Origin of the sequence: Enterobacter cloacae complex sp. SHL021 (genome assembly GCF_049237765.1) — a bacterium.
GTDB classification, from domain to species: domain Bacteria; phylum Pseudomonadota; class Gammaproteobacteria; order Enterobacterales; family Enterobacteriaceae; genus Enterobacter; species Enterobacter cloacae.
The window spans coordinates 1-56690 of record NZ_JBMKJG010000024.1 but is presented as its reverse complement, the minus strand read 5'-3'; the positions used below and the strand labels follow the sequence as shown (position 1 = coordinate 56690).

The window sequence follows — 56690 nt, the reverse complement described above, 5'->3', positions numbered from 1 at the left end:
TGGCAAACCGTGCCGGTTTTCAGACGTGGTGGTTTTCTAATCAGGGGCAAATTGGCGAATACGATACCGCCATTGCCAGCATCGCGAAGCGTGCCGATGAAGTGCAGTTCCTGAAAAACGGTGATTTTGAAGCCGATAAAAATACCAAAGACGAAGCATTGCTCAAGATGACGGCGCAGGTTTTTGCCACGCAGCGCACGCAGCCACAGCTGATCGTCCTGCACCTGATGGGTTCGCACCCTCAGGCCTGTGACCGCACGCAGGGGAAATACGCCGAGTTTGTGCAATCTAAAGAGACCTCTTGCTATCTGTACACCATGACGCAAACCGACGAACTGCTCAGCAAGCTGTACGATCAGCTACGTAATACGGGTGAGAGTTTCTCGTTGGTTTATTTCTCGGATCACGGGCTGGCGTTTAAAGAGCGCGGTAAAGAGGTGCAGTATCTGGCGCACGACGATAAATTCCAGCAAAACTTCCAGGTACCGTTTATGGTGCTGTCGAGTGATGACAAGAAGCATCGTATTATCACCGCGCGCCGCTCGGCCAATGATTTCCTGACGTTCTTCTCGCAGTGGACGGGGATTTCAGCAGAGCAGATCAAAAATGCTTACCCGTTTATCTCAAACAAGAAAGCTCCCCCAGTGTACGTTACCAACTTCAAGTTACAGAAAGTTGACTATAACCATTTGGGTACGGATATTTTCGATATAAAGAGTAAGTAAGCTGTTCGGTCTGATGTCCTCACCCACGGGAGAGGGTTCCCCACACAAAAAGCGTCTACGGACGGCCCCCTCTCCTCTTAGGGGAGAGGGCTGGGGTGAGGGGGAACATACAGCTCTGGTGGTCATTCCGTTCACTTTATGTTCCTTGCTACTCTGTAACGACATGACCCGTGAACGTGCCAGGGTGGCTCAATCGCCACCACCCTGGCAACCCGGGCTCCCGGCGGTAAATCGCCGCTTCGCGGTACCTTCGGCTTATTCCTTCCGGCTTATCGGGGACGGGCGGATGTAACGTCCCTGTAAAGCCGTCCTCTCGGCGCATCCATGCGCCACGCCCCGGCCTGCAGGAAACGCCTCAGCGATTTACAGCCGGACCAGGGCATCGCTGAATGCCCTCAGTCATTCTGAAGGCAGCGTTATTGCTTCTGTTTGTGAATGACTGGGGAACCCTCAGCCCACAGGGAGAGGGGAAAAAAGGTTAAAAAAAATCCGCCACATGGGCGGATTTTTTACTGGCTCACCGAAGTGATTAGAAGCGGTAACCTACGCCCGCGATCCAGGTGCCAACGTCAACGTTGCGGATACGGCTCTGCTCATAGGAGAAGTCCAGAGCAACGTCTTCGATTGGGTTGAACTGCAGACCCGCGCCATAGGAGAAGCCGTAGTCGCTGTTGCTTGCAGTGCGGTTCAGACCCTGGTTTTCGGTCTGCTGGAATTTACCGTAGCCAACACCTACAACACCGTAGATGCTTGCCCAGTCGTTGATACGGTATGCTGGACCAGCGGTGATGCCGTAGTACTGGCCTTTGTTGTATGCGCCGTTTTCAGAACGATCTTTCTCGGTGTAGGTGAAAGAACCGATCACGCCCAGTGGGTTGTTATCCTGCTCGTAACGATACTTCAGGTTGAAACCGTTAGCTTTGTTCATTACGCCCTGCATATCGCTCTGAGCGTAACCACCGGTAACAGTGGAAGTAGCAGCTACAGCGGTACCTGCGGAAACAGCCAGTACAGCGGCCAGTGCTGAAAGACATGCAATTTTTTTCATAACCACCTCAAATGTGCTTCAAATAAATCCGTAAGTTTTAAATATATCAAAAAAATTTGCGAAACTCTTTGTGATTCGTGATGTCTAACGGGACCTTTCCTGTAACAGAACGTTTCCAGCATCAGTTATCTTGTTCAAATCACAAAGGATTTCTGTTGCTAAATACTCATACTGCGCGTCAACGCCGTTACATTCATCCAGATTATTCCTAATCTGACAGGCGATAAAACCAGCAACGCTTATCCATTTTACGGATTTTCCCTGGTTTTTTTTCAACAGTAGCTCAACCGTTGCGCCATATTTCAATTACACTGCGGCTTTTACCCTATTTGACAAAAATTGACAGGAGAAAGGATGCCAGGGATATCCCGCACGTCATCGGTCTGGATGCCGGTTGCTGTAATTCTGATTGCAATGCTGTCTATACAGAGTGGCGCGTCCCTCGCGAAATCGCTCTTTCCACTGGTAGGCGCACCGGGCGTCACTGCCCTGCGTATCGCTTTGGGTACCCTGATCCTCGTGGTCATTTTTAAACCCTGGCGGTTGCGCGTCAAAAAAGAGCAGCGCCTCCCGCTGCTCTTCTACGGGCTGGCGCTGGGGGCCATGAACTATATGTTCTATCTCTCTATCCAGACCATTCCGCTGGGGATTGCCGTCGCGCTGGAATTTACCGGCCCGCTGGCGGTGGCCCTTTTCTCCTCCCGACGGCCTGTCGATTTTATCTGGGTGGTGCTAGCGGTTCTGGGGTTGTGGTTCCTCTTGCCACTGGGCCAGAGCGTCTCTGAAATCGACCTGACGGGTGCCGCGCTGGCTCTGGGCGCCGGAGCCTGCTGGGCAGTGTATATCCTCACGGGTCAGCGCGCCGGCGAAGAGCACGGCCCGGCGACCGTGGCGCTGGGCTCGCTCATTGCCGCCATCATCTTTGTTCCGCTGGGTATGGCTCAGGCGACGGACTCTATCTGGCAGTGGTCAGTAATGCCGGTGGGTTTTGCTGTCGCCATCCTCTCAACGGCTCTGCCTTATTCACTGGAGATGATTGCCCTCACGCGGCTGCCGACGCGCATCTTCGGTACCCTGATGAGCATGGAGCCTGCACTGGCCGCCATCTCCGGTATGGTATTCCTTGGGGAAACCCTCACCTTTACCCAGACGCTGGCGCTGTGTTCCATTATTGCGGCGTCGATGGGGTCAACGCTCACCATGCGCCCTGAGCCAAAAGTTGAGAAAGTGGACATCCGCTAATACCGTATATTCTGCATGGCCTCGGTGCCATGCAGAATAAAGGCCAGTTCTGTATTATTTATAATTTCTTACATTCTTCGTCATCGAAAAGTCATATTTCTCTCGCCCTTAATGGGAAATAGAGAATTAAGATTGATCTGTGTCAATTTTAAAAAATACCATACAATTCAACCAGTTAATAATTCAACTCCCTTCTTACTATTAAACCAATAGGCACAGCCAAACCGCAGGGAAAAAATCCGGTGCTATACTTAGTTCCGTAATTACCTGGGACATAAACATCAAGAGGATATGAGATTATGAGTACCGCTAAACTGGTGAAAACGAAAGCGTCTAATCTGCTTTATACCCGTAACGATGTATCGGACAGCGACAAAAAAGCAACGATTGAGTTGCTGAATCGCCAGGTGATCCAGTTCATCGATCTTTCGCTGATCACCAAACAGGCCCACTGGAATATGCGCGGTGCAAACTTTATTGCCGTTCATGAAATGCTGGATGGCTTCCGCACAGCACTGGTCACCCACCTGGACACCATGGCCGAACGCGCCGTGCAGTTAGGCGGTGTGGCGTTGGGTACCACGCAGGTGATTAACAGCAAAACGCCACTGAAAAGCTATCCGCTGGATATTCACACCGTTCAGGATCACCTGAAAGAGCTGGCAGACCGTTATGCGATTGTGGCTAACGACGTGCGTAAAGCGATTAGCCAGGCTAAAGACGAAGATACTGCGGATATCTTCACCGCCGCGTCTCGCGACCTGGATCAATTCCTGTGGTTTATCGAATCTAACATTGAATAATCCATAAGAATTTTCTATCGAACCCTCGCCTCCGGTGAGGGTTTTGCACATTTATGGTGCACACTTTTCCACTGAGACGCTGCAAAAGTGAAAGAAATGTAATAATCACCTCACACAACCGTTAACGGAAGATTGTTTTTTCATCATTATTTGCGCTAAATATCTCCCCGTCAGTTGAGCCAAACGACGCGCACCAAAACGGTGCTCCACCTTGGTGCAATCAGACATCATTGCCACGTTTATTGTGCAATGCATGACATCCTCCCCTTTGCAAAACAACAGCTTGTAAAGTTGGCACGATTTTTTCATTGTGCCTGTCGTTCTCGCAGGGGATCGCCCCGTGGATATAAAAGGAAATGCTATGAAGTCTGTATTAAAAGTTTCACTGGCTGCACTTACCCTGGCTTTTGCGGTCTCTTCTCAGGCCGCCGATAAACTGGTTGTAGCCACCGACACGGCGTTTGTTCCGTTTGAATTCAAACAGGGTGATAAATACGTTGGTTTTGATGTGGATCTGTGGGCCGCAATCGCAAAAGAACTCAAACTGGATTACACCCTGAAGCCAATGGACTTCAGCGGTATCATCCCGGCACTGCAAACCAAAAACGTAGACCTGGCCCTGGCAGGCATCACCATTACTGATGAGCGTAAAAAAGCGATCGACTTCTCTGACGGCTACTACAAAAGCGGCCTGCTGGTGATGGTCAAAGCTGACAATAACGACGTTAAAAGCGTGAAAGATCTCGACGGTAAAGTGGTGGCGGTGAAGAGCGGCACCGGCTCCGTTGATTACGCGAAAGCGAACATCAAAACCAAAGATCTGCGCCAGTTCCCGAACATCGATAACGCCTATATGGAACTTGGCACCAACCGTGCTGACGCGGTTCTGCACGATACGCCTAACATCCTCTATTTCATCAAAACCGCAGGTAACGGTAAGTTCAAAGCGGTCGGTGAGTCTCTGGAAGCACAGCAGTACGGTATTGCCTTCCCGAAAGGCAGCGACGACCTGCGTACGAAAGTTAACGGTGCGCTGAAAACCCTGAAAGAGAACGGCACGTATAACGAAATCTACAAAAAATGGTTCGGTACCGAGCCTAAATAATTTTACCTGAATTCAGGTTTGTAACGCCCGGTGACGCTCATGCTTACCGGGCCTACGTTTTTCGTTTTTCACCACGGTATACAGGAATACATCATGCAGTTTGACTGGAGCGCCATCTGGCCTGCCATTCCTCTCTTGCTTGAAGGCGCTAAAATGACCCTGTGGATTTCGGTCCTCGGTCTGGTTGGCGGGTTGATTATCGGTCTTGTCGCCGGTTTCGCCCGCACCTACGGTGGCTGGATTGCAAACCACATCGCACTGGTTTTCATCGAAGTGATCCGCGGCACGCCTATTGTCGTACAGGTCATGTTCATCTACTTCGCCCTGCCAATGGCCTTCACCGACCTGCGCATCGACCCGTTCAGCGCCGCCGTCGTGACCATTATGATCAACTCAGGTGCCTACATCGCGGAAATTACGCGCGGTGCGGTGCTGTCGATTCATAAAGGCTTCAGTGAAGCGGGTCTGGCGTTAGGTCTTTCGCGTCGCGAAACCATCCGTCACGTAATTCTGCCTCTGGCGCTGCGCCGCATGCTGCCGCCGCTGGGCAACCAGTGGATCATCAGTATCAAAGACACGTCGCTGTTCATCGTTATTGGCGTTGCTGAACTGACCCGCCAGGGCCAGGAGATCATTGCTGGCAACTTCCGTGCGCTGGAAATCTGGAGTGCGGTAGCCGTTGTCTACCTGATTATCACTCTGGTTCTGAGCTTCGTTCTGCGTCGTCTTGAAAGAAGGATGAAAATCCTGTGATTGAATTTAAAAACGTATCCAAGCACTTTGGTCCAACCCAGGTGCTGCACAATATCGATCTGAGCATCAAACAGGGTGAAGTGGTTGTGATTATCGGGCCCTCTGGCTCCGGTAAATCCACGCTGCTGCGCTGCATCAATAAGCTGGAAGAGATCACCAGTGGCGATCTGATCGTCGATGGTCTGAAAGTGAATGATCCGAAAGTGGATGACCGTCTGATTCGTCAGGAAGCGGGCATGGTGTTCCAGCAGTTTTACCTGTTCCCGCACCTGACGGCGCTGGAAAACGTGATGTTTGGCCCGCTGCGCGTACGCGGTGCCAACAAAGCGGCGGCGGAAGCGCTGGCTAAAGATCTGCTGGCGAAAGTGGGCCTCGCAGAACGTGCTCACCACTACCCTTCTGAACTTTCCGGTGGACAACAGCAGCGTGTGGCTATCGCCCGCGCGCTGGCGGTTAAACCGAAAATGATGCTGTTTGATGAGCCAACCTCCGCACTCGACCCGGAGCTGCGCCACGAGGTGCTGAAAGTCATGCAGGATCTGGCCGAAGAAGGCATGACGATGGTGATCGTGACCCACGAAATCGGCTTCGCTGAGAAAGTGGCGTCCCGCCTTATCTTCATTGATAAAGGCCGTATCGCAGAAGACGGTAACCCGCAGGCGCTGATTGCAAACCCGCCAAGCCAGCGTTTGCAGGAGTTCCTGCAGCACGTCTCCTGATTACCAGACCTCTGAAATGCAAAGCCGGGCATGCCCGGCTTTTTTACGCCAGATTGTTCCCAAAACACGCCCTTCGCTCCCTGCCCTCTATACTTATCATTTTGTTCGACATTTTCACCGGAGGGCACCGTGCCGTGGATCCTGCTGTTGTTGCTTAGCTTGTTTAGTGCGCCATCGATAGCCGTTGCTATCCCCGGCGTCACCACCGGAACGTCCACTGCGCAGCAAAAAACGCCTCCACCGGAACCGGATGCAGAAGAGAAAAAAGCCGCCTACAGTGCGCTTGCCGATGTGCTGGAAAACGACACCTCCCGGCAAGAGTTAGTCGATCAGCTGAGAAAAATTGCCGCCACACCGCCCCAGGAGCCCGTTCCAACCATCACCCCGCCGCCGGTAGAAGAGCAAAAAACGGTGCTGGAAAATGTGACTGAGGTTAGCCGCCACTATGCCGATGCCCTCTCCTCGCGCTTTGCCCAGCTCTATCGCAACCTGATGGGCTCTTCGCACAAGCCCTTTAACCCCCGGACGTTTACCGCGGCTGCCACGCAATTTTTACTGCTGGCGGCCGCCGTCTTCATTTTTTACTGGCTGGTGCGCCTGTGCGCGTGGCCCCTGTACCGAAAAATGGGGCAATGGGGTCGCAAGAAGAATCAGCAGAAAAGCAGCTGGTTGCATCTGCCGCTGATGATCGCCGCCGCGTTTATCATTGATTTACTGCTGCTGGCGCTGACGTTGTTTACAGGGCAATTGCTGGCCGACAGGCTGAATACCGGCAACAAAACTATCGCCTTCCAGCAGGCGCTGTTTCTGAATGCCTTCGCCGTAATTGAGTTCTTTAAGGCGCTGCTGCGGCTGATATTTTGCCCACGCGTGCCGGATCTTCGCCCTTTCACTATTCGGGATAGCAGCGCCAGATACTGGGCGCTGCGTCTGAGCGTGCTCAGCGGGTTGATTGGTTATGGTCTGCTGGTGGCCGTGCCAATTATCTCCAACCAGGTGAACGTCCAGTCTGGTGCGCTGGCGAATGTGCTGATTATGATCTGCATTACCGTCTGGGCGCTCTACCTCATCTTCCGTAACAAAAAGACGATCACCGAGAGCTTGCTGCATCTGGCCGACCGTTCCCTTTCGTTCTTTAGCCTCTTTATTCGCGCTTTTGCCCTGGTGTGGCACTGGCTGGCCAGCACTTACTTCATTGTGCTGTGCTTCTTCTCGCTGTTCGATCCCGGCAACAGCCTGAAATTTATGATGGGTGCCACGTTTAAAAGCCTGGCCATTATTGGCGTCGCGGCCTTTGTTTCCGGCCTGCTCTCTCGCTGGCTATCGAAAACCATTACCTTGTCTGCTCAGGTCCAGCGCAATTACCCGGAGCTGCAAAAACGGGTGAACGGCTGGCTTTCGGTTTCACTGAAGGTGGCGCGCATTCTCACCGTCTGTGTGGCGATTATGCTGCTGCTCAATGCCTGGGGACTGTTCGATTTCTGGAACTGGCTGCACAACGGCGCGGGGGAAAAGACCGTTGATATTTTAATTCGTATCGCGCTGATCCTGTTCTTCTCTGCCGTAGGCTGGACGCTGCTGGCCAGCCTGATTGAGAACCGCCTGGTCTCTGACATTCACGGCAGGCCGCTGCCAAGCGCGCGTGCCCGCACCTTGCTCACCCTGTTTCGCAACGCGCTAGCGGTTATCATCAGTACCATCACGATTATGATTGTGCTTTCGGAAATCGGCGTGAATATCGCGCCATTGCTGGCCGGTGCGGGTGCGCTGGGTCTGGCTATCTCCTTCGGCTCGCAGACGCTGGTGAAGGACATTATCACCGGTATCTTTATTCAGTTTGAAAACGGCATGAACACCGGGGATCTGGTGACCATCGGGCCGCTGACCGGCACCGTTGAGCGAATGTCGATTCGATCCGTCGGCGTGCGCCAGGACACCGGGGCGTACCATATTATTCCGTGGTCATCGATTACCACCTTCGCCAACTTCGTCCGGGGTATTGGCTCGGTGGTGGCAAATTACGATGTCGATCGTCATGAAGATGCCGATAAAGCCAAACAGGCGCTGCGGGACGCGGTAGATGAGATGATGGCCATGGAGGATATTCGCGGCCTGGTGATTGGCGAGCCGTCGTTTGCCGGTATTGTCGGGCTGACCAACACCGCCTTTACCCTGCGCGTGTCGTTCACCACCCAGCCGCTCAAACAGTGGACGGTACGTTTTGCCCTCGACAGCATGGTGAAAAAACACTTTGATCTGGCGGATGTGCGTATGCCGGTGCAGACGTATCAGGTGCTGCCGCCGCCTGCCTCGCAGCTCCCTCCGCAGGAGCCGACGCTGTAACCGAGCCGGGTGGCGGCTTCGCCTTACCCGGCTTACGACGGCATGCTATTTGCGACGTTTGTTATCGTCCATAAACGTCCAGGCGATAAAGCGGCTCTGTTTTTGTCCCTGCGCCATCTCTTTTTTCACCACCTTCACGGCACCGGCTTCGGTCAGCGCGCGGTAGAGCTGCGGCAGGTTATCGCCGCGCGAAACCAGGGTGGTAAACCATTTCACCTGGCGGGCAAACTGTTTACTTTCCGCGATCATGCGCAGGATAAACGCCACCTCGCCCCCTTCGCACCACAGCTCCTGCTGCTGGCCGCCGAAGTTGAGCGCGCCATCTTCAGCCTGACCCAGATTGCGACGCTTACGTTCGCTCCCGGCGCGGGCGGCAGCCGCTGAATCATGGAATGGCGGGTTGCAGAGGGTGGCGTCGTAGTGCTCGTTCTTGTGGATAATGCCATTGAAAATAGAGGCGGCATCTTTCTGACGGCGTAAGCGAATAGACCGACTTAAGCCAGGATTGGCATTAATGATCGCCTGCGCGCTGGCAAACGCCTCAGCGCCAATTTCGCTCCCGGTAAAGCGCCAGTGATATTCATGCACGCCGATGAGCGGATAAATCAGGTTCGCGCCGGTCCCAATATCCAGAACCGTGGCCTGCTGAAGAATAACGCCGCCACGATCGTCAGCCAGAAGATCGGCAAGATAGTGGAGATAATCGGCACGCCCCGGCACGGGCGGGCAGAGAAAGCCTTCCGGGATATCCCAGTGCGTAACGCCGTAAAAATGCGCCAGCAGGGCTTTATTCAGCATTTTTACCGCCTGCGGGTCGGCAAAGTTGACCGAAGGCTCACCGGCTGGGGTCTGCACGATGTAGTCCTGCAGCGGAGGGCAGCTCTGGCATAGCGCCTTCATGTCATAGCGGCTGCGGTGGCGATTTCGCGGGTGTAATCCCGGCTTGGAAGTCATGGCATTCTCCTTTAAACAGCGGCGTAAGATACCCTGTGCGGGAGCAACGGTAAATATCTCTCTGCTGTGCGCAAAAAAACGCCATAAATCAGTGATCTTTATGTCGCTGATCTGTCAGCGAATTGTCAATTTATATCGTTCAAAAAATAAGCAGATCATCATCAAATTTTTGCGCTAAATCACACTCGTCAGGCTTCTAAACTTAAAGGGAATCACCTGTTGTTTCCCCCTGAGGATGTGATTATGAAAAAATACCTGACTCTTGTTGTTATCGCTGGCGCGCTGGCGAGTGCGTCATTTTCTGCCATGGCCGTTCAGTCACTGACCGAAAGTACCGATACCAGCCAGCTGCGCCCCGCAGGCACCGTCTCGGTAAGCCGTGCAAGTAACCTTGACGATCTGCAAAACAAGCTGGCCGAAAAAGCGCGCGAAGAAGGTGCGAAAGGCTTCGTGGTGAATTCCGCTGGCGGCGATAACCATATGTATGGCACAGCAACCATCTATAAATAAGTTCCCCTTCCGAGAACCACTGCATCTGGCTGACAGATGCAGTTCTCACCCCCGTCTTGACTGTACGTTTTTTGACCCCATATGAATAAGATACACACCGAACGTGAGGATAAGCCATGGCTTCCGGATGGGCGAATGATGACGCCGTTAACGAACAGATCAACAGTACCATTGAAGATGCCGTTGCCCGTGCTCGCGGTGAAATTCCGCGCGGTGAAAGTTTAACGGAATGTGAAGAGTGCGGAGAAACGATTCCGGAAGCGCGCCGTAAAGCCATGCCCGGAGTACGGTTATGCCTCTCCTGCCAGCAGAATAAAGATTCAAAAAACAAATCACATTCAGGATATAATCGCAGAGGATCGAAAGACAGCCAGTTACGTTGACTTTCCTTTACCGAAGTTCACCGCGCAAGCGATTTCCTTTACGCTCACGATTTTTTAACAGGCGCGTAGCAAAATGTGCCATGAATCATGCGTCTGTAAACCGGAGCGACAAGAACTGTAAATTGCCCTTCTGAATTTATTAATATTCAATAAGTTATTTGTCATTCAATTTTTTTGAGCAACCACGTCAATTCTCTTCGATTTTATCTGCCGAAAAAAAACGTGATACTTATCACATCGACGGAACATCGTCCCCTTAACAGAAAAACCTGCGAGAGATTAATTATGAAAACCATCAAATATGCTGTTGCTGCTGTTGCCCTGTCCGCTCTGTCTTTTGGCGCTTTCGCTGTAGAGCCCGTTTCTTCTGCTCAGGCACAGAACATGAATAAAGTGGGTGTGGTGAGTGCTGATGGCGCAACCACGCTGGACGGTCTGGAAGCCAAACTGGCTGAGAAAGCCGCAGCGGCCGGTGCAAGCGGATACACCATTACCTCCGCTAACGGCAATAACAAGCTGAGCGGCACTGCGGTTATCTACAAATAATCGACTGAATTAATGCTCCACCCTCACCATACCCTCTGGTGAGCTGCTCCAACCCTCATTGACCCTGTTGTTACCCTTGCTTGCCCGTCCGCCACTGGACGGGCTTTTTTTTGCCTAAAACGCCTGTTCCACACGGGCTAACCCCGCCTGGACAGACTCCACTTCTCCGGTTGCCAGCAGGCAGCAGGCCATCTGCAGCTTAAGGGCGTGCGGAACAGGGACATTGCCGGCTAGACACTGCTCAATCCAGTGCGCAGTCGTGTGCGGATCTTTTGCCTCCGGCAACACCACATCTACATTCTCTTCACCCCGCTCCAGCACGGGTCGCGTGCCGGCGGCATCAATCAGCACCAGCTGCGGGCAGCGCTGCGGATTGGCATAAACTTCCCCTTCGGTGCCGTGCATCAGCAGCGCCCTGCCGCCGATATCTTCAAAGAACTTGCCCACCCGCGTGACATACTCCGGGTGCGATACGCTGGAGAGGCGCAGGGCATCCGCTTCACCAAACGGCGTCGCCAGTTTCGCCAGGGTGTGCGCACTGTTGCGCACGCCCATGCGCCAGCGCATATCCAGCTGTTTTTCCAGCGGTGGACAGAGCGCCTTGACCGGAATAAAGACCGGCTGATGACCATCCAGCTTTGCCTGTGCCTGTCCGGCGTGCAGGGTCGGCTCGATACCTAACATGCCGAAAATGGTCTCCGTCAGGACGCGAGTCGGATCTTCGCTAACGCCATGGACAACTACCGGGAACCCGAGCTTATGCAGCAGAATAGCCAGCAGTGGCGTCAGATTCGCCTGTTTGCGCGCGCCGTTGTAGGTAGGGATGACAATCGGCATCGGTCTGGCTACCGGTGGCGTTAAGCGCAGCGTTTGCGCCTGCATCGCGTCATAGAAACCGCGCATCTCCGCTTCGCCTTCACCTTTAATGCGTAGCGCAATCAGGATACCGCCCATCTCCAGATCGGGCACGTCGCCGTTAAGCATATGGGTATACAGCGCACGGGCCGTTTCCTGATCCAGGTCGCGGGCATGGTTTTTCCCCCGCCCTACCTCTTTGATAATTTTACGATAGTCCACGACATCTCTCCTTGCGGCTCTTTGCAGATACTATAGCCCTGATAAATGCCTGGCGGGTAATCATTTTCCTTTCTCTCCCGACACCCTGACAAACGCCCTTCGAGGGTAAAAATGGTCTGAAGATAAATTGAACGAAAAATAGTTCTCAGCGATAGTTCATGCCGAATTAATCAGCCACGTGATGATTAATACCTGAAGTGCCATACTTTCATTCAGAGGATTTAAATGAAAAAAATGATTATTGCGGGGATCGCCGCCGGGATGGCGTGTGCTTCCGTTTCTGTATTTGCGTCCAGTGGTGAAGGTCAAATTAATTTCACAGGTGAGATTATTGATTCTGCATGTACTGTGGTAAACGGTTTAAGCAATCCGCTTAATGTTTCATTAGGTAAGGTGTCTAAATCTGCATTTACCGGAAGTGGTTCGACGACCTCGACAACCCGCTTTAGTATTCAGTTAAAAGATTGTCCTGAAACGGTTACCAGCGCCTCGGTGACATTCGGCGGGACACCTGACAGTAACAACAAAGATATTCTTGCTGTGACATCAGGAACCGGTTCGGCGTCAGGAGTGGGTGTTCAGTTGCTGGATAAAACAGAAAATCCACTGAGTTTATATACGGCCTCTGCTGCATATACGCTCACGCCTGGTACCACAACAAACGATCTGCAGTTTGGTGCACGTTATATCCAGACCGGAGGAACGGTGTCTGCCGGACTGGCGAATGCCGCGTCTACCTTCACTATCGTTTACAACTAATAAAACAGATATTAGCTACCCCAGTGGCTAATATCTGTTATTGCTTTATTACGGTGTCACTATGCGAAAATATCTTCTGGCCTCCTCTTTTTTATTTATTGCCTCCGTTGCCCATGCGGGTATTACCATTGGCGGCACGCGCGTGGTCTACCCAGAAAGTAAAAAAGAATCCTCTATTGGGATCACCAACCCGGACAATCTCGATTATCTGGTGCAGTCATGGGTCGAAACGGAAGATAACGCACGTGAGAAAGCGCCGTTCCTGATCACGCCGCCGCTGTTTCGCCTTGATGCGAAGCAAGAGAACGTTCTGCGCATCATCAGAACCGGGGGAAACTTACCTGCCGATCGCGAATCGCTGTTCTGGTTGAATATTAAATCCATCCCCTCTTCTGCGCGTAATGAGAGCGTTAATACGCTGCAGATTGCGATTAAAACCCGCATTAAGCTGCTTTATCGCCCGTCAGGTATTACCGGAAAACCGGAAGATGTCGCCACGCAATTATCCTGGCACACCAGGGGAAACCAGCTGATTGTCGAAAACCCCACGCCGTTTTATATGAATTTCCAGGAAATAACGCTCGACGGTAAAAAGGTCGATAAAGCCACCTATGCTGGCCCAAAAAGTGAAACCCATTTCGCGACACCCGGAAATATTACAGCACACACCGTGAGCTGGAAAATCATCAATGATTACGGCGGTATTAGCCAGTCCTATAGAGCACAGATTAAATAACGTCTGGAATAGCAAAAATTATTATGAGCTGGGACTACTCCACCGAACCACCCAAACAGCACGGACGCTCAATGCTTATTGCATTGGGCTGCACGCTGTTGGGTGTGTGCGTGCAAAAAGTGCTGGCCGATGATTATTTCAACCCGGCGCTACTGGATATTGATAACCCAGGCCAGGGTAAAACCGACCTTAGTATCTATGAGATTGGTCCCGGTCAGGCTCCCGGTAAATATCACGTTGACGTTTACGTCAACAATAATAAAGTGGCAAGCAAAGAGATTGAGTTCACGCTGAAGAAAGACGCCAGCGGTAAATCAACCCTGCAGCCGTGCCTTAGCGCCGCCCAGTTAAAAAGCTTCGGTATTAATACCGAAAAATTCGGGCAGGACGATAAGGCGCAGTGTATTGACCTGAGCGTGATCCCCTCCGCCAGCGCAACGTTTCATGTTAATCCGCAGCAGTTGCTGTTAAGCATTCCCCAGACCGCGATTACCCAGGTACCGCGTGATTACGTCGACCCGCAGGAGTATGACGAGGGAATTAACGCCCTGCTGCTCAATTACAGCTTCACCGCCGGGAACAACCGCGGCAAAGGTGAAAACGGTAGCGATCAGCGCAGCGAGTTTCTTAACCTGCGTCCGGGTCTTAACCTCGGGGCGTGGCGTTTTCGTAACTACTCCACCTGGAGCAAAACCAGCGGTGACGGTGACGCAGAGAGCCAGTTTTCTTCGGTCTATACCTACGCCCAGCGCGATATTATCGCCCTTGGCGGGAACGTCACATTCGGCCAAAGCTCTTCCCCTTCCGATGTGTTTGACAGCATCTCTTACACCGGGGCGCAGATCGCCTCGGATGACGACATGCTCCCGGACAGCATGAAGGGCTTTGCGCCGGTGATCCGCGGTACGGCGCACAGTAACGCCCAGGTTATCGTTCGCCAGAATGGTTACGTCATTTACCAGAACTATGTCGCTCCCGGCGCGTTCGAGATTAACGATCTCTACCCCACCGGCGGAAGCGGCGATTTGAACGTCACCGTGAAAGAGACGGACGGCAGCGAACAGCACTTTGTGGTGCCTTATGCGTCAGTGCCGGTGTTGCAGCGTGAAGGCCGCTTTAAATACAGCCTCACCGCGGGGCGCTATCGCAGCTATGACAACGACGTCGAAAAAACCCCGTTTATGCAGGGTACGGCAATCTACGGATTGCCTTACGGCTTTACAGTCTACGGCGGCGTGCAGGCAAGCCAGTATTACGATGCGCTGGCGCTGGGGGTCGGCAAGAATATCGGCGATCTCGGGGCCTTTTCGGTGGATGTCACCGACGCCAAATCAGAGATGCAGGATCAGGATCCCACCCGCGGGCGCTCCTGGCGCATCCGCTACAGCAAAGATTTCGCCACCACCGGTACCCATTTTTCCATTGCTGGCTATCGCTATAACAGCAAGGGGTTCTACACCCTGCAGGACACGCTGGATTCCCATACCCGTAATGACGACTGGGAAACGCCGGACACGCGCCGCAGCCGCGAGGAGGCGACTGTCGACCAGTCCCTGGGCGGGGCGTTTGGTTCCCTGACGTTAAGCCTGGTCAAAGAGAACTACTGGAATTCAAGCCAGGGGATGACCTCACTGAACCTCGGCTACAACAACTCCTGGCACGGCATCAGCTACGGTCTCAGTTACGGACTGGATAAAAACACGCGTGACAGCGGGGATGATAATAATGAGAAAACCAGCGAGCAGACGATCGCGTTTAACGTCTCCGTTCCGCTCGATCGCTGGCTCAGCAACACCTGGGTGAACTACAACCTGAACAGCACGAAGCACGAAACAACCCAAAGCGTGGGTCTGAACGGCACGGCGCTGGCCGGTAATAACCTCAGTTGGGGGGTTCAGCAGGGCCATAGTCAGAGCAGCGGGGACAGCACCAGTCTGAATGCCGATTATAAAGGCACCTACGGCGAAGTGAGCGCCGGGTATTCCCAGGATAACCAGCAACAACAGCTCAATGTCGGTCTTCAGGGCAGCATGATCGCCCATGCGCACGGCATCACCCTTGGTCAGCCGATGGGGGAGACCGCTGCGCTGATCGAAGCGCCGGGCGCAGACGACACCAACGTCACCAATCAGACAGGCATTAACACCGATTTTCGCGGCTATGCCATTGTGCCGTACGTTTCGCCATACCGTCACAACACCCTCGCGCTGAACACCGAAACCTTGCCGGAAAATGCCGATATCGACCAGGCCGCCAAAACAGTGACGCCAACGCGCGGCGCCATCGTGCGAGCACATTATGAAACCCACGTAGGCAGTCGGGTGTTGATGACACTAAAACGCGCGGATGGTCGCCCGATCCCCTTTGGCGCAACGGCATCTCAGGCCCATGAGGACGGTGAATTTATCGTAGGCGACGGCGGGCAGGTGTACCTCACCGGTATGCACGAGACTGGTACGGTTAACGTCAGCTGGGGGAAAACCGCCGACAGCCATTGCACGGCAACTTATCACCTGCCCACCAAAGCCGACGGCCCTGTTCTTAACGTTACGGCGCAGTGTGTATGACCCTTCCCGAGGAAAAAATGAACATGTGTAGATATGTCTTCGCACTGCTGGTTTTACTCACGAGCGCGTGTCTGGTGCCGCATGCCCAGGCGGCAACCTCCTGTGACAGCGCCGATCTGCCTTATACCCTTGATGCGGGCACCCTTTCTGTTCCCACAACACTCGATATTGGCGGCGTCATCCCGGGTTCAGCAAAGACCCATACCGTTAACGGCAGCTGTACCGGCACGATGACGAATCACACCCTAATTTCCTGCTATTACGGAACGGGAACGGAAGTGCCTGGCATGCCGGGCGTGTATACCACCAATGTTGACGGCATCGGCATTGAGCTTCTGAACAGCAGCGGGCAGATCGTTCGCGGCAAAGGGTACTCATGCGATACAACCGCCACGCCCATTGGGACGGTCAGCAGCGACAGCGGACAAACATTTTCTTTCAGCTACACCCAGCGGTTAATCAAAACGGCATCTCATATCGGCAGCGGTACCCTTTCGCTCGCGCAGGATCCCTATGGATTCGGGGTTTTTAACTCTGTGGGGATTTCTGGTGCACGTAATACCAGCCACTATTCCGCCACGGTCAGCGAAAGAACGGCGACCTGTTCTATTGATCCGCTAAATCTGACGGTGACCCTCGGCAATTTCCCGGTGTCGCAATTTACCCACGTGGGCAGCTATACCGCCTGGAAGTATTTCAACATCACCGCTACCTGTACCGAAGAGGTTAATCTTACGGCCTCGGTAACCAGCGCAAATGGCATCAACAGCCAGTATGCAGATGTCCTGAACCTGACGCCCGGCAGCGACAGCGCCACGGGCGTGGGGGTGAGAATGCTGCTTGACGGTGTCGATCTTAAATACGACTACCCAATCCCGGTGGGTGGAAGAGCCGAACCAGGCGTTCCGGATGTGATCCCCTTCGCGGTGCAGTATTACCAGACGGATGCCAGCGTCACAGCGGGGAAAGCCAATACAATTGCCACCATCGATCTTGAATACCAGTAACGGAGCGAAGATGAAAACGTTATCCCTTTTGCTCGCTCTGACGAGCCTCTCTGCGGGCGCGACCGACGTCACGCTCAATATCGAAGGGAATATTTACGACACCACCTGCCAGGTAGACAGCGCCAGCCAGAACATGGTGGTGGATCTGGGACAGGCCGTCGCCAGTGATTTTAAGGATATCGGCGACACCGGCCCGTGGAAAAACTTCGATTTAAAGCTCACCAATTGTCCGCCCACGCTGACGGTTGCCACCATCAGCGTTGACGGCCCCCGCGATACGGACCACCCCTTTAAATTCGCCAATAGTGGCACCGCCAAAGGGGTGGCATTAGAGCTGGCCGACCGTCTGGATTACATCGTGCTTGCCCCCGAAGCCCGCTTCAGCGTGGTGATTGACGCCGGTACCCACACCGCCGATTTTCCCATGGCGGCACGCTATTACGCTACCGCCCTGCCTGTGACGGCGGGTACCTTCAACAGCGTTGTTCAGGCCACCTTTACTTACCAGTAGGACCGCGCCCCTTAGCACGGATGCTTTTCCGACGCCCGGCAGTCTGTTTTGCCGGGCGTTTTTTTATTTCAGGCACCTCCGGCTGTTCTATCGGGAACACCGGCAGGGCATTCAGCAGGCGCTGACCATAGTTTTTGGTGAGCAGACGCTTGTCGTAGATCACCACTTCGCCCCAGCAGCCGTGGCTACGAATCAGACGACCCACCTGCTGAATCAGGTTAAACGACGCCGCCGGGAGACTTTGAACCTCAAACGGATAGCGGTTGAGGCTTTTCAGCCATTCTCCTTCGGTGATCACCACCGGGCTGTCGATGGGCGGGAAGGCAATTTTGTGAATATGCACCTGGGTCAGATAGTCGCCCTTCAGATCCAGACCTTCCGCAAAAGACTGTAACCCCACCAGCACGCTGCGCTCGCCGTTATCGATGCGCTGGCGGTGGAGCTCTACCAGCCGGTAGCGCGGCTGATCGCCCTGCACCAGCAGCAGTAAACGCAGATCGGTAACATGTTCCAGAAAGCGCTGCATGGCGCGTCCGCTGGCAAACAGCACCAGCATGCCGGGGTATTTTTTACTCTCCAGCTGTTCGCGGAAATAGGCGGCCATTTCGGCAATATGCTGCTCTTCGTTATCGATAAGCGGCTCATAGCGCATGCGCGGGATCACCAGCTTGCCCTGCTCGCAGTGATTAAACGGCGAGTCCAGCGCCACGAAGCGGTCCCCCGCTTTTTCCTTCAGGCCGCTCATCTCCTGCAGCCGCGAGAAGCTGTTCAGGGAACGCAAGGTCGCTGACGTTACCACCACGTGCGGCACGCTACGCCAGATCAGCTTTTCCAGCTGATCGGCCACGCGGATGCCCACGCAGTGGAAGAAGAGGTGCACCTGCCCGTCTCTCACTTCGCGGGTGGCCCATTTGGTGACCGGCGCGCCGGACGCCTGCGCCATTGAGGCCAGCCGCCAGAGTTTGCTTTGCGCTTCAAACATGCCCAGCGCACGGTTCATTTGCAGCAGAATACGGTGCAAACGCACCACGTCATGGGTGCCGGTCTTTTCACTGAGATCGTTTAAGAACATCTCGGCCAGGCCGCGCAGCTTTTCCAGATGCTTCGCCAGCTGCTGGCAGATCTCCATCACCTCGTCCGGCAGCTCCCCCATGGCAAAACGGTGCTCTGCCTCCTGAGTCGCCGGGAGATAAAGATTCAGAATGTTGTTCAGGGATGCGATAAGGCCGTAGACCTCGTCACAGTGTTCGCTCAGACGCTCGGGCACCGCCAGCGGCGGCGTGGTTTTAGGACGGAACTGCTCCATGCAGGTGGCCACCAGCTTGCAGAACAGATCGAGCTGCAGGCGGAACCACGGGGCCGTGATTTCAGCACTCATCTCCAGCGCATCCCGGGCTACGTCAGGCAAATGGTGGCCTTCATCAAGCACCAGCAGCAGGTTTTTCGGCTCCGGCAGCACCGCCTCGCTCTCCAGCGCCGCCATCACCAGCGCATGATTGGCGACCACCACTTCCGCTTCCTGGATCTCCCGCCGGGCGACAAAAAACGGGCACTCGCGGTAGTAGTGACAGTTACGGTTGAGGCAGCTGGCTTTATCGGTGCTGAGCCTGCGCCATAAATCATCGCCGATGGCCTGGCTGGTGTGATCGCGCAAACCGTCCCATCTGTAGCTGTCGAGATCGGCTTTCAGCTTCGCACACTGTTCCTGCTCCGCCTTGTTGTTTGGCGTCAGTTCGTCATCAAGAAACGCCAGCAGATCCTGCTGGGTGGGCTCACTGCTGGCGAGCGCCGCCAGGTTACGCGGGCAGACATAACGTCCGCGGCCAAAGGCGGCGGTAAAACGCAGCTCGGGGATAATTTTGCGCAGCAGCGGCAGGTCTTTGCTGAAGATCTGATCCTGTAGCGCCACGTTAGCGGTGCTGACCACCAGCGTCTTTTCTTCTTCCCGCGCAATAGCGATGCCCGGGATTAAATAAGAGAGGGTTTTACCGACCCCGGTTGGTGCTTCAATCGCCAGATGTCGCCCGTCGTCACCGGCGAGCGTTTTTGCCACATCGGCAATCATCTGCCGCTGTGGTGCCCGGGGGATAAAGTCGGGGATCTGCTGCTGGAGTGCCTTATACCAGGCACCAATCTGCGCTTTCAGCGCCGCGGTTAAAGCCATCGGAAAACCTGAAATACTGTATAAACAGCCACTATTGTGGCACTTTATTTTCGTCGCCGCAAAAAGAAAAGCCCGGCTTTACGGCCGGGCTTCCAGATTACTGTGGGTTAGCCGGTTTACGCGGACGGCGACGGCGCTGCCCTTCTCCTGCCGGTTTCCCTTCGCCGTCGCGGCGAGGCGGTTTATTGCCCGACTTAGGCGCACCGCCTTCGGCACGGCGTGGCTGCTGCTGACCACGGCCGCCGCCCTGACCGCGTCCACCGCCGCCACGCTGCTGGCGACCATTCTGAATTGGCTCCGCTTTAATGGACGGATCCACTTCGTATCCCGGCGTTTCAATACGCGGGATCTCTTTCTTCAGCAGGCGTTCGATGTCGCGCAGCAGTTTGTGTTCATCCACGCAGACCAGCGAGAGCGCTTCGCCAGTGGCCGCCGCACGACCAGTACGGCCGATACGGTGAACATAGTCTTCCGGCACGTTTGGCAGCTCGTAGTTCACCACGTGCGGCAGCTCTTCAATGTCCAGACCACGGGCAGCGATGTCGGTTGCCACCAGCACGCGGATATCACCGGATTTAAAGTCCGCCAGCGCACGGGTACGCGCCCCCTGGCTCTTGTTACCGTGGATAGCCGCACTGCGAATACCGTCTTTGTTCAGCTGTTCCGCCAGGTGGTTTGCACCGTGCTTGGTACGGGTAAAGACCAGCACCTGCTGCCAGTTACCCTGACCAATCATCTGGGAGAGCAGTTCCCGCTTACGCTTTTTATCAACGAAGTGCACGTGCTGGGTCACCTGCTCAGAGGCGGTGTTGCGGCGCGCCACTTCAACTTCCAGCGGGTTATGCAGCAGCTTTTCAGCCAGCGCTTTGATCTCGTCGGAGAAGGTCGCGGAGAACAGCAGGTTCTGACGGCGCGGCGGGAGCTTAGCCAGCACGCGGCGAATATCGTGGATAAAGCCCATGTCCAGCATGCGGTCGGCTTCGTCCAGCACCAGAATTTCGACGTTATCTAGCTTCACGGCGTTCTGATGTTCCAGATCCAGCAGACGGCCCGGCGTTGCCACCAGCACGTCCACGCCGCCGCGCAGTTTCATCATCTGTGGGTTAATGCTCACACCGCCGAAAACCACCAGCGAACGAATGTTGAGATAGCGGCTGTAATCACGCACGTTCTCGCCAATCTGCGCCGCCAGCTCGCGAGTTGGGGTGAGGATCAGCGCACGAACCGGGCGACGCCCCTTCGCGTGCGGCTGATTTTTTACCAGCAGCTCTAACAGTGGCAGGGTGAAGCCTGCGGTTTTACCGGTCCCGGTCTGGGCACTGGCCATCAGGTCACGGCCCTGCAGAACGGCAGGGATCGCCTGCTGCTGGATTGGGGTTGGCTCAACGTAGCCCTGCTCTGCGATCGCGCGCAGAATTTCCGGGTTCAGGCCAAGGGAATCAAAAGACATAAAAACTCCGAAGCGCCCCGACCATCACAGGTGTAGTTTTCAGGGAGATATAACGAATAGGGGAGGACAAAAACCACAATGTCGCGAAGGGGCGGAGTGTAGCAGCTTTTGTGACGTGGCGCATAAAATATCCCTCCACCTTCCCTCGACGATTTCGCTAATCAGGCATAATCTTAATCAATCGATTGATTAATTTTTAATGCCGCTATGAATACAACCCCGACAACTTCTAAAGGCGAACAGGCCAAAAGCCAGCTTATTGCTGCCGCGCTGGCGCAGTTTGGTGAGTATGGCTTGCACGCCACCACCCGGGATATCGCGGCGCAGGCCGGGCAAAACATTGCGGCTATCCCCTACTATTTTGGCTCAAAAGAGGATTTATACCTCGCCTGTGCCCAGTGGATCGCCGATTTTATTGGCACGCAGTTTCACCCGCACGTGGAGGAAGCCACCGCGCTGCTCAGCCAGCCGTCACCCAATCGTGACGCTATCCGCCAGCTGATCCTCAACGCCTGCCACAACATGATCCGCCTGCTGACGCACGACGACACGCTGAACCTGAGTCGATTTATCTCCCGTGAACAGCTCTTCCCCACTGCCGCCTACCAGCTGGTGCATGACCAGGTGATTGCCCCGATGCACACGCACCTTACCCGGCTGATCGCGGCCTATACCGGGCAAGACGCCAACGATACCGCTACGATTTTGCATACCCACGCCCTGCTGGGTGAGATTCTGGCCTTCCGTCTGGGGCGAGAAACGATTCTGTTACGCACCGGCTGGACACAATTTGATGAGGATAAAGCCGCGCAGATTAGCCAGGTTATCACCTGTCATCTGGATCTGATCCTGCAAGGCTTAACGCAAAGGAGCCTGAAGTCATGAAAAAACCTGTCGCCATCATTCTGGTGGTTGTTGTTTTGCTTGCCGCAGGCGTCGGTGGCTGGCTGTGGTATCAAAGCCATCAGGATCGCGGCCTGACGCTGTACGGTAACGTTGATATTCGCACCGTGAACATGAGCTTCCGCGTCGGGGGGCGGCTGGCGTCGCTTAACGTGGATGAGGGCGACACCATCAAAACCGGGCAGACGCTGGGGATGCTTGATAAAGCGCCCTACGAGAACGCGTTAATGCAGGCAAAAGCCGGGGTTTCCGTCGCCCAGGCGCAATATGATCTGATGCTGGCCGGTTATCGTGACGAAGAGATTGCCCAGGCTGCTGCCGCAGTCAAACAGGCGCAGGCAGCCTATGACTATGCGCAGAATTTCTATGCCCGCCAGCAGGGGCTGTGGAAAAGCCGCACTATTTCGGCCAACGATCTGGAAAACGCCCGTTCATCACGCGATCAGGCTCAGGCAACGCTGAAATCCGCACAGGACAAACTGAGTCAGTACCACACCGGTAACCGCCCGCAGGATATCGCCCAGGCCAAAGCCAGCCTTGAACAGGCGCAGGCCCAGCTGGCCCAGGCGGAACTCGATCTGCATGACACCACGCTGGTGGCACCGTCTGACGGCACGCTGATGACCCGCGCCGTGGAGCCCGGCAGCATGCTCAACGCCGGAAGCACCGTTTTAACCCTGTCGCTCACCCGTCCGGTATGGGTGCGCGCCTACATTGATGAGCCAAACCTCGGCCAGATGCAGCCGGGTCGCGAACTGTTGCTCTATACCGACGGTCGTCCCGATAAGCCGTATCACGGCAAAGTGGGCTTTGTTTCGCCCACCGCTGAATTCACGCCAAAAACGGTGGAAACGCCGGATCTGCGTACCGACCTGGTGTATCGCCTGCGCATCATCGTCACCGATGCGGACGATGCGCTGCGTCAGGGCATGCCAGTCACCGTAAAAGTGAACAGCGGGGAACGACATGAATGACGCGGTTATCCGGCTCGACAATCTGGTCAAACGCTTCGCGGGCATGGAAAAACCGGCCGTCGCGCCGCTGAACTGCACCATCCAGAAAGGCTATGTAACCGGGCTGGTTGGTCCGGACGGCGCAGGCAAAACCACGTTGATGCGGATGCTGGCAGGCCTGCTTAAGCCCGATGAAGGGGCGGCCAGCGTGCTCGGACTCGATCCGATTAAAGATGACGGTGCACTCCACGCCATGCTCGGCTATATGCCGCAGAAGTTTGGTCTCTATGAAGACCTGACGGTGATGGAAAACCTTAATCTGTACGCGGATCTGCGCAGCGTGACCGGTGAAACCCGTCAGCAGACTTTCGCCCGTCTGCTGTCCTTCACCTCCCTCGGTCCCTTCACCGATCGTCTGGCGGGCAAACTCTCCGGCGGGATGAAGCAAAAGCTGGGGCTGGCCTGTACGCTGGTCGGCGAGCCGAAAGTGCTGCTGCTGGATGAGCCCGGCGTGGGCGTGGACCCCATTTCACGCCGCGAACTGTGGCAGATGGTGCACGAGCTGGCCGGTGACGGAATGCTGATCCTCTGGAGCACCTCCTATCTGGATGAAGCCGAGCAGTGTCGCGATGTGCTGCTGATGAACGAAGGCGAGCTGCTTTATCAGGGAGAACCGACGAAGCTGACCCAAAGCATGGCCGGACGCAGTTTCCTGATGCACAGCCCGCAGGAGTCGAACCGCAAACTGCTGCAACGGGTGCTGAAGCTGCCCCAGGTCAGCGACGGGATGATTCAGGGCCGTTCGGTGCGCGTGATCCTGACCAAAGAGGCGACCGAAGCGGATATTCGTCACGCGCCGGGCATGCCTGACATTGAGATGGAAGAGACGGCTCCCCGCTTTGAAGACGCGTTTATCGATCTGCTGGGCGGAGCGGGTACTTCGGAATCGCCGCTCGGGGCGATCCTGCACACGGTAGAAGGTACGCCGGGTGAGACGGTGATCGAAGCCAAATCCCTGACCAAAAAATTCGGTGATTTCGCCGCCACCGATAACGTCAATTTCGCGGTGAAGCGCGGTGAAATTTTTGGCCTGCTCGGGCCAAACGGCGCGGGGAAATCCACCACCTTTAAGATGATGTGTGGCCTGCTGGTGCCTACGTCCGGCAAAGCGCTGGTACTGGATATGGATTTGAAAGTCAGCTCCGGCAAGGCGCGCCAGCATCTGGGGTATATGGCGCAGAAGTTCTCGCTGTACGGCAACCTGACGGTCGAGCAGAACCTGCGCTTTTTCTCCGGCGTTTACGGCCTGCGAGGGCGCGCCCAGGACGAGAAAATCCACCGGATGAGCGAGGCGTTTGGCCTGACAGCTATCGCTTCCCACGCCACGGATGAGCTGCCCCTTGGCTTCAAACAGCGGCTGGCGCTGGCCTGCTCGCTGATGCACGAGCCCGATATTCTGTTTCTGGATGAACCCACGTCAGGTGTTGATCCCCTCACCCGCCGCGAGTTCTGGCTGCACATCAATAGTATGGTGGAGAAAGGGGTAACGGTGATGGTAACCACCCACTTTATGGACGAGGCGGAGTATTGCGACCGTATCGGGCTGGTCTATCGCGGCAAGTTGATTGCCCACGGCACGCCGGATGACCTGAAAGCCCAGGCTGCAGACGACGAGGTGCCGGACCCGACCATGGAGCAGGCGTTTATCACCCTCATCCACGACTGGGATAAGGAGAATGCCGATGCGCAATAACGCGATTTCCTGGCGCCGGGTGCGCGCGCTGTGCATCAAAGAGACGCGTCAGATCGTGCGTGACCCCAGCAGCTGGCTGATTGCGGTGGTTATCCCGCTTCTGCTGCTGTTTATCTTCGGCTATGGGATCAACCTCGACTCCAGCAAGCTGCGGGTTGGGATATTACTGGAGCAGCAGAGCGAAGAGGCGCTGGATTTCACCCACGCCATGACCGGCTCGCCCTACATTGAGGCCACCATCAGCGACAACCGGCAAGCGCTTATTCAGAAGATGCAGGCCGGGAAAATCCGCGGTCTGGTGGTGATCCCGGTCGATTTTGCCGCCAACATGGCGCGGGCAGATACCGCTGCGCCGATCCAGGTGATCACTGACGGCAGCGAGCCGAATACCGCCAACTTTGTCCAGGGCTACGTAGAGGGGATCTGGCAGCTCTGGCAGATGCAGCGCGCCGAAGACCGGGGTGAAACGTTCGAACCGCTGATCGACGTACAGATGCGCTACTGGTTTAACCCTGCCGCCATCAGCCAGCATTTTATTATCCCGGGTGCGGTCACCATCATTATGACGGTGATTGGCGCAATCCTGACCTCGCTGGTGATTGCCCGCGAGTGGGAGCGCGGCACCATGGAGGCGCTGCTTTCAACCGAAGTGACGCGCCTTGAGCTGCTGCTGTGTAAGCTTATCCCCTACTACTTCCTCGGCATGCTGGCGATGCTGCTCTGTATGCTGGTCTCGGTGTTTATCCTTGGGGTGCCGTACCGCGGCTCGCTGGTGCTGCTCTTTTTCATTACCAGCCTGTTCCTGCTGAGCACGTTGGGCATGGGGCTGCTCATCTCCACCGTCACCCGCAACCAGTTTAACGCCGCGCAGGTGGCGCTGAACGCCGCCTTTTTACCGTCGATTATGCTGTCCGGGTTTATCTTCCAGATAGACAGCATGCCCGCGGTGATCCGTGCCGTGACCTACATAATTCCGGCGCGCTATTTCGTCAGCACGCTGCAAAGCCTGTTCCTGGCGGGGAATATTCCGGTAGTGCTGATTATCAATACCCTGTTTTTGCTGGCGTCGGCGGCGATGTTTATTGGGCTGACGTGGATGAAAACCAAACGGCGTCTGGATTAAGGAGCGAACATGTTTCACCGTTTATGGACGTTAATACGCAAAGAGCTGCAATCGCTGCTGCGCGAGCCGCAAACCCGCGCCATTCTGGTGTTGCCGGTGCTCATCCAGGTGTTTCTGTTCCCTTTTGCCGCCACGCTTGAGGTGACCAACGCCACCATCGCGATTTACAACGAAGACAACGGTAAACATTCCGTCGAGCTGACCCAGCGCTTTGCCCGGGCGAAGGCTTTTACCCATATCCTGCTGCTGAAAAGCCCACAGGCGATCCAGCCCACCATCGATACCCAGAAAGCGCTGCTGCTGGTGCGTTTTCCGGCTGATTTTTCCCGCAATCTGGACACCTTCCAGCCCGCGCCCATGCAGTTGATCCTCGACGGGCGTAACTCCAACAGCGCGCAGATTGCCGCGAATTATCTGCAACAGGTGGTGAAGGATTATCAGCAGGAGTTGATGGAGGGGAAACCGAAGCCCAACAACAGCGAGCTGGTGGTACGTAACTGGTACAACCCAAACCTGGACTACAAATGGTTTGTGGTGCCGTCGCTGATCGCCATGATTACCACCATTGGGGTGATGATCGTCACCTCCCTGTCCGTCGCCCGCGAACGCGAGCAAGGTACGCTCGATCAGCTGCTGGTCTCCCCGCTGGCGACCTGGCAAATCTTCGTCGGTAAAGCGGTTCCCGCCCTGATTGTTGCCACGTTCCAGGCCACCATCGTGCTGGGCGTGGGGATCTGGGCCTACCAGATCCCGTTCGCCGGGTCGCTGGCGCTGTTCTACTTCACGATGCTGATCTACGGGCTGTCGCTGGTCGGGTTTGGCCTGCTGATTTCCGCGCTCTGCTCCACGCAGCAGCAGGCGTTTATTGGCGTGTTTGTCTTTATGATGCCGGCCATCCTGCTCTCCGGGTATGTTTCGCCGGTTGAGAATATGCCGGTGTGGTTACAGGATCTGACGTGGATAAACCCGATTCGTCACTTTACGGATATCACCAAGCAAATTTATCTGAAGGATGCGAGTCTGGATATTATCTGGGGAAGTTTGTGGCCGCTACTGGTCATAGCGGCCACGACGGGGTCAGTGGCGTACGCGATGTTTAGACGCAACATTGCGTAGCTTTTTCTCTTTGGCCAGCAAAGAGACCACCGCAGGCCCTGCAAGAATGGCCAGACCGGCCAGCGCCAGCAGCAGGTTGTTTTGCAGCACGCGGGACAGCAGCCACAGCACAATCATTGCGGCACCAAAGTACCAGGTGGTGGTGAGCTCTTCGAGCACATCACCCACCTCGCGCCAGCGCGCTTCATGATGGCGCTGCAGGAACAACATCGACAGCACGGTGACGCCATAGAGGACGCATAGTCCTAGGCCAACACGCACCAGCGTGCCGCTCATCCAGCCCATCACCAGTACGGCCACGACCAGTAAATGCAACATTATCTGCCAGCAACTTAGACCCGTTGCGACACGAACACGTTGTTGCCACTTCATGGCTTCTCTCCTGAAGGATTTTTCTCTGCTTAATCAGACTACCGCACTTTACGGAAAATTCCGTAACACCGCATCTTTTTGTGACGACGACTACACTTTATTTTCATTGGGATAGTCACTCAGGAAGGAGCTTATGACCAAAAAAATGCAGCATTTCTCGCTTAAAGTGCTGACGATAAACATTCATAAAGGCTTCACAGCATTTAATCGCCGCTTCATTTTACCGGAGCTGCGCGACGCGGTTCGCACCGTCAGCGCGGACATTGTCTGCCTGCAGGAAGTGATGGGCGCGCACGAGGTCCATCCGATGCACTTCGAAAACTGGCCCGACACGCCCCACTACGAATTTCTGGCCGACACCATGTGGAGTGATTACGCTTACGGCCGCAATGCGGTCTATCCTGAAGGGCATCACGGAAATGCGGTGTTGTCGCGTTATCCCATTGAACATTACGAGAACCGGGACGTCTCCGTCGGCGAAAGCGAAAAGCGTGGGCTGCTGTATTGCCGTATCGCCCCGCCGGATCTCGATTTTCCGGTGCACGTTGGCTGTGTGCATCTCGGTCTGCGGGAAGCGCATCGCCAGGCACAGCTGCAGATGCTGGCCGAGTGGACTAACGCCCTGCCCGAAGGAGAGCCAGTGGTCATTGCCGGGGATTTCAACGACTGGCGGCAGCGGGCTAACCACCCTTTGAAAGTGGAGGCCGGGCTGGAGGAAATTTTCACCCGCGCGCACGGCAGACCTGCGCGCACGTTTCCGGTGCGCTTCCCGTTGCTGAGGCTTGACCGCATTTATGTGAAAAACGCCCATGCCAGCAGCCCGACCGCGCTGGCGTTGCTTAACTGGCGCCACCTTTCCGACCATGCCCCGCTGAGCGCGGAGATCCACTTATGAAATGTACCTGGCAGGAAGGCAACCGGATCACGCTGCTGGTCAACGGGGACGAATATTACCCCGCCGTTTTTGATGCGATAGACCGCGCGCAGCATAAAGTGATCCTCGAGACCTTTATCTGGTTTGAAGATGATGTGGGCAAACAGTTGCACAGCGTGCTGCTGCGCGCCGCCCAGCGCGGCGTCAAAATTGAAGCGCTGCTGGATGGCTATGGCTCGCCCGATCTTAGCGATGCGTTCGTGAATGAACTCACTGCCGCAGGCGTTGTGTTCCGCTACTACGATCCCGGCCCTCGCCTGTTCGGCATGCGTACCAATCTCTTTCGCCGGATGCACCGCAAAATCGTCGTCGTTGATGAGACGGTGGCGTTTGTCGGTGGCATTAACTACTCCGCCGAGCATATGTCTGACTACGGCCCGGAGGCCAAGCAGGATTACGCCATCCGCATCGAAGGGCCTGTGGTTCAGGACATTTTGCTGTTTGAACTGGAAAACTTACCCGGCAAAGATGCCGCCCGACGCTGGTGGAAGCGCCGCCATCGTCCGGAAGAGAACCGGAAGCCCGGCGAAGCGCAGGCGTTGTTCGTCTGGCGGGATAACGGCGAGCACCGGGACGATATTGAGCGCCACTACCTGAAAATGCTGGCGAATGCCAAACGCGAAGTGATCATCGCCAACGCCTACTTCTTCCCGGGCTACCGGCTGCTGCACGCCATGCGCAGTGCTGCCCGACGCGGCGTCCGCGTGAAGCTGATTGTGCAGGGCGAGCCGGATATGCCCATCGTCAAAGTCGGCGCGCGGCTGCTCTATAACTACCTGCTCAAAGGCGGAGTGCAGATCTACGAATACCGTCGCCGACCGCTGCACGGCAAAGTCGCGCTGATGGACGATCACTGGGCGACCGTCGGCTCCAGTAACCTCGATCCGCTGAGCCTGTCGCTTAACCTGGAAGCGAACCTGATCATTCACGATCGCCAGTTTAACCAGAACCTGCGGGATAACCTGCAGGGTCTGATCGTCAACGACTGCGTACGCGTGGACGAGTCCATGGTGCCAAAACGCACCTGGTGGAATCTGGGGATCAGCGTAGTGGTGTTCCACTTCCTGCGCCATTTCCCGGCGATGGTGGGCTGGCTGCCGGCGCATACCCCAAAACTTGCGCTGGTGGATCCGCCTGTTCAACCCGAGATGGAAACCCAGGACCGCATTGAGGCGGAAGATGGAGGGAAAACCTGATGTCTAAATCGCATCCACGCTGGCGAATGGCGAAAAAGATCCTGACCTGGCTGTTTTTTATTGCCGTTGCGGTGCTGCTGGTGGTTTACGCGCAAAAGGTGGACTGGGAAGAGGTGTGGAAAGTCATCCGCAACTACAACCGGATGGTGCTGCTGGGAGCGGTTGGGCTGGTGATTGTCAGCTATCTGATGTACGGCTGCTATGACCTGCTGGGCCGCGCCTACTGCGGCCACAAGCTGGCAAAACGCCAGGTCATGCTGGTGTCGTTTATCTGCTACGCCTTTAACCTGACGCTCAGCACCTGGGTCGGGGGGATTGGCATGCGCTATCGCCTGTACTCGCGCCTGGGACTGCCCGGTGGGACCATCACGCGTATATTTTCGCTGAGCATCACCACCAACTGGCTGGGTTATATTCTGCTGGGTGGGGTGATCTTTACCATCGGCGTGGTGCAGTTGCCCGCACACTGGTATATCGATGAAGCCACGCTGCGGATTTTGGGTTTCGCGCTCCTGCTCATTATCGCCCTGTATCTCTGGGCCTGCGCCTTTGCCAGACGCCGCCATATGACCATCAAAGGGCAAAAGCTGGTTTTACCTTCATGGAAATTTGCCGTGCTGCAGATGGCGGTTTCCAGCGCCAACTGGATGGCGATGGGGGCAATTATCTGGCTGCTCATTGGCGAAGATGTGAATTATTTCTTCGTGCTGGGGGTGCTGCTGGTGAGCAGTATTGCCGGGGTGATCGTACATATTCCGGCCGGGATTGGGGTGCTGGAAGCGGTATTTATCGCCCTGCTTGCCGGAGAACATGTTTCTCATGGGACGATTATCGCCGCCCTGCTCGCCTACCGCATGCTCTATTACTTCCTGCCGCTGGCGCTGGCCACGGTCTGTTATCTGGTGCTTGAGAGCCGGGCGAAGAAGCTAAGAGCGAAGAACGAGAAGGCGATGGCAAAATAGGCGCAGCGGTCTGATGCCCTCACCCCGGCCCTCTCCCACAGGGAGAGGGAGAAAAACCGCACCGTACAATCCCCTCTCCCTGTGGGAGAGGGTTAGGGTGAGGGGCAGTATTTAACGACGGTTGCCGAAAATACGCAGCAGCATCAGGAACAGGTTGATGAAGTCCAGATACAGCGTCAGGGCACCCAGAATTGAGTATTTCCGCAGGTTGGAACTGTCACGCACGTCAATCTGCTCGCCGATGTTTTTCAGCTTCTGGGTGTCGTAGGCGGTTAAGCCAACGAAAATCACCACCCCGATATAGGTCACCGCCCACATCAGCGCGTCGCTCTTCAGCCACAGGTTTACCAGCGACGCCAGCACAATCCCGATCAACCCCATGAATAGCATGTTGCCAAGACCGCTGAGGTCACGTTTGGTGGTGTAACCGTACAGGCTCATCACACCAAACATCCCGCCAGTGACCACAAAGGTGCTGGCGATGGAGGAGTAGGTATAGACGATGAAAATGCTGGAAAGCGTCAGCCCCGTCAGTGCCGAATAGAGCATAAACAGGGTGGTCGCCATCCCGGCACTCAGCTTCTGTACCAGACCGGAGAGCACAAACACCAGTGCCAGTTGCGCAATGATCAGCCCAAAGAAGGTGATTTTGCTGGAAAAGATAAACATCATCAGTTCAGGGGTATTGGCCGCATACCACGCGATAAATGCGGTAAGCAGTAAGCCTACCGTCATCCAGCCATAAACCTGAGCCATATACGTCTGCAGGCCACTACGGGTCTGCTGTACTATCGAATCGGAACGCGGAAATCGGTCCATGATTCACTCCTGATTAAGTAGACACACACGTTAAGACTAACACATCCACATAAACCTGTTACCAACGGCTGGCGGCCTGTTTGTCGCTGTCGCGCGATTCAACCCACCGCTCCCCCTCCGGCGTCGCTTCACGTTTCCAGAACGGGGCTTTGGTTTTCAGGTAATCCATGATGAACTCCCCGGCGGCAAACGCGCTGCCGCGATGGGCGCTGGTCACCCCCACGAAAACGATCTCCTCGCCCGGCCACATCTCACCGATACGGTGGATAACCGTCACACGCCCGAGCGGCCAGCGGCCTCGCGCCTCTTCGACGATCGCAGCCAGAGATTTCTCGGTCATGCCCGGATAGTGTTCCAGCGTCAGCGCTTTTACGCTGTCGCCAAGGTTGTGGTTACGCACTTTACCGGTGAAGGTCACAACAGCACCGTCTTCATCGCGCTCTGCCAGCCAGTGATATTCCGTACCGACGTTAAAGCGCTCAGGGCTAACCAGAATTCGCGTATCAACCATCTTAACCCCCCGTCACCGGTGGGAAGAAGGCCACTTCATCACCTGCCTCCAGCGGATGGGTAAACTCCACCAGCGTCTGGTTGACGGCGGCCAGCAGCTTCCCTTCATCCAGCGCCAGCGCCCAACGGTCGCTTTGCGCCGCCAGATGCGCACGCAGTGCGGCAACGTCTTTAAACGTCGCTTCCAGCGTCAGGCTGTCGGTATTCACCAGTTCACGCACCTGGGCAAAAAAGAGCACCTTAATCATGGCTGTCCACCTTAAAATCACCGGATTTGCCGCCGCTTTTCGCCAGCAGACGCACCGGGCCAATCACCATATCTTTCTGCACCGCTTTGCACATATCGTAGATAGTCAGCGCGGCAACGGACGCCGCCGTCAGCGCTTCCATCTCCACGCCCGTTTTACCGGTTAAACGACACAGCGATTCGATGCGCACGCGGTTGTGCTCTGGCTGGGCCTGAAGATTGACCTCCACCTTGCTGAGCATCAGCGGGTGGCAGAGCGGAATTAAGTCCCAGGTGCGTTTCGCCGCCTGGATCCCGGCGATGCGGGCAGTGGCAAAGACATCACCCTTATGGTGGCTGCCGTCGATAATCATCGCCAGGGTGCCTGGCAGCATGGTAACGAACGCTTCGGCACGCGCCTCGCGGACCGTTTCGGCCTTGGCGGAGACGTCCACCATATGCGCTTCGCCAGCGGCGTTAATGTGGGTCAGTTGCGACATAGCTTATTTCTTTAAATGGGGATGAAAATTACACGGACGGGTACGGGCATCCAGCTGCGGGGCGATAATGTTGTCCCACGCGGTGCGGCAGGCTTTGGTCGAGCCCGGCATGGCGAATATCAGTGTGTTGTTCGCCATGCCCGCCACCGCACGTGACTGCAGCGTCGAGGTACCAATCTCTTCAAACGACAGCATGCGGAACACTTCGCCGAAGCCTTCTACCTCGCGGTCAAACAGCGGGATAAGCGCCTCTGGCGCCTGGTCGCCTGCGGTAAAACCGGTGCCGCCGGTGATCAACACCACCTGCACTTCATCGCTGGCAATCCACTGGGAGACCTGCGCGCGTATGGCATAGCGGTTCTCTTTGACGATCGCTTTATCGACGATCTTATGCCCGGCGTCATGGGCGGCTTCGCGCAGCCAGTGGCCGGAGGTGTCATCCTCTTCGCCACGACGGTCGGAAACGGTAAGGATGGCAATACGTGTCGGGATAAATTCCGCGCTGACCTGACTCATCTTCTGGTTCCTTCTTAAGCCTGATTACCCGCCAATGTATGACAGGTTCTGAGTAATGCCGGTGTTGCCCTGATGCAGGAAGTGGGTCTGTTTTTTATGCGTCAGTGCCTCAGAAATACGCGCTTCCAGCGCGGCCTGTTGCGCATCGTCTTCCAGCAGATCGCGAAGGTTAACGCCGCCATCCCCGAACAGACACAGATGCAGTTTGCCCACCGAGGAGACGCGCAGGCGGTTACAGCTGGCGCAGAAATCTTTCTCGTAAGGCATGATAAGCCCAATCTCCCCTTCGTAATCCGGGTGACAAAAGACCTGCGCCGGGCCGTCGCTGCGCTGGCGGATCTGGTGGATCCAGCCGCGTTTAAGCAGCTCATCGCGCAACACCATGCCGGAGATATGGTGGCGGCGGAACAGCTCGCTGCCCTCGCCCGTCTCCATGAGTTCAATAAACCGCAGTTGAATGGGGCGGGATTTGATCCACACCAGGAAGGTGTCCAGCTGATGATGGTTTACATCACGCATCAGCACGGTGTTGACTTTGACCTTATCGAACCCGGCGGTAAACGCGGCATCAATACCGTCCATCACCTGCTGGAATTTATCCTGGCCGGTAATGGCATGAAACTGACGGGCATCCAGGCTGTCCACGCTGACGTTAATGGCCGTTAAGCCCGCATCACGCCAGGTTGCGACATCGCGCGCCATGCGGTAGCCATTGGTGGTCACCGCAATCTGACGGATGCGTTCGTTTTCACGCACGGCGGCAATAATGTCGGGGAAGTCACGGCGCAGCGAAGGTTCTCCGCCGGTCAGACGCACTTTTTCCGTGCCGAGTGCCGAGAACGCGCGCGTAACGCGGCGAACTTCATCCACGGAGAGAAAGCCGTTATTGGTGACGCTGCCCGGTTTGTAGCCGTCGGGCAGACAGTAGGTGCAACGGAAGTTGCACACATCGGTAATCGACAGACGTAAGTAGTAAAACTTACGCGCGAAAGCATCAGTAAGTTGTGAAGCCATGTACACCTTTCCAGATACGGGAGGCACAGTCATTTCTTTCTGTACCCTGGTGGCATAGTTGCCACGGCCAGGGCGCCATATCTTTCGACACAGGCACCAGGGCTAGAGTGTATGTTTTCAAATTTGAAAACGTGGTTATGGCGATAGTAGCGCGTAAATCACCCTTTCGCCATTATCGCTTAACGCTATATAAACATGTATATAGCGACCTGATCGTGCATTTTCGTTACAGAATACGCCAAAACAGCAGATTCGCATTGATATACGTCATTTTGCCCTGGCTGAGGCATCGTCTTTTAGGGGTAGTTAGGTTACTGTTACGCAGATCGAACGTGATAAGGAATAGGTATGCGCAATCGCACTTTTGCGGATCTTGACCGGGTGGTGGCACTGGGTGGAGGCCATGGTCTGGGCCGGGTGATGTCCTCTTTGTCATCCCTTGGCTCAAGACTGACAGGGATAGTAACAACAACGGATAACGGCGGATCGACGGGGCGGATCCGACGCGCAGAAGGCGGCATTGCCTGGGGCGATATGCGTAACTGCCTGAACCAGTTAATTACCGAACCGAGCGTCGCCTCGGCGATGTTTGAGTACCGTTTTGGCGGTAACGGGGAACTTTCCGGGCATAACCTTGGAAATTTGATGCTTAAAGCGCTGGATCACCTGAGCGTGCGCCCGCTGGAAGCGATCAATCTCATCCGCAATCTGCTCAAAGTGGATGCGTTCCTGATCCCGATGTCTGAACAACCGGTCGATTTGATGGCCATCGACGTGGAAGGCCATGAAGTGTACGGCGAAGTGAATATTGATCAGCTTACGCTGCCGCCGAAAGAGCTGATGACTTACCCGGCCGTTCCCGCCACGCGCGAAGCGGTTGAGGCCATCGCCGAGGCGGATTTGATCCTGATTGGCCCGGGCAGTTTTTACACCAGCCTGATGCCGATTTTACTGGTGAAAGAGCTGGCGCAGGCCCTGCGCAGAACGCCCGCCCCGATGGTGTACATCGGTAATTTAGGCCGTGAATTGAGTCCGGCAGCGGCCAGCCTGTCGCTGGCGGATAAACTGGAGCTGATGGAGCAGTACGTCGGTAAAAAAATCATCGACGGTGTTGTGGTCGGGCCGAAAGTGGATGTGACGGGCATTGGCGATCGCGTGGTGGTGCAGGAGCCGCTGGAGGCCAGCGATATCAAATACCGTCATGACCGTCACTTGTTGCGTGACGCGCTGGAGAAGGCGATTCAGGAGTTGGGTTAGGCTCGTTTTGTGCGGCCTGATGCCCTCATCCCGGCCCTCTCCCACAGGGCTGAGGGTTCCCCACAAAATAATGCCTGCACGGAGGACCCCCTCTCCCTTGAGGGAGAGGGTTGGGGTGAGGGGGAACATATGACTGTAGAGGTAATTCCGTTCACTTTATGTTCCTTGCTACTCTGTAACGGCATGACTTGTGAACGTGCCAGGGCGGCTCAGTCGCCACCACCCTGGCGACCCGGGCTCCCGGCGGTAAATCGCCGCTCCGCGGTGCCTTCGGCTTATTCCTTCCGGCTTATCGGGGACGGGCGGATGTAACGTCCCTGTAAAGCCGCCCTCTCGGCGCATCCATGCGCCTCGCCCCGGCCTGCAGGAAACGCCTCAGCGATTTACAGCCGGACCAGGGCGTCGCTATAAGTCATTCATTTTCCTGAAGCAACATTCATCGCTTTCGGTAAAAAAATTACTGGGGATCCCTCAGCCCACAGGGAGAGGGCGAAAACACGCTGCTTTACCTAAGATGCGGCGATGAAAAGATCCCGCAGCTGATGCAGCTGGTCGCGAATTTGCGCTGCCTCTTCGAACTCCAGGTTCTGGGCATGCTGCATCATCTGCGCTTCCAGCTCGTGGATTTTCTGCTGCAGCGCTTTCGGCGTCAGCGCGACGGTATCTTCTTCCACCACGGAACGCGCCTTGCCGCGTCCTTTCGCTTTGGTCTTCGCAATGTTCTGACCCAGGGCCAGAATATCCACCACCTTCTTGTTCAGACCCTGCGGCGTAATGCCATGCTCTTCGTTGTAGCGCTGCTGTTTCTCGCGACGGCGTTCCGTTTCGCCAATCGCTTTCGCCATCGACGGGGTGATTTTATCGCCGTAGAGAATCGCTTTACCGTTGACGTTACGCGCGGCGCGGCCAATGGTCTGGATCAGCGAGCGCTCAGAACGCAGGAAGCCCTCTTTGTCGGCGTCGAGGATTGCCACCAGCGAGACTTCCGGCATATCCAGACCTTCTCGCAACAGGTTGATCCCCACCAGCACGTCAAACTCGCCCAGGCGCAGGTCGCGGATAATTTCCATACGTTCCACGGTATCGATATCCGAGTGCAGATAACGCACCTTCTCGCCGTGTTCTTCCAGATATTCGGTCAGGTCTTCCGCCATACGTTTGGTCAACGTGGTGACCAGCACGCGCTCGTTGATTGCCGAACGGGCGCGGATCTCGGAGAGCAGATCGTCCACCTGAGTCGCAACCGGACGGACTTCGATCACCGGATCCAGCAGCCCTGTCGGACGAACCACCTGGTCAACCACCTCATCGCCCGATTTCTCCAGCTCGTAGTTGCCCGGCGTCGCCGAAACGTAAATGGTTTGCGGTGCCAGCGCTTCAAACTCTTCAAACTTCATCGGACGGTTGTCCAGCGCCGACGGCAGGCGGAAGCCGTATTCCACCAGCGTCTCTTTACGCGCGCGGTCACCGCGATACATCCCGCCGATCTGCGGGATCGTGACGTGGGATTCGTCGATCACCAGTAACCCGTCCGCCGGAAGGTAGTCAAACAACGTCGGCGGCGGCTCGCCCGGCCCACGGCCAGAGAGGAAACGGGAGTAGTTTTCGATGCCGGAGCAGTAGCCCAGCTCGTTCATCATCTCCAGATCGAACTGGGTACGCTGGCTCAGGCGTTGCTCTTCCAGCAGCTTATTGTTCGCCAGCAGCACCTTACGGCGTTCCGCCAGCTCCTCTTTGATCTCTTCCATCGCCTGCACAATACGCTCGCGTGGCGTTACGTAGTGCGTTTTCGGGTAGATGGTGTAACGCTGAATAACGGACTCGACGTGGCCGGTGAGCGGGTCGAACAGCGACAGGCGTTCCACCTCTTCGTCAAACAGCTCAACGCGCAGGGCAATGTCGTCCGATTCCGCCGGGAAGATGTCGATAACCTCGCCGCGCACGCGGAACGTACCGCGCTGGAACGCCTGGTCGTTACGGGTGTACTGCAGCTCCGCCAGTCGGCGCAAAATCGCACGCTGATCGATGATCATCCCCTGCGTCAGGTGCAGCATCATCTTGAGGTAGAGATCCGGGTCGCCCAGACCGTAGATGGCAGACACCGACGCGACCACCACCACATCACGACGTTCCAGCAGCGCCTTCGTCGCCGAGAGACGCATCTGCTCAATGTGTTCGTTCACCGAGGCATCTTTCTCGATGAAGGTGTCAGAGCTCGGCACATAGGCTTCTGGCTGGTAGTAATCGTAATACGAGACGAAATACTCCACGGCATTCTCCGGGAAGAACTCTTTCATCTCGCCATACAGCTGCGCCGCCAGCGTTTTGTTGGGCGCCAGCACCATGGTGGGGCGTTGCAGATCCGCAATGACGTTGGCGATGGTGAAGGTTTTACCCGAACCGGTCACCCCCAGCAGCGTCTGGTGTGCCAGCCCATCTTCCAGCCCCTCTTCAAGACGACGGATCGCCTCAGGCTGGTCGCCAGAAGGACGGAAAGCAGAATTCAGTTTGAACGGTTTACTCATGGGCGACAACCTGGTGATGTAAAAAGCGGCAGGTGAGTAATTTTACTCGTTGTGGCCAGGAATGCCAGTAAAAAACACTGGATGTAAAACCAGTAGCGTGTCACGATATTTAGCATAGCACCCGAAGGATTAGCGTATTCCCGGTCAAAATTTCGACTGAGACGACATAAAACACCAGCTCTACCCGGTTATCCCCAGAACATTTTCATTTTTAACATTTGTCAAGCCAGGTAATGGTAGTTTTATGGCAACCGGTGACACTTTTATGACGGCAATTGATTTTATCTAACCAGTTAAATATTAAAGGATATTTTCCAGAGCCGCGTTTCGCGTCAATTTGGGCGTAACCCGCGTCTTCTCTCGCTTATCGCGTGTTTTCTAACTCTAATGCACATGGTTATCCACAGGAATAGTGGATAACTGCGTCCAGCCCATACAGACTGCCGCTCAGCAAATTCCCGGTTTTTCCCACGAGGCGGTGACAAAAAATTTTTATCGCTAATTTTTGCCAATCAACCGTTGCGTTATTCATAACCAACCAATGAGATCTTGCTCACAATTCAGCCATTTCAGTCCCTGCACCACCGCTAACAGTTCTGGCACTGAGACAGTGCAATCAGCTTATCGATCGGTCGTTTTGCGACGGCATTATCCTAAAAAAGCCTCTTTTTTAATCAGTTCAACGGTTCTGGCAGGAGATTTGCAGCTTCATTAACGAGCCTCACCCACATACATTTTTAAGGAGAGAAAGATGTTGAGTCTGCGTGCAGTCAATCAGTTTTACGGAAACCAACATACGCTATGGAATGTCGATTTGGATTTACCGCAGGGCTTATGCACAGGGGTGATTGGCCTGCCCGGCATGGGAAAAACCACCCTCATCAACTGCATCACCGGCGCGTTACCGGTGCAGAGCGGAACCATCGTCTGGCACGAAGCCGGTGCCCCGCCCTGTGATTTACTGCGTCAGGCACCGGATCAACGCGCGCTGCCGGGGATTGGCTACGTGCCACAGGACCGACGGATTTTTTCGCAACTGACCATTGAGGAAAACTTGCACATCGCCATGCGGGCGACAGGGGCAACGGACACGCGTGCAAAAAGCGATGTCTATGACCTGTTCCCGCAGCTGTGGGCGCTGCGACAAATTCGGGCGAACGGGCTCTCCCCGGACGATCAGTATCAGCTGGCGCTGGCTAACGCGCTGGTCAACCGACCGCGGGTATTGATTCTGGATGAGCCACTGCAGGGCGCAGGGTACAGCTTTGCTCAGAAGCTGGGCCATCTGCTGGCGAGGCTTAATCGTGAGCTGGGGATGACGGTGTTATTAGCCGAGCAGCAGCTGTCGTTTATCCGTCGGGTAGCGGATCGTTTCTGTATGCTGTATCGCGGGCGTAACGTGGCCCAGGGCCACGTTACCGAGCTGGATGACGAGCTTATTGCCCACTGGATGTCGCGGGAAGCAAGGCACTGAGGTCGAGGTAATGTCCGGTGTCGGCGTGCTCAGCACCGTCCGCAAGCCATGGGATCTCCCCAAGGAACGGCGCGGGAAGCACTCGCCTGAGCGTGGCCAGATACTCCTGGTGACGCTTACCGGGTGCGACCACTTCGTTGGCTATCCAGCCCGCCAGACGCAGCCCAGCCTGCTGAACGGCCTGTGCCGTTAACATGGCGTGGTTGATACAGCCGAGCTTCACCCCGACCACGAGGATCACCGGAAGCTGCTCGCGCTGGACCCAGTCCGCAAACGTCAGTTCGTCCGACAGCGGCGTAAACCAGCCCCCTGCGCCTTCCACCAGCACCCAGTCAGCCTGGCGCTCCAGTGCGCGCAGGCCGTCCGAGAGCACGGAAAACGCGATGGGGCGGCATTCGTCGGCGCTGATAATGTGCGGCGACGTCGGCTCGGCAAAGGTATAAGGATTCACCGCCGCATAGTCCAGCGGCAGCGTGCTGTTACGCTGCAGCGCCAGCGCGTCGGTATTGCGTAACCCCTGTGCCGTCATCTCACTTCCGGAGGCGACGGGCTTGTACCCGGCGGTGGTTTTGCCCTGCAGACGAGCCGCCTTCAACAGTGCGGAACTGGCCACCGTTTTACCCACTTCGGTATCCGTTCCGGTGACAAAATAACGTTCAGTCACGTTCGATAATCCCATGAAAGAGTTGATAAGAGAGCGGGAAAGTGCCCCGCCGCTGCGGCCAGGCCAGCTCCAGACGCTGCAACTGCCCGCGCGTGAGCGGTTTTCTCTCGCGCCCGTCATGCAGATGCGTAGCGCCAATGCCCTTCAGCGAGCGCATGGCGCTGAACGCATCGCTAAAGTTCAGCGTGATGGTCTGCACCTGGCTGCGAAAGCGCCAGCCCGTCAGCGCGTCCGTCACCTGTTCATACGCTAAAAAGCGGTTGGCGTGCGGCTGTTCGTCTACCGCTTTCCACGCCAGATTCAGCTCGGGCAGCGAGCTTTCCAGCAGGGTGGTAAAGGCCACCTTTCCGCCCGGACGCGCCACGCGATACAGCTCGTTTAACGCCTGCGAAAGGCTACTGCACCACTGTACCGCCAGGTGACTCCACACCAGATCGAACTGCGCATCCGGCAGCGGAAGCGACTCAATATCGCCAGTCAGATAGCGGTCAGCCGCCTGTTGCTGTCGCGCCTCGTCCAGCATCTGCTCAGAGAGATCGAGTGCGGTGACGTGGCTTCCGGCGTCGCGCCAGTAGCGGCTGTTGCCGCCGGGGCCGCATCCGGCATCCAGTACGTACGGGAAACGACGCGCACCGAGTAGCTCAAGCAGCCCCTGAGCGCTCTGACGCTGAAGCTCATCATGCTGCGAATAACTGCGTGCAGCCCGGCCAAACGCCGCCGCAATGGCCTGTTTATTGACTGGCGACATGGAGAGCCTCCAGCAGCGCATCGATATCTTCTGCTTTGTGCGCCGCCGTCAGCGTCAAACGCAGACGCGCCGTACCCGGCGGCACGGTGGGCGGACGGATGGCCGTGACCCACATTCCCCGTTCGCGCAGCGTCTGTGCCAGCGCGAGCGCACGGTTGTTTTCCCCCACGATAACGGGCTGGATGGCGCTCTGCGAATCGGTGCTTTGGAAAGGAAGCCGATCCAGACCCTGACGGAAACGCTGAATATGTTCTGCCAGACGCGCGCGCCGTTCAGCCCCCTCTTCACCGCGGATCACCTCCAGCGAGGCAGAGAGCGCCACCGCCTGCGCAGGCGGCATACTGGTGCTGTAAATCAGATGTCGGGCGAACTGCAGCAGATAATCGGCGACGGACTCGCTGCACAGCACGGCGGCCCCGCTCACGCCAACGCCTTTGCCAAAGGTGACGATCAGCAGTTCCGGCTTCACGCCCTGCTGACTGGCGCTACCGCGACCGTCCTCACCCATCACGCCAATACCGTGGGCATCATCCACCAGCAGCCAGGCGTTTTGCTGTTTCGCAACGTCAGACAGCGCACGAAGCGGCGCGCTGTCGCCATCCATGCTAAAGACCCCTTCCGTCACCACCAGCTGTTGTCCGGCACAGGGTTTATCCAGCAGCGTGGCGAGCGAAAGCGCATCGTTGTGGGCAAAGCGCCGCAGCTGTGCCGGGCTGAGACTCGCCGCCTCCAGCAAAGAGGCGTGGCTTAAGCGGTCCGCGGTGATACGATCGTCCTTGCCCATCAGCGCGGCAATCACCGCCTGATTGGCGGCAAAGCCGGAGATGAACAGCAGCGCGCGCGGATAGCCCAGCCAGTCGGCAAGCGTCTCTTCCAGCGCCTGATGCGCTGTCGTATAGCCGCTGACGTGCCCCGAACCGCCGCTGCCCACGCCGTAGTGTTCCGCCCCCTGCTGCCAGGCGCGAACAATCGCCGGATGCTGGCTCAGGCCGAGATAATCATTGCTGGAAAAATTACAGTACTGCCGCCGGGCGTGGGTCAGAAAACGGCCTGCACCGTTTTCCACTACCCTGCGAACGCGAAAAGCATCCCTCGCCCGGCGCTCTTCCAGCGCGGATTGAATACGAGCCTGCCAGGTCATACGGATGCCGCGTTGTAGAACTGTTCGGTATCGGCGTTGAAAATCTGCTGCTCCAGCTGCTGCTGTTGCTCGTTATCTCCCGCCAGCACCTCGGTCTGATGCGGGTTCAGCCCCAGCTTTCGGAACAGCTGGACGTCTTTGTCCTCTTCCGGGTTCGGCGTGGTCAGCAGCTTGCAGCCGTAGAAGATGGAGTTAGCGCCAGCCATAAAGCACATCGCCTGCGTCTGCTCGTTCATCTGTTCGCGACCGGCAGAAAGGCGGACGTATGAGGTTGGCATCATGATGCGCGCGACCGCGATGGTGCGGATAAAATCAAACGCATCGACATCCTCGTTATCCGCCAGTGGCGTGCCTTTGACCTTCACCAGCATGTTGATTGGCACGCTTTCCGGCGGGGTCGGCAGGTTCGCCAGTTGCAGCAGCAGACCGGCGCGATCTTTCACCGTTTCACCCAGCCCCACAATCCCGCCCGAGCACACTTTGATGCCCGCTTCGCGCACTTTGTCCAGCGTATCCAGACGCTCCTGATAGGTACGGGTGGTGATGATGTTGCCGTAAAACTCTGGCGAGGTGTCGAGGTTGTGGTTGTAATAATCCAGCCCTGCAGCAGACAGGCGCTGCGCCTGCTCTTCGTTCAGCGTGCCGAGGGTCATACAGGCTTCCAGCCCCATCTCTTTGACCCCTTTCACCATTTGCTCCAGATACGGCATGTCACGATCGTGTGGGTTTTTCCATGCCGCCCCCATGCAGAAACGGGTAGAGCCCGCGTTTTTCGCCTTACGCGCGGAGTCGAGCACCTGCTCCACTTCCATCAGACGTTCGGATTCCAGCCCGGTTTTATAGCGCGCGCTCTGCGGGCAATATTTGCAATCTTCCGGGCAGGCACCGGTCTTGATCGACAGCAGCGTACTGACCTGAACATGGCGCGGATCGAAGTGCTGACGATGCACCTGTTGGGCTTCGAACATCAGCTCCAGGAAAGGTTTATTGAATAATTCAGTGACTTGCGACATCGTCCAGCGTGCGTGGTGAGCCATGGGGCTTCTCCAAAGGGTTTTGTTAATTTTCGGTTCGGTTTATACTCGTAAACCTAAAACTTTTCAAAATGGTTTACAAGTCGATTATGACCCAGGACGATCTCGCCTTCGACCAGCAGCATATCTGGCACCCTTACACCTCCATGACCCGCCCGCTTCCGGTCTACCCGGTGGCCTCGGCCCACGGCTGCGAACTACACCTTGCCAGCGGCGAGCCGCTTGTTGACGGTATGTCATCCTGGTGGGCGGCCATTCACGGGTACAACCACCCGCGTCTGAATGCCGCGATGAAAGCGCAGATTGAGCAGATGTCGCACGTGATGTTTGGCGGCATTACCCATCAGCCGGCGGTTGATCTCTGCCGTCGTCTGGTGGCGATGACGCCCGATGCGCTGGAGTGCGTGTTCCTTGCCGACTCCGGCTCGGTGGCGGTGGAAGTGGCGATGAAAATGGCGCTGCAGTACTGGCATGCCAGGGGGGAATCCCGTCAGCGATTCCTGACCTTCCGCAACGGCTACCACGGCGATACCTTTGGCGCGATGTCGGTGTGCGATCCGGATAACTCCATGCACAGCCTGTGGAAGGGGTACCTGCCGGAAAACCTGTTTGCCCCGGCCCCGCAGAGCCGTTTCGACGGCGAGTGGAATGAAATGGACATGGTCGGCTTTGCGCGGCTGATGGCTGCCCACCGCCATGAGATTGCCGCCGTGATCCTCGAACCGATTGTTCAGGGTGCTGGTGGGATGCGCATGTACCATCCCGAGTGGTTAAAACGCATTCGTAAAATGTGTGACCGCGAGGGCATCCTGCTGATTGCCGATGAGATCGCCACCGGATTTGGCCGCACGGGTAAGCTGTTTGCCTGCGAACATGCGGATATCACACCGGATATCCTGTGCCTGGGGAAAGCGCTGACCGGCGGCACCATGACGCTCTCCGCCACCCTCACTACCCGTCAGGTGGCCGACACCATCAGCGACGGCGAAGCGGGCTGCTTTATGCATGGCCCGACCTTTATGGGCAATCCGCTGGCCTGCGCGGTGGCAAACGAAAGTCTCGCGATCCTGCAAAACGGCGAGTGGCAAACGCAGGTTGCGGCGATTGAGGCGCAGCTGAAAGAAGAGCTCAGTGCCGCCTCGGGGGCGAACTTCGTGGCGGACGTACGCGTGCTGGGTGCCATCGGCGTGATTGAGACCACCCATCCGGTGAATATGGCGGCATTGCAGCGCTTCTTTGTAGAGCGGGGTGTCTGGGTGCGGCCTTTCGGCAAACTTATCTACCTGATGCCACCGTATATCATCACGGCTGAACAGCTACGCACGTTAACCGCCGCGGTGGTAGAAGCCGTTAACATTCCGGCGCATTTCACGATTTGACCCTATGCGTTACACTTCCTGAACGAGTGAATAACGAGGGCAAACCGTATGAAAATCATCAGTAAAGATCTGCGCGACGGCGAAAAACTGCCTGAACGCCACGTCTTCAACGGGATGGGGTATCAGGGAGATAATATCTCTCCGCACCTGGCATGGGACGATGTGCCGGCGGGCACCAAAAGCTTTGTGGTCACCTGCTACGACCCGGATGCGCCAACCGGCTCCGGCTGGTGGCACTGGGTTGTGGCCAACCTGCCCGCCGATACGCGCGTTCTGCCGCAGGGTTCCGGCTCCGACCTGGTCGCCCTGCCGGAAGGCGCCATTCAGACGCGCACCGATTTTGGGAAAGCCGGTTACGGTGGCGCGGCGCCGCCAAAAGGAGAAACGCACCGCTATATCTTCACGGTTCACGCGCTGGATGTAGAGAAGATTGAGGTCGACGAAGGGGCGAGCGGCGCGATGGTAGGGTTTAACGTGCATTTCCATTCGCTGGAGAGCGCGTCGATTACGGCGATGTATTCGTAAAAAAAAGCCGGGTGGCGGCTACGCCTTACCCGGCCTACATTTCGGATTCGTAGGCCCGGTAAGCGCAGCGCCACCGGGCAAAAAAATCACAGCACCGAAGGCAGCAACCCCACCAGACGCCCCTCTTCCAGAAGCTGCATCGCCTTATCAATATCCGGCGCAAAGAAGCGGTCATCATCGTAATGCGATACGTGCTCACGCAGCGCATGACGTGCCTGCTCCAGCAGTGGGCTGGACTTCAGCCCTTCACGCAGATCGATCCCCTGACACGCCGCCAGCCATTCCACTGCCAGCACGCCACGGGTATTGGCGGCCATTTCCCACAGACGACGTCCGGCTGCCGGAGCCATTGAGACGTGATCTTCCTGGTTGGCAGAGGTTGGCAGGCTGTCCACGCTGTGCGGATGCGACAGCGCTTTGTTTTCGCTCGCCAGCGCTGCGGCCGTCACCTGGGCAATCATAAAGCCTGAATTCACCCCGCCGTTGCGCACCAGGAACGGTGGCAGCTGGGACATATGCTTATCCATCATCAGCGCAATTCGCCGCTCGGACAAGGCGCCCACTTCGGCAATCGTCAGCGCGATATTATCCGCCGCCATCGCCACGGGCTCGGCGTGGAAGTTACCACCGGAGACCACCTCGTTTTCCTGGGCGAACACCAGCGGGTTATCGGACACCGCATTGGCTTCCACCAGCAGCACTTCTGCGGCCTGGCGCAGCTGCGTCAGACACGCGCCCATCACCTGCGGCTGACAGCGCAGCGAGTACGGATCCTGTACCTTGTCACAGTTATGGTGCGAATCAGCAATCTCACTGGTCTCCGTCAGCAGATGGCGATACATTGCGGCAGCGTCAATTTGCCCGCGCTGGCCACGTACGTCATGAATACGCGCGTCAAACGGACGACGCGAGCCCAGCACCGCCTCCGTGGTCAGCGCACCGCACACCACGGCCGAGGCGAATAGATCTTCGGCTTCAAACAGACCGCGCAGCGCAAAGGCCGTGGAGGCCTGCGTGCCGTTAAGCAGCGCCAGCCCCTCTTTTGCCGCAAGGGTGATTGGCGCTAATCCGGCCTTTTTCAGCGCCTCTTTTGCCGGGAGCCACTCTCCCTGCCAGCGCGCCTGGCCCTCCCCCAACAACAGCAGCGACATATGCGCCAGCGGGGCGAGATCGCCGGAGGCGCCAACGGAGCCTTTGGCGGGGATCCACGGATAGACTTCCGCGTTCACCAGCGCTATCAGGGCCTGGATCACGCTCAGACGAATGCCGGAAAAGCCGCGCGCCAGACTGTTAATTTTGAGCACCATCATCAGACGGACAATCTCGTCGTCCAGCGGCTGGCCAACGCCTGCGGCATGGGAAAGCACAAGCGAACGCTGGAGATTTTCCAGATCGTGCGTGGCAATTCGCGTCTGCGCCAGCAGACCAAAACCGGTGTTGATACCGTAGGCGGTACGCCCTTCGGCAATAATGGCTTCAACGCAGGCCACGCTGTCGTTAATGGCGGCATGGGCGCTTTCATCCAGCGAGAGCGTGACCGGCTGACGCCAGACGTGACGCAGCTGTTTGAGCGTGAGCGAGCCGGGAGTGAGTGTTAACGCGTTCATTCATGCTTTCCTTGTGTGGCAGGGATCATCGGCAGGTTAAGTCCCTGCTCTGTGGCACATTCAATAGCAATCTCGTAACCCGCATCTGCGTGACGCATCACGCCGGTTGCCGGGTCGTTGTGCAGCACGCGTGCGATACGCGCGGCGGCTTCATCCGTTCCGTCACAGACGATAACCATCCCGGAATGCTGGGAGAAGCCCATCCCCACGCCGCCACCGTGGTGCAGCGATACCCAGGTCGCGCCGCTGGCGGTGTTGAGTAAGGCATTCAGCAGCGGCCAGTCGGAGACCGCGTCTGAGCCGTCGCGCATGGCTTCGGTTTCACGGTTCGGGCTGGCGACGGAGCCAGAATCCAGATGGTCGCGACCAATCACAATCGGGGCAGACACTTCGCCGCTGCGCACCATTTCGTTAAAAGCCAGACCCAGCTTTTGCCGCCACGCCAGCCCAACCCAGCAGATACGCGCCGGCAAGCCCTGGAAGTTAATGCGCTCGCGGGCCATATCCAGCCAGTGGTGCAGGTGTTCATCGTCCGCGACAATTTCCTTCACTTTGGCATCGGTTTTGTAGATATCTTCCGGGTCGCCGGACAGGGCCACCCAGCGGAACGGACCGATACCGCGACAGAACAACGGACGAATATAGGCTGGGACAAATCCCGGAAAATCAAAGGCGTTGCTGACGCCCATCTCTTTTGCCATCTGGCGGATGTTGTTGCCGTAATCGAAGGTCGGAATGCCCATCTCGCTGAACGCCAGCATGGCGGAGACGTGTTCTGCCATCGAACGCTTAGCGGCCAGTACCGTGCCTTCAGGATCGGTTTCGGCTTTTTGCTGGTAGGCTTCCCACGTCCAGCCTTTTGGCAGATAGCCGTGCAGCGGATCGTGGGCGCTGGTCTGGTCGGTGACGAGGTCAGGGCGAACGCCACGGGCCACGAGTTCCGGCAGGATCTCTGCCGCGTTGCCGCACAACGCTATCGATACCGCTTTACCTTCCGCGGTGTATTTTTTGATACGCGCCAGCGCGTCATCGAGGCTGTCGGCCTGTTCGTCAACATAGCGGGTACGCAGACGGAAATCGATGCGGCTCTGCTGGCACTCAATGTTCAGCGAGCAGGCGCCAGCCAGCGTCGCGGCCAGCGGCTGTGCACCGCCCATGCCACCCAGACCCGCGGTCAGTACCCAGCGGCCTTTCAGCGAGCCGTTGTAGTGCTGACGACCGGCTTCGACGAAGGTTTCATAGGTGCCCTGCACAATCCCCTGGCTACCAATGTAGATCCAGCTACCCGCGGTCATCTGGCCATACATCGCCAGCCCTTTGGCATCCAGTTCGTTAAAGTGTTCCCAGGTCGCCCAGTGTGGGACCAGGTTAGAGTTGGCAATCAAAACGCGCGGCGCGTTTTTGTGGGTTTTAAACACGCCGACCGGCTTGCCGGATTGCACCAGCAGGGTTTCGTCGTGTTCCAGTTCGGTCAGGGCCTTAACAATGGCGTCATAGCATTCCCAGTTGCGCGCGGCGCGGCCAATGCCGCCGTACACCACCAGCTCGTGGGGGTTTTCCGCAACCTCAGGATCAAGGTTGTTCATCAACATGCGCAGTGGTGCTTCGGTGAGCCAGCTTTTAGCGGTAAGGGTGGTGCCGCGCGCGGCGCGGACATCCTGCTGACGGTATTTACCTGACGACATTGTGTGCTCCTCATACGGGACAGATGATGCATTTAGATATACTTGTATAGACAAGCACACACAAGGTCAGATTTAACAAAAAAGATACAATTTTGTTATATTGCGTTAGCTATCACGCTTTTAAAACTTATGACATAAAGTGGCCCTGCAACCGATAGCGGCTACCGGGGAATAGCAGTCTTGCATGCGACACAATCTGCGCGGATGACCAGGTGCGGCGGCGGATCAGCAGGCAGGGATCGTGCTCTTTGATACGCAGCAGCTCGCACTCCTGCGGCGTCGCGCGCACCGCTTCCACAATGTGCTCCCCTTCCGTCAGCGGTGCGACAAGCGAGAGAAAGGCATGCGGCGTGGTTTGAGTGTAATCCTGGTCCAGATAGTCCGGTATCCGTTCGGCGTTTACGCAGCGATCCTCAATCTGCACCGGCACGTCATTTTCGAAATGTACCATTACGGAATGGAAGATCCGGGTTCCCTCCTTGACGTTCAGTACCGCAGCCTGCTCGGCGCTGGCCTGCGTCTCTTCAAGCACCAGCACTTCGCAGTGGTGCTGATGGTTTCGCGACGCTATCTCGTCCGCAATGCTGCGGATTTCAAACAGCGCCGATTGTCCTTTCGGCTCCGCCACAAACGTCCCGACCCCCTGCAGACGCACCAGCAGGCCTTCGTCGGTTAGCTCGCGTAACGCCCGGTTGATGGTCATCCGGCTAAAACCAAACTGCGCCACCAGATCGGCTTCAGAGGGAATGCGGTCATGCGGCCGCCAGACGCCAGTGGCGATTTTTTCGCTGATCGTCTGCTTCACCTTTTCGTAGAAAGGCGCGGGAGAGCCGGACGGCGGCTGAGGTGAGCGTGAGAACATCGTGACTCCTTAAATATTGTTATGCCCACCAGTGAGCAATTTGCCAGGCCAGACGGGCGGCAAGCTTCGCCCCCTGTCCGTCCCGATCGTAGTGAGGGTTAAATTCTACCAGATCGGCGGCCTGCAGTTTTCCGCTACGGCAAATGCGCTCGATCGCGGGCAGGAGATCCCGCGCAGGCACGCCTAACGCCGCGGGGGCTGACACGGCGGGCATCTCGGCTGCGGGCAGAACGTCCAGATCAATGGTGAGGTAAACACGATCGGCCTGCGCCAGCACCTGTTCCAGGGCTGATAGCGCATCCAGGTGGAAATGCAGATCGTCCACCAGCGTGGCGTTAAGCCGTTCAGCCTCGTCAAACAGCGCCTGGGTGTTCGCCGCGCGGCTGACGCCAAAACAGGCGTACTGAAATTCCCGCGCGTGGTCAGCACAGTAGTTCGCCAGCTGACGAAACGGGGTGCCGGAGGTGGCCCGTTCGGCCTTGCGCAAATCAAGATGCGCATCCAGGTTGATGACCGCCACGCGCTCATTCGGGAACGCCTCAAGAATACCACGGCCGTGGGCCCAGGCGGTCTCGTGTCCGCCGCCCAACACCAGCGTACGCATGCCAGCCTGCTGACAGGTGACCACGGCATCGCTCAGTGCCTGTTGGCCCTCTTCCAGTTGGTCATCCTCAACGTAAACCGACCCCATGTCCACCAGCCGTTCGTGGCCGGAATGCGTTGCCATGTTCGCCAGCGCCTTACGCAGCACGTCGGGAGCCTGCGCCGCACCCTGCCTGCCCTGATTACGCCTTACTCCTTCATCACAGGCAAAGCCTATCAGCGCAATCGCGGATGAAACCGGGGTAAATTGAGACGGCTGGCGTATGGTCTGAAAAATACGTTTTGCGTTGCTGGCCTCGGCGCTGTCGTCGCGCCCCTGCCAGACGGTCTTAGCAACGGGCTGCCAACTCATACTGCCTCCCCCCGGAAAATGCGTTGATACAGCGGATTGCGTCCCGGCTCGTAAACCATTTCTACCGGATGGTCTGCATCCCAGACGATAAAATCAGCCATAAAACCGGCCTTTAACTGCCCGTGCGTTGTTCCACGCCCCAGCGCTTGCGCGGCGTGCCGCGTGACGCCAGCCCAGGCCTCTTCAGGCGTCAGGCCAAACTGTACGCAGGCCATGTTCATGGCCAGATGAATGCTCGCGAACGGGCTGGTGCCGGGGTTGTAATCCGTGGCGACCGCCATCGGTACGCCCTGCGCCCGGAGCTGTTCAACCGGTGGACGCTGACGCTCCTGAAGAAAATAGAACGCGCCGGGCAGCAATACCGCAACCGTGCCGCTTTGCGCCATGGCCTGAACACCCTCCTCATCCAGGTATTCGATATGATCGGCAGATAACCCTTTAAATCGGCTGACCAGCGCCGCACCGCCCAGGTTAGAAAGTTGCTCCACGTGCCCTTTCACCGGAATACCACGTGCGCGGGCGGCCAGGAAAAGCCGCTCGGTTTGTGCTGGCGTGAAGCCGACGTTTTCACAAAAAACATCCACCGCTTCGAACAGGCCTTTTTGCCACAGTTCGGGCATGATCTGCTCGCACACCAGTGTGAGGTACGCGTCTGGATCGTGGCGGTATTCCGCCGGAACCGCATGTGCCGCCAGCAGGGTTGGGCTGATCTCAACCGGATTACTCAGGCTGAGCTGGCGTGCGACCTGCAGCATTTTTTCTTCAGCCGCGGCGTTAAGACCGTAGCCGGATTTGATTTCCAGGGTGGTCACCCCTTCATTCATTAACCGCTCCAGCCGCTGCTGCGCCAGTGTAAGCAAATTTTCCGGCGAACTGTCGCGGGTTGCCGAGACGGTGGCGTTAATTCCGCCCCCCTGTGCGCTGATGGTCTGGTAGGAGACACCGTTGAGACGCTGCTCCCACTCCGCCGCGCGATTGCCGCCAAACACCAAGTGGGTATGGCAGTCGATAAGACCCGGCGTGACCAGGCGTCCACCGAGATCGACGCATTTATCATGCCCGGAAGGGAGGTCTGCTTCAGGAATGACGGCCAGAAGGGTTTGACCGCGCACCACAAGGGCATGATGCGCTTGCAGGCCATAAGATTCTTCACCAGGAACCATTGTCGCCAGTCGCGCATTTCGCCATATCACATCGTCGGGATGAAGTTGCAGCATAAGCCTTTCACTTGTCATGGGTTGTATAGACATTTATTTTCATCTGCTGGCTGCTGTCAACCGCCTTTATGAAAATGTTATTTATTTGTGACGACTTTCCCGCCCCCTGCGGGCGAAAAATGCAACTTTTCCCCTTTTTATCTTCCCGTTTCGCTCAACTTAGTATAAAAAAGCAGGCTATTTCGTCTATCTCGTTTAAGACTTGCATACCCAGGAGCTTCACCTTGAACATTTCCAGGATTTCCCGTCTGGCGTTGGCACTCGCCTTTGGCGTGACATTATCCGCATGCAGTTCAACGCCACCGGATCAGCGACCTTCTGAGCAGGTCGCGCCAGGCACCGCGTCCCGTCCGATTTTGTCCGCTGATGAAGCGAAAAACTTCGATCGCGCGCACTACTTCTCCGCGCTGGATCCAAACGCTGCGCCGTGGACGCCGTCTTCGATTAACCTGCCGAAGCAGCCAAACTTTGTTGTGGGTCCGGCAGGGGCGCAGGGCGTGACGCATACCTCTATCCAGGCTGCGGTTGACGCTGCCATCACCAAACACAGCGCATCTCGCCAGTACATCGCGATCATGCCAGGTGAATATGAAGGTACCGTTTACATTCCGGCAGCACCGGGCAGCATCACCCTTTACGGTCTGGGCGAAAAAGCCATCGACGTTAAAATTGGTCTGGCGATTGATTCCGAAATGGACAGCACCACCTGGCGTCACCTGGTCAACCCGGCGGGTAAATACATGCCGGGCAAACCGGCCTGGTATATGTTTGATAACTGCCAGAGCAAGCGTGCCGCTACCATTGGCGTGATGTGTTCTGCGGTCGTCTGGTCTCAGAACAACGGTCTGCAACTGCAGAACCTGACCATTCAGAACACCCTGGGCGACAGCGTTGATGCGGGTAACCACCAGGCCGTGGCGCTGCGTAGCGATAGCGACAAAGTGCAGATCAACAACGTGAACATTCTGGGTCGTCAGAACACCTTCTTCGTGACCAACAGCGGCGTACAGAACACCCTGCAGAATAACCGTCTGACCCGTACGCTGGTGACCAACAGCTACATCGAAGGTGATGTTGATATGGTCTCCGGTCGTGGCGCGGTGGTATTTGATAACACCGATTTCCGCGTCGTAAACTCACGTACCCAGCAGGAAGGTTATGTCTTTGCACCAGCGACACAGTCAAACCTGTTCTACGGCTTCCTCGCCGTCAACAGCCGCTTCAACGCCTCCGGTGACGGCGTGGCGCAGCTGGGTCGCTCCCTGGACGTGGACTCTGCAACCAACGGTCAGGTTGTGATCCGCGACAGCGTTATCAACGAAGGTTTCAACGTGGCAAAACCATGGGCTGACGCCGCCATCTCCAAACGTCCATTCTCCGGCAATACCGGTTCCGTGGACGATAAAGGAAACGTGCAGCGCAACCTGAACGACGCTAACTTCAACCGCATGTGGGAATACAACAACCGCGGTCTGGGTAGCAAAGTGGTTGCTGAGCCGAAGCAGTAATCTGTTTTGCCGGGTGGCGGCTTCGCCTTACCCGGTCTGTCCGTTACTGCAGTACCACCGGGCATAAAAAAACCTCGCGTTCGCGAGGTTTTTTGTTTTAAGCCGCTCAGTGAGCGTTAACCACTACCCACATCGGACCCTGGCCTACCGCATAGCGCCCTTTCTCTTCCAGCAGGCCCTGCTCGCCTTTGATTTCGTACAGCGCGATGTGGTGAGACTTCTGCCCCGCTGCAATCAGGTATTTACCGCTGTGATCGATATTAAAGCCACGCGGCTGCGTTTCCGTCGGCTGGAAGCCTTCTACTGCCAGCACGCTGCCGTCTTCCGAGACGCTAAAGATGGTGATCAGGCTGGAAGTACGGTCACAGGCGTAGAGATGGCGACCATCCGGCGTAATGTGAATATCCGCCGCCCAGCGGGTATCCGAGAAGTCAGACGGCATCATATCCAGCGTCTGCACACACTCAATCTGCCCGTTAGGGTCTTTCAGTTCCCAGACGTCCACTGAGCTGTTCAGCTCGTTGACCACGTAGGCGTACTGCTGGTTTGGATGGAAGACCATATGACGCGGGCCTGCTCCCTCTACGGTGGTCACTTCAGCCGGATTCTGCGCCACCAGGTGACCATCGTCGCTCAGGGTAAACAGGCAGATACGATCCTGCTTCAGCGCCGGTACCCACAGCGTGCGGTTGTCCGGGGAGATATTCGCCGAGTGGCAACCTTCCAGCCCTTCCACCACATCCACGGTTTCGACCGGAATGCCCTCTTCCAGACGCGTCACGCTGACACAGCCCGCATTATAGGAGCCGCTGAAAACAAAGTTGCCCTGGCGATCGGTTGAGATGTGGGTTGGGCTACCTGGCAATGGCGCTTCCGCAGTGTAAGTCAGCGCGCCGTCATCCGGAGAGATGCGGTAGGCCAGCACGCGAAACTCCGGGCGCACACCCACGTACAAGAAACGTTTATCCGGGCTGATCGCCATTGGTTGTACCTGACCAGGCACATCAACAACCTGCACCAGCGTGAGGGTCCCCTCGGCATTTAAACGCCAGACGTGGATCTGCTGGCTTTCAGGACTGGCGGTATAAACGGTTTGTTTCATGAATATTCACTCCTCACTGCGCATGAAAGTAGTTAACTTTTGACGGTGAATGCTGAATTGTCGACGGGAATTTTGACGCGTTCGCCTCTCGGTGTACCATCCCATCAGATCGTAAATTCAATATTAACCCGGAAAAACAAATGACCTCGCGTGTGATTGCTCTGGATTTAGACGGTACCTTACTGACGCCGCAAAAAACCCTTCTCCCCTCCTCCCTTCAAGCGCTTAAACGCGCACAGGAAGTGGGATATCAACTCCTTATCGTAACGGGTCGACATCACGTTGCCATTCACCCTTTTTATCAGGCACTGGCGTTAGATACACCTGCAATTTGTTGTAATGGCACTTATTTGAGTGTGTGATGCTTATTACAACATTTTCACCCATCCAGAGCAATACGCCAGTATCCAACGCTGTTCCAGTGCTCAACAAGACTCTTCACCTTGTTTCGTCGTAGCCGCAAAGCGGTGTACTATCGGAAAAACTACATACCAATCAGGTGAATCACTACATGGACTATCAGGTAATCGCCCTTGATCTGGACGGCACTTTATTGACGCCAGAAAAAACTATTTTATCAGCCTCATTAACTGCCCTAAAGAATGCCCGTAAATCAGGGGCAAAGGTTGTCATAGTTACCGGACGGCACTTTGTAGCCATCCATCCTTTTTATCAGGCATTAGCACTGAATACACCAGCTATATGTTGTAACGGTGCTTTATTGTACGATTACGCCGAAAAAAGAGTTATTGCCTCAGACCCATTACGACCAGAACAAGCTACTCAATTAGTAAACCTACTTGATAGTTACAATGTTCATAGTCTGATGTATGCCGATGATGCCATGTTTTATCAAAATCCAACGGGGCATATTATCCGTACAGAAAATTGGGCTAAATCTCTTCCAGAGTCGCAACGTCCAGTATTCAAACAAGTCCCCTCTCTTAGTAAAGCATCGCAAGATGTTGATGCTATATGGAAATTCGCCCTTACTGATTCTGATACTGAAAAACTACATCGCTTTGGTCAGATAGTAGAGCGTGAGCTTGGCCTTGCTTGTGAATGGTCTTGGCACGATCAAGTGGACATAGCACAAGCCGGAAACAGTAAAGGTAAACGCTTGGCACAATGGGTAGAATCGCAAGGCTTATCTATGAGCCAGGTTATGGCCTTTGGTGATAATTTCAACGATCTAAGTATGTTGGAGACTGCTGGCCTGGGTGTTGCTATGGGTAACGCTGTTGATGAAGTGAAAGCGTGTGCTGATTTAGTAATAGGTAACAATACGGAAACTGGAATTGCTGATGTAGTAAACCAGTACTTCGAAATCGTTAGGGAAGAAGTGATTTAGTGACTTAGACGAGAGAATATAACCATGACAGAAGAACAATTTGAACGGGATTACCCAAGAGATCAGTACAACTACGTCCGAACCAATTTCAGGAAAAGAGGTTCTCTTGGACAAACTGAAATAGAGTCATTTGATATAGTTTCTATCGCCACTGGTGAAACCGTTCTACAGGCTACACGTACTGAACATACGAATCTGAGAGGATTGGACACTACTGTAGATTGGGATTGGTAATGATGGAATATTTCTTAGATGAAAGTGGTAACACAGGTGATTTGATTAATAAAAAAAATGACATGGGATTTGCTAATCAGCCCCTTTTCACTCATTCATGCGTGGGAGTAGCAGAAGGGAAAATTAGTAGAATGAAAGGTTTTGTACGTGCCTTGAAGAAAAGACACGGCATAGATGAATCAATTGAACTGAAATCCCAAGATTATTATATTAAAAATCCAGAACTAGTATACGAATTAGTTGATTTCGTAATTGATGAAAAATACACTTTAGTATGTGAAGTAATGGATAAAAAGTGTAACGTAGCAGTTTCTATAGTAAATCAACTTATAGTACCTGCAATGGAGAATGAAGACAGCAATGAATTGCTGTTAGTAAGAAATATATTGGTAGACATAATAAGTACATTTGCACCAGAAATTTGTTTCACTACATTCTCTGAGTTATGTAAAGACCCATCCGAAGAAAAGTTGAACATATGTATTGAGAGCCTGAAAGAATTCTTTTCTAGTGAAAGTAATCCACTAGATGATAATGGCGGCACATGCAGAATGTTCGATAAAACTTTACAAGAATTTGAATACAGAAAAAGTAGATACTCAGCAGATGTAGCTATTAAATGGTTTGTACCTATTCCAGATTTAGATAGTAATGGAAATGTTATAAAACTACTGCCTAACGTACATAGTTTCTATAACCAGATTGCTCGCCTCAATAAAATTCATAAAAGAAAACTATCCGAGATCGTATTAACACATGATACCTCTAGCGAATTTGCTAGCACATTAGACTTTTGTATCTCTGAGATAAAAACAGTCAATGTAGATATTATGCCAAAAATCCCTACATGTGATTTCAAAGTTATTGAAACCCCAAAATTGATATTCAAAGATTCTAAAGATAGTACTGGTATACAAATAGCAGATATTATAGCTGGATTTTTGAATAGATATGTACATGGATTACTGTACAAAGGAATAAAAATGGATACTATATATCACGCGACATTTGATAGAATTATAACACCAATGACCTGCTCCCCGTTGATTAGTACACCCCGATGTTAGTAATGTCTTCATAAGCCACATGAGGACATCCCCATGAAGAAGCGTTTTTCCGACGA

53 protein-coding genes, 1 pseudogene and 1 riboswitch (1 of these 55 running past the window's edge) are annotated in these 56690 nt (G+C 55.7%); of the genes and pseudogenes, 31 read left to right on the top strand and 23 right to left on the bottom strand.

Annotated elements, in window-relative coordinates:
* Positions 1–725, top strand: the 3' end of a protein-coding gene (locus ACOTZF_RS20735; protein ID WP_129251494.1) for a phosphoethanolamine transferase. Its footprint begins 859 nt before the window's first position; only the last 725 of its 1584 coding nucleotides appear in the window; the start codon falls outside the window, past its left edge; its stop codon occupies positions 723–725.
* Between the two features lie 529 nt (positions 726–1254).
* Here ACOTZF_RS20735 and ompX read toward each other — a convergent pair.
* Positions 1255–1773, bottom strand: a complete 519-nt coding sequence (ompX, locus tag ACOTZF_RS20730) for an outer membrane protein OmpX (RefSeq protein WP_013097460.1) — start codon at positions 1771–1773, stop codon at positions 1255–1257.
* 354 nt (positions 1774–2127) lie between these two features.
* Between ompX and rhtA the strand changes: the two genes are divergently transcribed.
* From rhtA to ybiO, 6 genes are all read left to right on the top strand, one after another.
* Positions 2128–3015, top strand: a complete 888-nt coding sequence (gene rhtA, locus ACOTZF_RS20725) for a threonine/homoserine exporter RhtA (RefSeq protein ID WP_013097462.1) — start codon at positions 2128–2130, stop codon at positions 3013–3015.
* Positions 3016–3314: 299 nt separating this feature from the next.
* Complete coding sequence (gene dps / locus ACOTZF_RS20720; RefSeq protein WP_013097463.1) at positions 3315–3818, top strand: DNA starvation/stationary phase protection protein Dps; 504 nt, start codon at positions 3315–3317, stop codon at positions 3816–3818.
* Positions 3819–4179: 361 nt separating this feature from the next.
* Entirely contained in the window at positions 4180–4923 is a 744-nt protein-coding gene (gene glnH / locus ACOTZF_RS20715) for a glutamine ABC transporter substrate-binding protein GlnH (RefSeq protein ID WP_013097464.1), read from the top strand.
* Positions 4924–5016: 93 nt separating this feature from the next.
* Entirely contained in the window at positions 5017–5676 is a 660-nt protein-coding gene (gene glnP / locus ACOTZF_RS20710; RefSeq protein WP_003858462.1) for a glutamine ABC transporter permease GlnP, read from the top strand.
* Positions 5673–6395, top strand: coding sequence for a glutamine ABC transporter ATP-binding protein GlnQ (gene glnQ / locus ACOTZF_RS20705; RefSeq protein ID WP_013097465.1), 723 nt, complete (start codon positions 5673–5675; stop codon positions 6393–6395). The genes glnP and glnQ overlap by 4 nt, the downstream gene beginning before the upstream one ends.
* Positions 6396–6524: 129 nt before the next feature.
* Positions 6525–8738, top strand: a complete 2214-nt coding sequence (ybiO, locus tag ACOTZF_RS20700; protein ID WP_129251495.1) for a mechanosensitive channel protein — start codon at positions 6525–6527, stop codon at positions 8736–8738.
* A gap of 45 nt (positions 8739–8783) precedes the next feature.
* Here ybiO and rlmF read toward each other — a convergent pair whose 3' ends face one another.
* Positions 8784–9692, bottom strand: a complete 909-nt coding sequence (rlmF, locus tag ACOTZF_RS20695) for a 23S rRNA (adenine(1618)-N(6))-methyltransferase RlmF (RefSeq protein WP_129251496.1) — start codon at positions 9690–9692, stop codon at positions 8784–8786.
* Between the two features lie 243 nt (positions 9693–9935).
* On the opposite strand from rlmF, the gene mcbA reads away from it, so the two are divergent.
* From mcbA to ybiJ, 3 genes are all read left to right on the top strand, one after another.
* Positions 9936–10202, top strand: a complete 267-nt coding sequence (gene mcbA / locus ACOTZF_RS20690; protein WP_013097469.1) for a DUF1471 family periplasmic protein McbA — start codon at positions 9936–9938, stop codon at positions 10200–10202.
* Between the two features lie 116 nt (positions 10203–10318).
* Positions 10319–10585: a DksA/TraR family C4-type zinc finger protein gene (locus tag ACOTZF_RS20685; RefSeq protein ID WP_129318080.1), complete on the top strand. Its 267-nt coding sequence runs from the start codon at positions 10319–10321 to the stop codon at positions 10583–10585.
* 285 nt (positions 10586–10870) lie between these two features.
* Positions 10871–11131: a DUF1471 family protein YbiJ gene (ybiJ, locus tag ACOTZF_RS20680; RefSeq protein ID WP_013097471.1), complete on the top strand. Its 261-nt coding sequence runs from the start codon at positions 10871–10873 to the stop codon at positions 11129–11131.
* Positions 11132–11245: 114 nt separating this feature from the next.
* On the opposite strand, the gene ybiB is transcribed toward ybiJ, so the two are convergent.
* The gene (gene ybiB / locus ACOTZF_RS20675) at positions 11246–12208 is read right to left on the bottom strand and encodes a DNA-binding protein YbiB (protein WP_029882476.1); all 963 of its coding nucleotides are present in this window, start codon (positions 12206–12208) and stop codon (positions 11246–11248) included.
* Between the two features lie 225 nt (positions 12209–12433).
* On the opposite strand from ybiB, the gene ACOTZF_RS20670 reads away from it, so the two are divergent.
* The 5 genes from ACOTZF_RS20670 to ACOTZF_RS20650 all read left to right on the top strand — a co-directional run bounded on the left by ACOTZF_RS20670 (position 12434) and on the right by ACOTZF_RS20650 (position 17788).
* A complete protein-coding gene (locus ACOTZF_RS20670; protein WP_029882477.1) occupies positions 12434–12967 on the top strand; it encodes a fimbrial protein in 534 nt (177 codons plus the stop codon).
* A 61-nt stretch (positions 12968–13028) separates the two neighbouring features.
* Positions 13029–13703, top strand: a complete 675-nt coding sequence (locus ACOTZF_RS20665) for a fimbrial biogenesis chaperone (RefSeq protein WP_129318079.1) — start codon at positions 13029–13031, stop codon at positions 13701–13703.
* A gap of 71 nt (positions 13704–13774) precedes the next feature.
* Positions 13775–16270 carry a fimbria/pilus outer membrane usher protein gene (locus ACOTZF_RS20660; protein ID WP_058683727.1) on the top strand — a complete coding sequence of 832 codons (2496 nt, stop codon included), beginning with the start codon at positions 13775–13777 and terminating at the stop codon, positions 16268–16270.
* A 23-nt stretch (positions 16271–16293) separates the two neighbouring features.
* The gene (locus ACOTZF_RS20655; protein ID WP_013097476.1) at positions 16294–17277 is read left to right on the top strand and encodes a fimbrial protein; all 984 of its coding nucleotides are present in this window, start codon (positions 16294–16296) and stop codon (positions 17275–17277) included.
* Positions 17278–17287: 10 nt separating this feature from the next.
* Positions 17288–17788: a fimbrial protein gene (locus tag ACOTZF_RS20650; RefSeq protein WP_038984985.1), complete on the top strand. Its 501-nt coding sequence runs from the start codon at positions 17288–17290 to the stop codon at positions 17786–17788.
* On the opposite strand, the gene dinG is transcribed toward ACOTZF_RS20650, so the two are convergent.
* Positions 17775–19952 carry an ATP-dependent DNA helicase DinG gene (dinG, locus tag ACOTZF_RS20645; RefSeq protein ID WP_129251498.1) on the bottom strand — a complete coding sequence of 726 codons (2178 nt, stop codon included), beginning with the start codon at positions 19950–19952 and terminating at the stop codon, positions 17775–17777. The two genes, ACOTZF_RS20650 and dinG, sit on opposite strands and share 14 nt — an antisense overlap.
* A gap of 97 nt (positions 19953–20049) precedes the next feature.
* On the bottom strand, positions 20050–21402 hold the full coding sequence (gene rhlE, locus ACOTZF_RS20640; RefSeq protein ID WP_038418948.1) for an ATP-dependent RNA helicase RhlE: 1353 nt from the start codon (positions 21400–21402) through the stop codon (positions 20050–20052).
* Between the two features lie 207 nt (positions 21403–21609).
* Here rhlE and cecR point away from each other — a divergent pair, with 207 nt between their 5' ends.
* Genes cecR through ACOTZF_RS20615 form a run of 5 tightly spaced genes read left to right on the top strand, consistent with a single transcriptional unit; the run spans position 21610 to position 27250 of the window.
* Positions 21610–22287, top strand: coding sequence for a transcriptional regulator CecR (gene cecR / locus ACOTZF_RS20635; protein WP_129318078.1), 678 nt, complete (start codon positions 21610–21612; stop codon positions 22285–22287).
* Positions 22284–23279, top strand: coding sequence for a secretion protein HlyD (hlyD, locus tag ACOTZF_RS20630; protein WP_013097481.1), 996 nt, complete (start codon positions 22284–22286; stop codon positions 23277–23279). Before cecR ends, hlyD begins: the two co-directional genes overlap by 4 nt.
* A complete protein-coding gene (locus ACOTZF_RS20625) occupies positions 23272–25011 on the top strand; it encodes an ATP-binding cassette domain-containing protein (protein WP_013097482.1) in 1740 nt (579 codons plus the stop codon). Before hlyD ends, ACOTZF_RS20625 begins: the two co-directional genes overlap by 8 nt.
* Positions 25001–26134 (top strand): ABC transporter permease, encoded by a 1134-nt coding sequence (locus tag ACOTZF_RS20620; RefSeq protein WP_045295681.1) that lies wholly within the window; start codon positions 25001–25003, stop codon positions 26132–26134. Before ACOTZF_RS20625 ends, ACOTZF_RS20620 begins: the two co-directional genes overlap by 11 nt.
* 9 nt (positions 26135–26143) lie before the next feature.
* Entirely contained in the window at positions 26144–27250 is a 1107-nt protein-coding gene (locus ACOTZF_RS20615) for an ABC transporter permease (RefSeq protein ID WP_038984991.1), read from the top strand.
* On the opposite strand, the gene ACOTZF_RS20610 is transcribed toward ACOTZF_RS20615, so the two are convergent.
* Positions 27212–27622 (bottom strand): YbhQ family protein, encoded by a 411-nt coding sequence (locus ACOTZF_RS20610; RefSeq protein ID WP_014831155.1) that lies wholly within the window; start codon positions 27620–27622, stop codon positions 27212–27214. The two genes, ACOTZF_RS20615 and ACOTZF_RS20610, sit on opposite strands and share 39 nt — an antisense overlap.
* Before the next feature lie 133 nt (positions 27623–27755).
* Between ACOTZF_RS20610 and ACOTZF_RS20605 the strand changes: the two genes are divergently transcribed.
* From ACOTZF_RS20605 to ACOTZF_RS20595, 3 genes are read left to right on the top strand one after another with little or no spacing between them, the layout of a single operon-like run.
* Positions 27756–28517 (top strand): endonuclease/exonuclease/phosphatase family protein, encoded by a 762-nt coding sequence (locus ACOTZF_RS20605; RefSeq protein WP_013097486.1) that lies wholly within the window; start codon positions 27756–27758, stop codon positions 28515–28517.
* Entirely contained in the window at positions 28514–29752 is a 1239-nt protein-coding gene (clsB, locus tag ACOTZF_RS20600; RefSeq protein WP_129318077.1) for a cardiolipin synthase ClsB, read from the top strand. Before ACOTZF_RS20605 ends, clsB begins: the two co-directional genes overlap by 4 nt.
* The gene (locus ACOTZF_RS20595; protein WP_013097488.1) at positions 29752–30714 is read left to right on the top strand and encodes a lysylphosphatidylglycerol synthase domain-containing protein; all 963 of its coding nucleotides are present in this window, start codon (positions 29752–29754) and stop codon (positions 30712–30714) included. Before clsB ends, ACOTZF_RS20595 begins: the two co-directional genes overlap by 1 nt.
* Positions 30715–30825: 111 nt before the next feature.
* On the opposite strand, the gene ACOTZF_RS20590 is transcribed toward ACOTZF_RS20595, so the two are convergent.
* The 6 genes from ACOTZF_RS20590 to moaA all read right to left on the bottom strand — a co-directional run bounded on the left by ACOTZF_RS20590 (position 30826) and on the right by moaA (position 34299).
* The gene (locus ACOTZF_RS20590) at positions 30826–31533 is read right to left on the bottom strand and encodes a Bax inhibitor-1/YccA family protein (RefSeq protein ID WP_014831151.1); all 708 of its coding nucleotides are present in this window, start codon (positions 31531–31533) and stop codon (positions 30826–30828) included.
* Between the two features lie 58 nt (positions 31534–31591).
* Positions 31592–32044 (bottom strand): molybdopterin synthase catalytic subunit MoaE, encoded by a 453-nt coding sequence (gene moaE / locus ACOTZF_RS20585; RefSeq protein WP_038984995.1) that lies wholly within the window; start codon positions 32042–32044, stop codon positions 31592–31594.
* A gap of 1 nt (position 32045) precedes the next feature.
* Positions 32046–32291 carry a molybdopterin synthase sulfur carrier subunit gene (moaD, locus tag ACOTZF_RS20580; protein WP_038984997.1) on the bottom strand — a complete coding sequence of 82 codons (246 nt, stop codon included), beginning with the start codon at positions 32289–32291 and terminating at the stop codon, positions 32046–32048.
* Entirely contained in the window at positions 32284–32769 is a 486-nt protein-coding gene (gene moaC / locus ACOTZF_RS20575; RefSeq protein WP_020684982.1) for a cyclic pyranopterin monophosphate synthase MoaC, read from the bottom strand. Before moaC ends, moaD begins: the two co-directional genes overlap by 8 nt.
* Before the next feature lie 3 nt (positions 32770–32772).
* Entirely contained in the window at positions 32773–33285 is a 513-nt protein-coding gene (moaB, locus tag ACOTZF_RS20570; protein ID WP_013097493.1) for a molybdenum cofactor biosynthesis protein B, read from the bottom strand.
* Between the two features lie 24 nt (positions 33286–33309).
* Entirely contained in the window at positions 33310–34299 is a 990-nt protein-coding gene (gene moaA, locus ACOTZF_RS20565) for a GTP 3',8-cyclase MoaA (RefSeq protein WP_129251501.1), read from the bottom strand.
* Positions 34287–34421: riboswitch (molybdenum cofactor riboswitch) on the bottom strand. (Overlaps the previous gene by 13 nt.)
* A gap of 226 nt (positions 34422–34647) precedes the next feature.
* On the opposite strand from moaA, the gene yvcK reads away from it, so the two are divergent.
* A complete protein-coding gene (yvcK, locus tag ACOTZF_RS20560; RefSeq protein WP_013097495.1) occupies positions 34648–35556 on the top strand; it encodes a uridine diphosphate-N-acetylglucosamine-binding protein YvcK in 909 nt (302 codons plus the stop codon).
* A 509-nt stretch (positions 35557–36065) separates the two neighbouring features.
* Here the strand turns inward: yvcK and uvrB are convergent.
* Positions 36066–38081, bottom strand: a complete 2016-nt coding sequence (gene uvrB, locus ACOTZF_RS20555) for an excinuclease ABC subunit UvrB (RefSeq protein WP_013097496.1) — start codon at positions 38079–38081, stop codon at positions 36066–36068.
* Positions 38082–38832: 751 nt separating this feature from the next.
* On the opposite strand from uvrB, the gene ACOTZF_RS20550 reads away from it, so the two are divergent.
* Entirely contained in the window at positions 38833–39555 is a 723-nt protein-coding gene (locus tag ACOTZF_RS20550) for an ABC transporter ATP-binding protein (RefSeq protein WP_023622020.1), read from the top strand.
* Here ACOTZF_RS20550 and bioD read toward each other — a convergent pair.
* The 4 genes from bioD to bioB are packed head-to-tail and all read right to left on the bottom strand — an operon-like array spanning position 39518 to position 43145.
* The gene (bioD, locus tag ACOTZF_RS20545; RefSeq protein ID WP_206738706.1) at positions 39518–40219 is read right to left on the bottom strand and encodes a dethiobiotin synthase; all 702 of its coding nucleotides are present in this window, start codon (positions 40217–40219) and stop codon (positions 39518–39520) included. The genes ACOTZF_RS20550 and bioD overlap by 38 nt on opposite strands.
* A complete protein-coding gene (gene bioC / locus ACOTZF_RS20540; protein ID WP_129251503.1) occupies positions 40212–40967 on the bottom strand; it encodes a malonyl-ACP O-methyltransferase BioC in 756 nt (251 codons plus the stop codon). Before bioC ends, bioD begins: the two co-directional genes overlap by 8 nt.
* On the bottom strand, positions 40951–42108 hold the full coding sequence (gene bioF, locus ACOTZF_RS20535; protein WP_129251504.1) for an 8-amino-7-oxononanoate synthase: 1158 nt from the start codon (positions 42106–42108) through the stop codon (positions 40951–40953). The genes bioC and bioF overlap by 17 nt, the downstream gene beginning before the upstream one ends.
* Positions 42105–43145 (bottom strand): biotin synthase BioB, encoded by a 1041-nt coding sequence (gene bioB, locus ACOTZF_RS20530; protein ID WP_014831141.1) that lies wholly within the window; start codon positions 43143–43145, stop codon positions 42105–42107. Before bioB ends, bioF begins: the two co-directional genes overlap by 4 nt.
* A gap of 68 nt (positions 43146–43213) precedes the next feature.
* Here bioB and bioA point away from each other — a divergent pair, with 68 nt between their 5' ends.
* Complete coding sequence (gene bioA, locus ACOTZF_RS20525; RefSeq protein ID WP_047024379.1) at positions 43214–44521, top strand: adenosylmethionine--8-amino-7-oxononanoate transaminase; 1308 nt, start codon at positions 43214–43216, stop codon at positions 44519–44521.
* A 48-nt stretch (positions 44522–44569) separates the two neighbouring features.
* Positions 44570–45046 (top strand): kinase inhibitor, encoded by a 477-nt coding sequence (locus ACOTZF_RS20520; RefSeq protein ID WP_013097504.1) that lies wholly within the window; start codon positions 44570–44572, stop codon positions 45044–45046.
* 86 nt (positions 45047–45132) lie between these two features.
* On the opposite strand, the gene hutH is transcribed toward ACOTZF_RS20520, so the two are convergent.
* From hutH to hutI, 5 genes are all read right to left on the bottom strand, one after another.
* Positions 45133–46653, bottom strand: coding sequence for a histidine ammonia-lyase (gene hutH, locus ACOTZF_RS20515; RefSeq protein ID WP_129251505.1), 1521 nt, complete (start codon positions 46651–46653; stop codon positions 45133–45135).
* Positions 46650–48338, bottom strand: a complete 1689-nt coding sequence (gene hutU / locus ACOTZF_RS20510; protein WP_013097506.1) for a urocanate hydratase — start codon at positions 48336–48338, stop codon at positions 46650–46652. Before hutU ends, hutH begins: the two co-directional genes overlap by 4 nt.
* 127 nt (positions 48339–48465) lie before the next feature.
* Positions 48466–49200: a histidine utilization repressor gene (locus ACOTZF_RS20505; RefSeq protein ID WP_013097507.1), complete on the bottom strand. Its 735-nt coding sequence runs from the start codon at positions 49198–49200 to the stop codon at positions 48466–48468.
* Positions 49201–49219: 19 nt separating this feature from the next.
* The gene (gene hutG, locus ACOTZF_RS20500) at positions 49220–50155 is read right to left on the bottom strand and encodes a formimidoylglutamase (protein ID WP_029882492.1); all 936 of its coding nucleotides are present in this window, start codon (positions 50153–50155) and stop codon (positions 49220–49222) included.
* Positions 50152–51372 (bottom strand): imidazolonepropionase, encoded by a 1221-nt coding sequence (hutI, locus tag ACOTZF_RS20495; protein WP_057071731.1) that lies wholly within the window; start codon positions 51370–51372, stop codon positions 50152–50154. Before hutI ends, hutG begins: the two co-directional genes overlap by 4 nt.
* A 224-nt stretch (positions 51373–51596) precedes the next feature.
* Between hutI and ACOTZF_RS20490 the strand changes: the two genes are divergently transcribed.
* The gene (locus tag ACOTZF_RS20490; protein ID WP_421636199.1) at positions 51597–52880 is read left to right on the top strand and encodes a putative acyl-CoA thioester hydrolase; all 1284 of its coding nucleotides are present in this window, start codon (positions 51597–51599) and stop codon (positions 52878–52880) included.
* A gap of 106 nt (positions 52881–52986) precedes the next feature.
* On the opposite strand, the gene pgl is transcribed toward ACOTZF_RS20490, so the two are convergent.
* Entirely contained in the window at positions 52987–53982 is a 996-nt protein-coding gene (gene pgl, locus ACOTZF_RS20485) for a 6-phosphogluconolactonase (RefSeq protein ID WP_013097511.1), read from the bottom strand.
* Positions 53983–54122: 140 nt separating this feature from the next.
* Between pgl and ACOTZF_RS20480 the strand changes: the two are divergent.
* From ACOTZF_RS20480 to ACOTZF_RS20470, 3 genes and pseudogenes are all read left to right on the top strand, one after another.
* A pseudogene (locus ACOTZF_RS20480) lies at positions 54123–54335 on the top strand (HAD-IIB family hydrolase); the annotation flags it as partial.
* A 158-nt stretch (positions 54336–54493) separates the two neighbouring features.
* Positions 54494–55333, top strand: coding sequence for a pyridoxal phosphatase (locus ACOTZF_RS20475; protein WP_129318061.1), 840 nt, complete (start codon positions 54494–54496; stop codon positions 55331–55333).
* Between the two features lie 233 nt (positions 55334–55566).
* Positions 55567–56634, top strand: a complete 1068-nt coding sequence (locus ACOTZF_RS20470; RefSeq protein ID WP_421636198.1) for a DUF3800 domain-containing protein — start codon at positions 55567–55569, stop codon at positions 56632–56634.
* Positions 56635–56690 lie beyond the last annotated feature (56 nt).

What these genes read in the sequence shown, in the direction of transcription:
- ompX (WP_013097460.1), bottom strand. Translation starts at nt 1,773, where the DNA reads ATGAAAAAAATTGCATGTCTTTCAGCACTGGCCGCTGTACTGGCTGTT.
- rhtA (WP_013097462.1), top strand. Translation starts at nt 2,128, where the DNA reads ATGCCAGGGATATCCCGCACGTCATCGGTCTGGATGCCGGTTGCTGTA.
- dps (WP_013097463.1), top strand. Translation starts at nt 3,315, where the DNA reads ATGAGTACCGCTAAACTGGTGAAAACGAAAGCGTCTAATCTGCTTTAT.
- glnH (WP_013097464.1), top strand. Translation starts at nt 4,180, where the DNA reads ATGAAGTCTGTATTAAAAGTTTCACTGGCTGCACTTACCCTGGCTTTT.
- glnP (WP_003858462.1), top strand. Translation starts at nt 5,017, where the DNA reads ATGCAGTTTGACTGGAGCGCCATCTGGCCTGCCATTCCTCTCTTGCTT.
- rlmF (WP_129251496.1), bottom strand. Translation starts at nt 9,692, where the DNA reads ATGACTTCCAAGCCGGGATTACACCCGCGAAATCGCCACCGCAGCCGC.
- mcbA (WP_013097469.1), top strand. Translation starts at nt 9,936, where the DNA reads ATGAAAAAATACCTGACTCTTGTTGTTATCGCTGGCGCGCTGGCGAGT.
- ACOTZF_RS20685 (WP_129318080.1), top strand. Translation starts at nt 10,319, where the DNA reads ATGGCTTCCGGATGGGCGAATGATGACGCCGTTAACGAACAGATCAAC.
- ybiJ (WP_013097471.1), top strand. Translation starts at nt 10,871, where the DNA reads ATGAAAACCATCAAATATGCTGTTGCTGCTGTTGCCCTGTCCGCTCTG.
- ACOTZF_RS20670 (WP_029882477.1), top strand. Translation starts at nt 12,434, where the DNA reads ATGAAAAAAATGATTATTGCGGGGATCGCCGCCGGGATGGCGTGTGCT.
- ACOTZF_RS20665 (WP_129318079.1), top strand. Translation starts at nt 13,029, where the DNA reads ATGCGAAAATATCTTCTGGCCTCCTCTTTTTTATTTATTGCCTCCGTT.
- ACOTZF_RS20660 (WP_058683727.1), top strand. Translation starts at nt 13,775, where the DNA reads ATGCTTATTGCATTGGGCTGCACGCTGTTGGGTGTGTGCGTGCAAAAA.
- ACOTZF_RS20655 (WP_013097476.1), top strand. Translation starts at nt 16,294, where the DNA reads ATGTGTAGATATGTCTTCGCACTGCTGGTTTTACTCACGAGCGCGTGT.
- ACOTZF_RS20650 (WP_038984985.1), top strand. Translation starts at nt 17,288, where the DNA reads ATGAAAACGTTATCCCTTTTGCTCGCTCTGACGAGCCTCTCTGCGGGC.
- dinG (WP_129251498.1), bottom strand. Translation starts at nt 19,952, where the DNA reads ATGGCTTTAACCGCGGCGCTGAAAGCGCAGATTGGTGCCTGGTATAAG.
- rhlE (WP_038418948.1), bottom strand. Translation starts at nt 21,402, where the DNA reads ATGTCTTTTGATTCCCTTGGCCTGAACCCGGAAATTCTGCGCGCGATC.
- cecR (WP_129318078.1), top strand. Translation starts at nt 21,610, where the DNA reads ATGAATACAACCCCGACAACTTCTAAAGGCGAACAGGCCAAAAGCCAG.
- hlyD (WP_013097481.1), top strand. Translation starts at nt 22,284, where the DNA reads ATGAAAAAACCTGTCGCCATCATTCTGGTGGTTGTTGTTTTGCTTGCC.
- ACOTZF_RS20625 (WP_013097482.1), top strand. Translation starts at nt 23,272, where the DNA reads ATGAATGACGCGGTTATCCGGCTCGACAATCTGGTCAAACGCTTCGCG.
- ACOTZF_RS20620 (WP_045295681.1), top strand. Translation starts at nt 25,001, where the DNA reads ATGCGCAATAACGCGATTTCCTGGCGCCGGGTGCGCGCGCTGTGCATC.
- ACOTZF_RS20615 (WP_038984991.1), top strand. Translation starts at nt 26,144, where the DNA reads ATGTTTCACCGTTTATGGACGTTAATACGCAAAGAGCTGCAATCGCTG.
- ACOTZF_RS20610 (WP_014831155.1), bottom strand. Translation starts at nt 27,622, where the DNA reads ATGAAGTGGCAACAACGTGTTCGTGTCGCAACGGGTCTAAGTTGCTGG.
- ACOTZF_RS20605 (WP_013097486.1), top strand. Translation starts at nt 27,756, where the DNA reads ATGACCAAAAAAATGCAGCATTTCTCGCTTAAAGTGCTGACGATAAAC.
- clsB (WP_129318077.1), top strand. Translation starts at nt 28,514, where the DNA reads ATGAAATGTACCTGGCAGGAAGGCAACCGGATCACGCTGCTGGTCAAC.
- ACOTZF_RS20595 (WP_013097488.1), top strand. Translation starts at nt 29,752, where the DNA reads ATGTCTAAATCGCATCCACGCTGGCGAATGGCGAAAAAGATCCTGACC.
- ACOTZF_RS20590 (WP_014831151.1), bottom strand. Translation starts at nt 31,533, where the DNA reads ATGGACCGATTTCCGCGTTCCGATTCGATAGTACAGCAGACCCGTAGT.
- moaE (WP_038984995.1), bottom strand. Translation starts at nt 32,044, where the DNA reads ATGGTTGATACGCGAATTCTGGTTAGCCCTGAGCGCTTTAACGTCGGT.
- moaD (WP_038984997.1), bottom strand. Translation starts at nt 32,291, where the DNA reads ATGATTAAGGTGCTCTTTTTTGCCCAGGTGCGTGAACTGGTGAATACC.
- moaC (WP_020684982.1), bottom strand. Translation starts at nt 32,769, where the DNA reads ATGTCGCAACTGACCCACATTAACGCCGCTGGCGAAGCGCATATGGTG.
- moaB (WP_013097493.1), bottom strand. Translation starts at nt 33,285, where the DNA reads ATGAGTCAGGTCAGCGCGGAATTTATCCCGACACGTATTGCCATCCTT.
- moaA (WP_129251501.1), bottom strand. Translation starts at nt 34,299, where the DNA reads ATGGCTTCACAACTTACTGATGCTTTCGCGCGTAAGTTTTACTACTTA.
- yvcK (WP_013097495.1), top strand. Translation starts at nt 34,648, where the DNA reads ATGCGCAATCGCACTTTTGCGGATCTTGACCGGGTGGTGGCACTGGGT.
- uvrB (WP_013097496.1), bottom strand. Translation starts at nt 38,081, where the DNA reads ATGAGTAAACCGTTCAAACTGAATTCTGCTTTCCGTCCTTCTGGCGAC.
- ACOTZF_RS20550 (WP_023622020.1), top strand. Translation starts at nt 38,833, where the DNA reads ATGTTGAGTCTGCGTGCAGTCAATCAGTTTTACGGAAACCAACATACG.
- bioC (WP_129251503.1), bottom strand. Translation starts at nt 40,967, where the DNA reads ATGTCGCCAGTCAATAAACAGGCCATTGCGGCGGCGTTTGGCCGGGCT.
- bioF (WP_129251504.1), bottom strand. Translation starts at nt 42,108, where the DNA reads ATGACCTGGCAGGCTCGTATTCAATCCGCGCTGGAAGAGCGCCGGGCG.
- bioB (WP_014831141.1), bottom strand. Translation starts at nt 43,145, where the DNA reads ATGGCTCACCACGCACGCTGGACGATGTCGCAAGTCACTGAATTATTC.
- bioA (WP_047024379.1), top strand. Translation starts at nt 43,214, where the DNA reads ATGGTTTACAAGTCGATTATGACCCAGGACGATCTCGCCTTCGACCAG.
- ACOTZF_RS20520 (WP_013097504.1), top strand. Translation starts at nt 44,570, where the DNA reads ATGAAAATCATCAGTAAAGATCTGCGCGACGGCGAAAAACTGCCTGAA.
- hutH (WP_129251505.1), bottom strand. Translation starts at nt 46,653, where the DNA reads ATGAACGCGTTAACACTCACTCCCGGCTCGCTCACGCTCAAACAGCTG.
- hutU (WP_013097506.1), bottom strand. Translation starts at nt 48,338, where the DNA reads ATGTCGTCAGGTAAATACCGTCAGCAGGATGTCCGCGCCGCGCGCGGC.
- ACOTZF_RS20505 (WP_013097507.1), bottom strand. Translation starts at nt 49,200, where the DNA reads ATGTTCTCACGCTCACCTCAGCCGCCGTCCGGCTCTCCCGCGCCTTTC.
- hutG (WP_029882492.1), bottom strand. Translation starts at nt 50,155, where the DNA reads ATGAGTTGGCAGCCCGTTGCTAAGACCGTCTGGCAGGGGCGCGACGAC.
- hutI (WP_057071731.1), bottom strand. Translation starts at nt 51,372, where the DNA reads ATGCTGCAACTTCATCCCGACGATGTGATATGGCGAAATGCGCGACTG.
- pgl (WP_013097511.1), bottom strand. Translation starts at nt 53,982, where the DNA reads ATGAAACAAACCGTTTATACCGCCAGTCCTGAAAGCCAGCAGATCCAC.
- ACOTZF_RS20475 (WP_129318061.1), top strand. Translation starts at nt 54,494, where the DNA reads ATGGACTATCAGGTAATCGCCCTTGATCTGGACGGCACTTTATTGACG.
- ACOTZF_RS20470 (WP_421636198.1), top strand. Translation starts at nt 55,567, where the DNA reads ATGATGGAATATTTCTTAGATGAAAGTGGTAACACAGGTGATTTGATT.